This window comes from Ruegeria sp. THAF57 (genome assembly GCF_903914075.1).
GTDB lineage: Bacteria > Pseudomonadota > Alphaproteobacteria > Rhodobacterales > Rhodobacteraceae > Ruegeria.
On sequence record NZ_CAIWNQ010000002.1, the window covers coordinates 729808 to 787478 of the forward strand.

55 protein-coding genes and 1 tRNA gene (2 of these 56 only partly in view) are annotated in these 57671 nt (G+C 55.4%); 33 read left to right on the top strand and 23 right to left on the bottom strand.

The window, feature by feature from the left end:
- The 8 genes from RUESEDTHA_RS07615 to RUESEDTHA_RS07650 all read left to right on the top strand — a co-directional run.
- A protein-coding gene (locus tag RUESEDTHA_RS07615; RefSeq protein ID WP_180885783.1) for an L-iditol 2-dehydrogenase crosses the window boundary here: on the top strand, positions 1–207 show its 3' portion. 567 nt of this gene lie to the left of the window's left edge; the window shows 207 of its 774 coding nt (coding positions 568–774); its start codon lies beyond the left edge, outside the window; it ends in the stop codon at positions 205–207.
- Positions 207–1709 carry a mannitol dehydrogenase family protein gene (locus RUESEDTHA_RS07620; RefSeq protein ID WP_180885785.1) on the top strand — a complete coding sequence of 501 codons (1503 nt, stop codon included), beginning with the start codon at positions 207–209 and terminating at the stop codon, positions 1707–1709. The genes RUESEDTHA_RS07615 and RUESEDTHA_RS07620 overlap by 1 nt, the downstream gene beginning before the upstream one ends.
- A gap of 1514 nt (positions 1710–3223) precedes the next feature.
- Positions 3224–3478, top strand: a complete 255-nt coding sequence (locus tag RUESEDTHA_RS07625) for a DUF411 domain-containing protein (protein ID WP_255431653.1) — start codon at positions 3224–3226, stop codon at positions 3476–3478.
- Complete coding sequence (locus RUESEDTHA_RS07630) at positions 3478–3942, top strand: cytochrome c (RefSeq protein WP_180885787.1); 465 nt, start codon at positions 3478–3480, stop codon at positions 3940–3942. Before RUESEDTHA_RS07625 ends, RUESEDTHA_RS07630 begins: the two co-directional genes overlap by 1 nt.
- Before the next feature lie 12 nt (positions 3943–3954).
- Positions 3955–4299, top strand: a complete 345-nt coding sequence (locus RUESEDTHA_RS07635) for a copper resistance CopC family protein (protein ID WP_255431646.1) — start codon at positions 3955–3957, stop codon at positions 4297–4299.
- Positions 4296–5174: a CopD family protein gene (locus RUESEDTHA_RS07640; protein ID WP_180885789.1), complete on the top strand. Its 879-nt coding sequence runs from the start codon at positions 4296–4298 to the stop codon at positions 5172–5174. Before RUESEDTHA_RS07635 ends, RUESEDTHA_RS07640 begins: the two co-directional genes overlap by 4 nt.
- Positions 5175–5558: 384 nt before the next feature.
- Positions 5559–7118, top strand: a complete 1560-nt coding sequence (locus tag RUESEDTHA_RS07645; protein WP_180885791.1) for an acetolactate synthase large subunit — start codon at positions 5559–5561, stop codon at positions 7116–7118.
- Positions 7119–7172: 54 nt separating this feature from the next.
- Positions 7173–7343, top strand: coding sequence for a hypothetical protein (locus RUESEDTHA_RS07650; protein WP_180885793.1), 171 nt, complete (start codon positions 7173–7175; stop codon positions 7341–7343).
- A gap of 29 nt (positions 7344–7372) precedes the next feature.
- On the opposite strand, the gene RUESEDTHA_RS07655 is transcribed toward RUESEDTHA_RS07650, so the two are convergent.
- Positions 7373–8536 carry a DUF2652 domain-containing protein gene (locus RUESEDTHA_RS07655; RefSeq protein ID WP_219635833.1) on the bottom strand — a complete coding sequence of 388 codons (1164 nt, stop codon included), beginning with the start codon at positions 8534–8536 and terminating at the stop codon, positions 7373–7375.
- 286 nt (positions 8537–8822) lie between these two features.
- Complete coding sequence (locus tag RUESEDTHA_RS07660) at positions 8823–9824, bottom strand: YegS/Rv2252/BmrU family lipid kinase (protein WP_370456769.1); 1002 nt, start codon at positions 9822–9824, stop codon at positions 8823–8825.
- A 206-nt stretch (positions 9825–10030) separates the two neighbouring features.
- On the opposite strand from RUESEDTHA_RS07660, the gene RUESEDTHA_RS07665 reads away from it, so the two are divergent.
- Positions 10031–10780, top strand: coding sequence for a hypothetical protein (locus RUESEDTHA_RS07665; RefSeq protein WP_255431647.1), 750 nt, complete (start codon positions 10031–10033; stop codon positions 10778–10780).
- A 280-nt stretch (positions 10781–11060) separates the two neighbouring features.
- On the opposite strand, the gene RUESEDTHA_RS07670 is transcribed toward RUESEDTHA_RS07665, so the two are convergent.
- The 6 genes from RUESEDTHA_RS07670 to RUESEDTHA_RS07690 all read right to left on the bottom strand — a co-directional run bounded on the left by RUESEDTHA_RS07670 (position 11061) and on the right by RUESEDTHA_RS07690 (position 17779).
- A complete protein-coding gene (locus RUESEDTHA_RS07670) occupies positions 11061–12335 on the bottom strand; it encodes an adenylate/guanylate cyclase domain-containing protein (RefSeq protein ID WP_180885799.1) in 1275 nt (424 codons plus the stop codon).
- Positions 12336–12512: 177 nt separating this feature from the next.
- A complete protein-coding gene (rsgA, locus tag RUESEDTHA_RS07675; RefSeq protein ID WP_180885801.1) occupies positions 12513–13589 on the bottom strand; it encodes a ribosome small subunit-dependent GTPase A in 1077 nt (358 codons plus the stop codon).
- Between the two features lie 4 nt (positions 13590–13593).
- Positions 13594–13989, bottom strand: a complete 396-nt coding sequence (locus tag RUESEDTHA_RS07680) for a hypothetical protein (RefSeq protein WP_180885803.1) — start codon at positions 13987–13989, stop codon at positions 13594–13596.
- Between the two features lie 749 nt (positions 13990–14738).
- On the bottom strand, positions 14739–15023 hold the full coding sequence (locus RUESEDTHA_RS21015; RefSeq protein ID WP_370456774.1) for an alpha/beta family hydrolase: 285 nt from the start codon (positions 15021–15023) through the stop codon (positions 14739–14741).
- 35 nt (positions 15024–15058) lie between these two features.
- On the bottom strand, positions 15059–17116 hold the full coding sequence (locus RUESEDTHA_RS07685; protein ID WP_180885805.1) for a DEAD/DEAH box helicase: 2058 nt from the start codon (positions 17114–17116) through the stop codon (positions 15059–15061).
- Between the two features lie 231 nt (positions 17117–17347).
- Complete coding sequence (locus RUESEDTHA_RS07690; protein WP_180885807.1) at positions 17348–17779, bottom strand: VOC family protein; 432 nt, start codon at positions 17777–17779, stop codon at positions 17348–17350.
- 86 nt (positions 17780–17865) lie between these two features.
- Between RUESEDTHA_RS07690 and RUESEDTHA_RS07695 the strand changes: the two genes are divergently transcribed.
- The 4 genes from RUESEDTHA_RS07695 (at position 17866) to RUESEDTHA_RS07710 (ending at position 21667) form a co-directional block, all read left to right on the top strand.
- Complete coding sequence (locus RUESEDTHA_RS07695; protein WP_255431654.1) at positions 17866–18783, top strand: LysR family transcriptional regulator; 918 nt, start codon at positions 17866–17868, stop codon at positions 18781–18783.
- Between the two features lie 537 nt (positions 18784–19320).
- Positions 19321–19665, top strand: coding sequence for a hypothetical protein (locus RUESEDTHA_RS07700; protein WP_255431648.1), 345 nt, complete (start codon positions 19321–19323; stop codon positions 19663–19665).
- Between the two features lie 532 nt (positions 19666–20197).
- On the top strand, positions 20198–21124 hold the full coding sequence (locus RUESEDTHA_RS07705) for a hypothetical protein (RefSeq protein WP_180885813.1): 927 nt from the start codon (positions 20198–20200) through the stop codon (positions 21122–21124).
- 306 nt (positions 21125–21430) lie between these two features.
- On the top strand, positions 21431–21667 hold the full coding sequence (locus RUESEDTHA_RS07710; RefSeq protein ID WP_255431655.1) for a carboxymuconolactone decarboxylase family protein: 237 nt from the start codon (positions 21431–21433) through the stop codon (positions 21665–21667).
- Between the two features lie 18 nt (positions 21668–21685).
- On the opposite strand, the gene yghX is transcribed toward RUESEDTHA_RS07710, so the two are convergent.
- From yghX to RUESEDTHA_RS07735, 5 genes are all read right to left on the bottom strand, one after another.
- Positions 21686–22576, bottom strand: a complete 891-nt coding sequence (yghX, locus tag RUESEDTHA_RS07715) for a YghX family hydrolase (protein WP_180885816.1) — start codon at positions 22574–22576, stop codon at positions 21686–21688.
- Between the two features lie 89 nt (positions 22577–22665).
- The gene (locus RUESEDTHA_RS07720) at positions 22666–24189 is read right to left on the bottom strand and encodes a malonyl-CoA synthase (protein WP_180885818.1); all 1524 of its coding nucleotides are present in this window, start codon (positions 24187–24189) and stop codon (positions 22666–22668) included.
- Positions 24186–25484, bottom strand: coding sequence for a malonyl-CoA decarboxylase domain-containing protein (locus tag RUESEDTHA_RS07725; protein ID WP_180885820.1), 1299 nt, complete (start codon positions 25482–25484; stop codon positions 24186–24188). Before RUESEDTHA_RS07725 ends, RUESEDTHA_RS07720 begins: the two co-directional genes overlap by 4 nt.
- A gap of 2 nt (positions 25485–25486) precedes the next feature.
- Positions 25487–26152, bottom strand: coding sequence for a GntR family transcriptional regulator (locus RUESEDTHA_RS07730; RefSeq protein WP_180885822.1), 666 nt, complete (start codon positions 26150–26152; stop codon positions 25487–25489).
- 42 nt (positions 26153–26194) lie between these two features.
- Positions 26195–26581, bottom strand: coding sequence for a YciI family protein (locus RUESEDTHA_RS07735; protein WP_180885824.1), 387 nt, complete (start codon positions 26579–26581; stop codon positions 26195–26197).
- 84 nt (positions 26582–26665) lie between these two features.
- Between RUESEDTHA_RS07735 and RUESEDTHA_RS07740 the strand changes: the two genes are divergently transcribed.
- From RUESEDTHA_RS07740 to RUESEDTHA_RS07785, 10 genes are all read left to right on the top strand, one after another.
- A complete protein-coding gene (locus RUESEDTHA_RS07740; protein WP_180885826.1) occupies positions 26666–27550 on the top strand; it encodes a fumarylacetoacetate hydrolase family protein in 885 nt (294 codons plus the stop codon).
- Positions 27547–28212 carry a malonic semialdehyde reductase gene (locus RUESEDTHA_RS07745; RefSeq protein WP_180885828.1) on the top strand — a complete coding sequence of 222 codons (666 nt, stop codon included), beginning with the start codon at positions 27547–27549 and terminating at the stop codon, positions 28210–28212. Before RUESEDTHA_RS07740 ends, RUESEDTHA_RS07745 begins: the two co-directional genes overlap by 4 nt.
- An 18-nt stretch (positions 28213–28230) precedes the next feature.
- Positions 28231–28686 carry an OsmC family protein gene (locus RUESEDTHA_RS07750; protein ID WP_180885830.1) on the top strand — a complete coding sequence of 152 codons (456 nt, stop codon included), beginning with the start codon at positions 28231–28233 and terminating at the stop codon, positions 28684–28686.
- A gap of 34 nt (positions 28687–28720) precedes the next feature.
- Entirely contained in the window at positions 28721–29794 is a 1074-nt protein-coding gene (locus RUESEDTHA_RS07755) for a C4-dicarboxylate TRAP transporter substrate-binding protein (protein WP_180885832.1), read from the top strand.
- A gap of 30 nt (positions 29795–29824) precedes the next feature.
- The gene (locus RUESEDTHA_RS07760) at positions 29825–30376 is read left to right on the top strand and encodes a TRAP transporter small permease subunit (RefSeq protein ID WP_180885834.1); all 552 of its coding nucleotides are present in this window, start codon (positions 29825–29827) and stop codon (positions 30374–30376) included.
- Positions 30373–31677, top strand: coding sequence for a TRAP transporter large permease (locus RUESEDTHA_RS07765; protein WP_180885836.1), 1305 nt, complete (start codon positions 30373–30375; stop codon positions 31675–31677). The genes RUESEDTHA_RS07760 and RUESEDTHA_RS07765 overlap by 4 nt, the downstream gene beginning before the upstream one ends.
- A 10-nt stretch (positions 31678–31687) precedes the next feature.
- Positions 31688–32554 carry a dioxygenase gene (locus tag RUESEDTHA_RS07770; RefSeq protein WP_180885838.1) on the top strand — a complete coding sequence of 289 codons (867 nt, stop codon included), beginning with the start codon at positions 31688–31690 and terminating at the stop codon, positions 32552–32554.
- Positions 32555–32575: 21 nt separating this feature from the next.
- Positions 32576–33382 (top strand): amidohydrolase, encoded by an 807-nt coding sequence (locus RUESEDTHA_RS07775; protein ID WP_180885840.1) that lies wholly within the window; start codon positions 32576–32578, stop codon positions 33380–33382.
- Positions 33383–33450: 68 nt separating this feature from the next.
- Complete coding sequence (locus RUESEDTHA_RS07780; RefSeq protein ID WP_180885841.1) at positions 33451–33756, top strand: hypothetical protein; 306 nt, start codon at positions 33451–33453, stop codon at positions 33754–33756.
- Positions 33757–33779: 23 nt separating this feature from the next.
- A complete protein-coding gene (locus RUESEDTHA_RS07785; RefSeq protein WP_255431656.1) occupies positions 33780–34883 on the top strand; it encodes a cytochrome-c peroxidase in 1104 nt (367 codons plus the stop codon).
- Between the two features lie 523 nt (positions 34884–35406).
- On the opposite strand, the gene RUESEDTHA_RS07790 is transcribed toward RUESEDTHA_RS07785, so the two are convergent.
- Positions 35407–35493: transfer RNA gene (locus RUESEDTHA_RS07790), tRNA-Leu, on the bottom strand.
- 197 nt (positions 35494–35690) lie between these two features.
- On the opposite strand from RUESEDTHA_RS07790, the gene RUESEDTHA_RS07795 reads away from it, so the two are divergent.
- On the top strand, positions 35691–36674 hold the full coding sequence (locus RUESEDTHA_RS07795; RefSeq protein WP_180885845.1) for a complex I NDUFA9 subunit family protein: 984 nt from the start codon (positions 35691–35693) through the stop codon (positions 36672–36674).
- On the opposite strand, the gene RUESEDTHA_RS07800 is transcribed toward RUESEDTHA_RS07795, so the two are convergent.
- The gene (locus RUESEDTHA_RS07800; RefSeq protein ID WP_180885848.1) at positions 36675–37478 is read right to left on the bottom strand and encodes an undecaprenyl-diphosphate phosphatase; all 804 of its coding nucleotides are present in this window, start codon (positions 37476–37478) and stop codon (positions 36675–36677) included. It abuts the gene before it with no gap.
- A 230-nt stretch (positions 37479–37708) separates the two neighbouring features.
- On the opposite strand from RUESEDTHA_RS07800, the gene RUESEDTHA_RS07805 reads away from it, so the two are divergent.
- The 7 genes from RUESEDTHA_RS07805 (at position 37709) to RUESEDTHA_RS07835 (ending at position 48878) form a co-directional block, all read left to right on the top strand.
- Entirely contained in the window at positions 37709–39142 is a 1434-nt protein-coding gene (locus RUESEDTHA_RS07805; RefSeq protein ID WP_180885850.1) for an NAD(P)-dependent oxidoreductase, read from the top strand.
- Between the two features lie 18 nt (positions 39143–39160).
- On the top strand, positions 39161–39595 hold the full coding sequence (locus RUESEDTHA_RS07810; protein ID WP_180885852.1) for a GFA family protein: 435 nt from the start codon (positions 39161–39163) through the stop codon (positions 39593–39595).
- A complete protein-coding gene (gltB, locus tag RUESEDTHA_RS07815) occupies positions 39592–44124 on the top strand; it encodes a glutamate synthase large subunit (RefSeq protein ID WP_180885854.1) in 4533 nt (1510 codons plus the stop codon). Before RUESEDTHA_RS07810 ends, gltB begins: the two co-directional genes overlap by 4 nt.
- A 110-nt stretch (positions 44125–44234) precedes the next feature.
- On the top strand, positions 44235–44969 hold the full coding sequence (gene mtgA / locus RUESEDTHA_RS07820; protein WP_180885856.1) for a monofunctional biosynthetic peptidoglycan transglycosylase: 735 nt from the start codon (positions 44235–44237) through the stop codon (positions 44967–44969).
- Positions 44970–45027: 58 nt separating this feature from the next.
- Complete coding sequence (locus RUESEDTHA_RS07825) at positions 45028–45693, top strand: glutathione S-transferase family protein (protein WP_171124273.1); 666 nt, start codon at positions 45028–45030, stop codon at positions 45691–45693.
- Positions 45694–45764: 71 nt separating this feature from the next.
- Complete coding sequence (gene queG / locus RUESEDTHA_RS07830; protein WP_180885858.1) at positions 45765–46802, top strand: tRNA epoxyqueuosine(34) reductase QueG; 1038 nt, start codon at positions 45765–45767, stop codon at positions 46800–46802.
- Between the two features lie 72 nt (positions 46803–46874).
- Positions 46875–48878, top strand: a complete 2004-nt coding sequence (locus tag RUESEDTHA_RS07835) for a hydantoinase/oxoprolinase family protein (RefSeq protein ID WP_180885861.1) — start codon at positions 46875–46877, stop codon at positions 48876–48878.
- 21 nt (positions 48879–48899) lie between these two features.
- Here RUESEDTHA_RS07835 and msrA read toward each other — a convergent pair whose 3' ends face one another.
- The 8 genes from msrA to RUESEDTHA_RS07875 all read right to left on the bottom strand — a co-directional run bounded on the left by msrA (position 48900) and on the right by RUESEDTHA_RS07875 (position 56361).
- On the bottom strand, positions 48900–49409 hold the full coding sequence (gene msrA, locus RUESEDTHA_RS07840; protein WP_171212167.1) for a peptide-methionine (S)-S-oxide reductase MsrA: 510 nt from the start codon (positions 49407–49409) through the stop codon (positions 48900–48902).
- Positions 49406–49855, bottom strand: coding sequence for a peptide-methionine (R)-S-oxide reductase MsrB (gene msrB / locus RUESEDTHA_RS07845; protein WP_171123640.1), 450 nt, complete (start codon positions 49853–49855; stop codon positions 49406–49408). Before msrB ends, msrA begins: the two co-directional genes overlap by 4 nt.
- A 99-nt stretch (positions 49856–49954) precedes the next feature.
- Entirely contained in the window at positions 49955–50833 is an 879-nt protein-coding gene (locus RUESEDTHA_RS07850; protein ID WP_180885863.1) for a DMT family transporter, read from the bottom strand.
- Between the two features lie 182 nt (positions 50834–51015).
- Positions 51016–51486 carry a hypothetical protein gene (locus RUESEDTHA_RS07855; protein ID WP_180885865.1) on the bottom strand — a complete coding sequence of 157 codons (471 nt, stop codon included), beginning with the start codon at positions 51484–51486 and terminating at the stop codon, positions 51016–51018.
- 178 nt (positions 51487–51664) lie between these two features.
- A complete protein-coding gene (locus RUESEDTHA_RS07860; RefSeq protein WP_068341148.1) occupies positions 51665–51952 on the bottom strand; it encodes an HU family DNA-binding protein in 288 nt (95 codons plus the stop codon).
- Positions 51953–52082: 130 nt separating this feature from the next.
- Positions 52083–53546, bottom strand: coding sequence for an AMP nucleosidase (locus RUESEDTHA_RS07865; protein WP_180885867.1), 1464 nt, complete (start codon positions 53544–53546; stop codon positions 52083–52085).
- Positions 53543–55345 carry an adenine deaminase gene (gene ade / locus RUESEDTHA_RS07870; protein ID WP_180885869.1) on the bottom strand — a complete coding sequence of 601 codons (1803 nt, stop codon included), beginning with the start codon at positions 55343–55345 and terminating at the stop codon, positions 53543–53545. Before ade ends, RUESEDTHA_RS07865 begins: the two co-directional genes overlap by 4 nt.
- A gap of 140 nt (positions 55346–55485) precedes the next feature.
- Complete coding sequence (locus RUESEDTHA_RS07875; protein ID WP_180885871.1) at positions 55486–56361, bottom strand: LysR family transcriptional regulator; 876 nt, start codon at positions 56359–56361, stop codon at positions 55486–55488.
- Between the two features lie 116 nt (positions 56362–56477).
- Between RUESEDTHA_RS07875 and RUESEDTHA_RS07880 the strand changes: the two genes are divergently transcribed.
- Together RUESEDTHA_RS07880 and RUESEDTHA_RS07885 are read left to right on the top strand one after the other, a co-directional pair.
- Positions 56478–57233 carry a class II aldolase and adducin N-terminal domain-containing protein gene (locus tag RUESEDTHA_RS07880; protein WP_180885873.1) on the top strand — a complete coding sequence of 252 codons (756 nt, stop codon included), beginning with the start codon at positions 56478–56480 and terminating at the stop codon, positions 57231–57233.
- A 13-nt stretch (positions 57234–57246) separates the two neighbouring features.
- Positions 57247–57671, top strand: partial view of a sterol desaturase family protein gene (locus tag RUESEDTHA_RS07885; protein WP_180885875.1) — the 5' end (the start) only. It continues 565 nt past the right edge of the window; the window shows 425 of its 990 coding nt (coding positions 1–425); the start codon lies at positions 57247–57249; its stop codon lies off the right edge, out of view.

Sequence of the window (57671 nt, forward strand, 5' to 3'; positions counted from 1 at the left end):
CATTGGGACGGCGTCGACGCGTTCTTTGCCCGGTACGAAGGTAAGCCACCCGGCCAGAAGAAACGCGAAGTGGCGGCGACCGTTCCCTATGGCCGCATGGGCCGGGCCGAAGACCTAACCGGGATGGCGGTGTTTCTAGCTTCGGACGAGGCCAAGTACATCGTCGCCCAGACCTACAATGTTGATGGTGGAAATTGGATGAGCTGATGACCCCTGTGGCAGATTCACCCCCTCCGATCCTGCTCAGGCGCGACAGGCTTACAGACCTGCCAGCGACTGTGAGAACCCCTGCTTATCAACGTTCGGACCTGACGCCGGGCATCGTCCATATCGGGCTTGGTAATTTCCACCGCGCCCATCAGGCTTGGTACATTCATCAGCTTATGCAGCAGGGCCAGGCCCGCGATTGGGCCATCATCGGAGCTGGTGTGCGAAATTATGATGCCGTGATGCGCGAGCGGCTGCTGGAGCAGGACTGCCTGACTACTTTGATCGAACTCGACCCGCAAGGAACATCCGCCGAGGTGATCGGCCCGATGATCGACTACCTGCCGATTGAGGACAACAACGCTGCCCTTATCCGTAAGCTGGCTGACCCATCCATCCGGATTGTGTCACTGACGGTTACTGAGGGCGGGTATTTTCTGGATGTTAACACCGGAGCCTTCGACACGGATCACGAAGATATTCGCCATGATGCAAGGAATCCGGGCCAGCCTCGCACGGCTTTTGGTGCCATTGTAGCGGCGCTAAAGCAGCGCCGGGCGAACGACCACAGGCCCTTTACTGCGCTGAGCTGCGACAACCTTCAGGGCAATGGCAGGATTTTGCGCGACAGTATTGTTGGTTTGGCGCGTATGTCCGACCCTGATCTGGCCAAGTGGATTGATGAACACGGCGCGTTCCCGAATTCGATGGTGGATTGCATCGTACCCGCGACAACGGACCAAGTGGTCTCGCAAAGCCTCGCGCTTGGCATCGACGACCGCGCTCCTGTCTCACACGAGAATTTTCGCCAATGGGTGATCGAAGATGACTTCTGTGCCGGGCGCCCCCCTTTGGAACAAGTGGGTGTCACGCTCACCCACGACGTCCACAGCTATGAGGTCATGAAACTGCGGGTTTTAAACGGGGGGCACCAACTGCTCGCAAATGTCGGGGAAGTTCTGAGTGTTCCGACAATTTCAGATTGCATGCTGGACGAAGATATCCTGGCTTTTTTTGAGAAAGTTCAGGCGAAAGAAATTCTACCTCACGTCCACGCTGTACCCGGGACGACCGGGGAGGAATATCTCGAATTGGTAAAGAAACGATTTTCCAACAGTGCAGTCAACGACACAACACGCCGGGTCGCATTTGACGGATCTTCCCGACATCCGGTTTTCTTGCACCCATCTTTGCGCAATGCGGTTGAATCCGGGTCTTCCATAGATGGGCTGGCATTGGCTGAAGCGTTTTGGTGTAGGATGTGTGTTGGCATTCGTGAAGACGGCTCTGAAATTGCCCCGAACGACCCGCATTGGGAAGAGCTTCAAAAGACGGCACTGGCGTCCAAAGCCGATCCGGAACTTTGGCTGAACCAACGTCAGTATTATGGTACGTCGAACATAAGCAAACAGTTTTCTGAAGCCTTCACCGCGTGGATGACGGCGATCTGGCAGAGTGGCAGTCGGAGAGCAATAGCTGACTATGTCGCTCTGACCGGGTAATCATATTAACTTTCGCCGCAAGTCTGGATCAGTTTTCGATACGCTATTCACTTTCCGATGGTCAATAATAGGGCGTCGGCTTAATTGTGTTACTTGAGCCTCTGTCAATGTACTTGCAGCGATTGTCCACTTTCGCCCACTTTGTCAGGTATTGCACCGCTCGTTATTGTCGCCTTTGGGCTCGAAGCGGACATCTAATTGGTTTGGCCAGTGACTGCTGTGCGTTGTGACCAGTCAGTGAACAATTAATGGATACAAGTCTGCAATTTCTTGTCGGCACGGGAATCGTCCATCAGTGAGCCAATATCATCCGTGCCTCCCAATGAGACAACAACCTGCAGTGCCTAACCCCCAACAGATATCAAGCAACAAATGGAGGGTGTTCAATAGGGTAGATAGAAAAAGCCGAACTTACCCTATCGCACTGATAAAACGACTGTTTTTCAGGACTTATGGTGCCCAGGAGAAGCTGTGTCTCCGGTTCTATTCCCGTTACAGGCACCTTCTTTGGGTCTCCCGTCAGCAAAGTAAGGGGTATCGCGACAGCCAAGCCAAGGTCAACAGGCGCGTCGTGTACTACGGTTTGTACTACGGTAGCGTGGAGACCCCACGCACAGGCGGTTCCAGTGCGGGTACTCACATTGAAGCAAAAGGGGTCCCCGTAGATCGCTCCGGCTTCCCTCCAACTCGCCAAGGGCAAAGGGGGAGATTGCAGGTGCTCGTATAGTGATATGACCTCTGATATTTGCGACCCCAAAACTACCCGTCATTTCAAGCAGCCAAGGCAACGTCAGCGGTGACTTCACCTGTGGGAGGGTCCGGAACTTCGCCTCGCACCACTTCAGCAACTCCAGCACTCCATGAAGAGTTGCGACAGTATCGATCAGCAGCTTGCGAGATCGTGCAATAGCTGCGGCAACCGCTACAAAACAATTGCTTCTTGTCTGGGTTCGGGAGGATCAAGTCTGGGTTGGTCAGGATTTTGCGAACCTGCGGGCAGCGCCCGCTTCTGGCAAGCTGAACGATTTCTTTGATGTAACCCAGACGTTGCCCAGGTGGCATTGTATAGAGTGTCTCTGCCATCCTATCGGCCAGTTCGAATATCTCATGTTGTTTTCGTCTGATCGAGCGACTGTTAGCCGCGTTGGCTGGTCGCTGCTTTCGACGGTCCCGCTGTGAGCTGGCTTTGCGGCAGCTTGCCGAACAGAATTTCTTGTTGCTTCGGTAGAGGAATCATTGCCACACGCGGGGCATGAAACAAAAGATGGGGTAATAGACATGGATCGCTTTCTTTGCAGGTCCTCCGTCAGCGACGCCGTGCTACAAGCGCTGCATTAAAGGCATGAAAGACGACTACCTTCCTGTCTTGATTGGACGGAGAAGCAGGAAGACTGAGCGGAGGAGGGTGAGTGGCGCAATCTGCGTGAATACTTCGATAAGCTAGGGCAATCCACTTATCTGGAGAACCTTGCACTTAGCAAGCAAGCAATAGGAGTTGATACGCGATTATCCCGCTGAACCTCGCATCCTGTCACACCATTGAAGCCGATAGTTATGTCTTTGAAGGCCATGTGCCGTTCGAAGCATTGGAAGCCGTGTTGAGGGATCGGCCTGGCATCACAGGGCTTGCCGTTCCTGGCATGCCAATGGGCTCCCCTGGTATGGGCGACGATCCATCCGCCCGTTACGACGTCATTGCATTTGGGGGAGAGGCTGGGGCCGGTACGGTATACTACCGCGCGGGCACCGCGCAGCCATTCGATACCTGATGCCTGGGCACACAACACTCTTGGTCACCGGTGGGCTTGCGCTCACCGGTTTCGCCGTAGCTTTCGTTCTGGCCCAGCCCTCCGAAGCGGTCGGTCTATTGACACCGGATAACGCCAAACTGGTCGCCCTCGGCCAAGATATATACGCGGACCAATGTGCTACCTGCCACGGTGAGAACCTTGAAGGACAGCCAAACTGGCGGGTACGCGGCGAGGATGGTTTGCTACCGGCACCGCCGCATGACGCCACAGGGCACACGTGGCACCACGATGATGAAACACTCTTCAAATTGACCAAATTTGGCCTGGCCGGGCTGATGGAGAACGCGCCCGCAACTGGTATGCCGGTCTATGAAGGCGTGCTCAGCGATGACGAAATCATCGCGGTGCTGTCCTTTATCAAATCAACCTGGCCCGATGATCTTCGTGAATACCACGATGAACTGAATGCCCAATCCGAATAGGGGACAACTCAGATGATCAAACAAACTCTTGTCGGCTTGGTCGTGGCAATGGCTCCAATGCTTGCGGCCGCACATTCAAAGTCGGAAGCAACGACACCGGCTGACGGCGCGTCTGTCACGGATGTGCCGGAGCTTACCATACGGTTCGATGATCCGATGCGTATCATCTCGGTCGCGTTGACCTCACACGATGACGACGTCGAAATTGAACGCGAAACGGGCATGGACCCCACCACGGAATTCCGGGCTATGCCTTTGGAGGAGCTTGCACCCGGAAGCTACCGCTTCGACTGGCGAGGTATGGCTTCAGACGGTCACCCGATGCAGGGCAGCTTTTCTTTCACGGTCGCTGAGTGACCGGACTCTCCCCTATAGATGGTGTCGTCGTCTTGGCCATTTTGGCAAAGGCAATTGGCTACGGTGCGGCGCTGCTGGCGATGGGTAGCGTCCTATTCACGGTCCTCTTTGCCAAGCGCGCCGAGGCGACCGTTTTGCGCCTTGCACGTCACCTCGCGGTCGGTGCGGCGCTTCTCGGTCTCGCCGTTCTGGCTTTGAGTTTCGGCATCAGGGCGGCGCGGATATCCGGAATGGGCTTTGAGGGCGCGACGGACCCAATGATGCTTGGTTTTGTTTGGGACAGTCCGCTTGGCACCGCCGCTATTTGGCGAGGGGTGGGTGAACTTGCGATATTGGCAATCCTGCTTCCCCGCGTCGGGCAATGGATCGCTTTGGCGGGCAGCCTTGCCATTGCGATTTCCTTTGCCCAGGTGGGACACTCCCTCGGAGAGCCCAGGGGGCTTCTCGAAGTCTTACTGGTTCTGCATCTGCTGGCTGCCGCGTTTTGGGTCGGCGCTCTCCTGCCTTTGCGCAAAGCGGCACTCACCCCAACCGGGGCCGATCTACTTCACCACTTTGGCAGTGTCGCTGCTTACGGAGTAGCCATCCTGATTGTTGCGGGCGCAGCGCTCGCATGGCTGCTTTCGGGTTCTGTGGCCGCCTTGTTCGGGACGGCTTATGGATTGGTGCTTTTGGTCAAGGTCGTGATCGTTTCCGCCCTTTTTGGCATCGCGGCGCTGAACAAGTTGAAACTCGTTCCGGCTCTCGGGGCTGAGCAGCATGATGCGACTATCGCGCTCCGACGGTCGATTTCGATGGAGATGTTGGCTGTTGTCCTGATCCTGCTTGCAACGGCGACGCTAACCAGTGTGACGACACCTCCCATCAATCTCTAACGGGCAATGATCCGAAGCCGAAACTGCAAAGTTTTGTTACGAATGTCCGTTTAGGATGGGCTGCGGTCCTTTAGTATCAGCAGGCCAATGACCGCTGCGTCCGCGAAGCGGATACTCATGCCGAGTGGAGCGAATGACCGCTTCGAGTCCAAAGCGGGCGTGCTCGCGCAGTGTCTATCTCACCAAGTGTATGAATGCTTTCGCTCCAAGTTCTGGCTTCGCCAAAAGGTACGGTCTTAAATCCGGTAACTGCTCCACGCCGTGAGCGGCTGCGGTACTATGCGTCCTAGGTAATCGTGTCGGGAGGAAAATATGTTTAGAAAGAAGGCCTTTTCGTGCAAGCATTGTCATCAAATAATCGCTTGAAATCAGGCTAGGGATTAAATGAACGGCGCTCAATCACTCGTAAAAACCCTATTAAACAATGGTGTAAATACGGTCTTCGCAAATCCCGGCACCTCGGAAATGCACTTTGTCGCTGCCTTGGACGAACACCCGGAGATGAATTGCATTCTTTGCCTGTTTGAAGGCGGCACGACGGGAGCTGCAGACGGGTATTTTCGCATGAAGCGAGACGTCGCCGGCACGCTCCTGCATCTTGCACCCGGCTTTGGCAACGCCTTTGCCAATCTGCACAACGCCCGAAAAGCGGGGTCCGGAATCGTGAATGTAGTGGGCGATCACGCAACGCATCACCTCCGATATGAAAGTCCTTTGAAGGGAGACATCCTCGGTATCAGCCAAGCGGTCAGTCATTGGGCGCGTGTGTCGTCCAATGCCACCGACGTAGCCACGGACGGAGCGGCTGCGGTTCAAGCGGCCCGCGCGCGCAACGGTCAGATCGCAACGCTGGTCCTGCCTGCCGACACAGCTTGGAACAAAGCGAACGCAGCGGCAAACCGATTAGACAACCGAGAAAGCCTCTATCGTCCGTCAGTAGGCGACATAGAGGCCGCTGCAGCCCGTCTTGCGACGCCGAAAGCCGCGCTGATGATTGGCGGATCAGCTCTATTTGGACCGCAGCGTACACTGGCTGGAAAAATTGCCGCCGCTACGGGGTGCCGGTTGTTGGCCGATACTATGATACCTCGTATTTCCAAAGGCGCAGGAACAGCAAAGTTAGAGCAACTGGTCTATCCGATATCGCCCAAGACCGTTCAGCTGGAAGCAACGTCTTCGATCACTCTGCTTGGCGCAGATAGGCCAGTCGCCTTTTTTGCCTATCCTGGGAAACCTAGCGTGCCTGAACCACCGCATTGCCCCATTACGGACTTATGCACACCCACAGATGATATCGAGTGGACGCTGCAAGCGCTCGCCGAAGCGGTCGGGGTCACTGGTAAAACGGCGGCAGCAACCTTTCCGCTCGAACTACCGGACATTCCCACCGGTCAGCTGACACTCGAAAAAGTTGGTTTGGCTTTGGCAGCACTGATCCCGGAAAACGCTATCATCTGCAACGAATCCGTGACGTCCGGGTTTCATGTCATACCGCCGGCTGCCACCGCTCGCCCGCATGATCTGCTCGCCGGCACCGGTGGCGCGATTGGGCTGTGTTTGCCTTGCGCAACAGGCGCGGCCACCGCCTGCCCGAACCGACAAGTCATTGCTCTGACAGGGGACGGGTCGGCCATGTACACGCTACAATCACTGTGGACAATGGCGCGGGAAAATCTCGACGTCACGGTGATCGTATTTGCAAACCGCGGCTATCAAATTCTGCGCGATGAACTCACAAATGTCGGCGTGGCGAGCTATGGTCAGAATGCTCAGGCTATGTTTGACGTGGTGAACCCGACGTTGGACTGGGTTTCGCTGGCGAAAGGCCATGGTGTTCCAGGAACACGCGCAGATGACATGGACAACTTTGCAAAGGCGCTCTCCGCCGGTCTCTCCAGCGAAGGGCCATCGCTGATCGAAGTTGTGTGTCCACCACCCGCATGAGTATTCTGACACGGAACCTAAAGAGCAGACGAAACTAGGAGGGCAAACTGCGGATTGTTATATTTTGAAGCTGAAAAAAGACTTGGCGATGGTTCAGACGGCGGCGAAATTGCAGCTTTGTCTGCAGAGCGGGCGCTTATGCCGAGTATGGCGAACGACAGTATAGAGCCCAAAGCGGTCAAACAAACAGCGAAGCTGGAAGAATTCGCCTTCACACAACGATAAATTCAGCCTTTAGACGTTCTCTAGCTTGTTCAAGCAGTAGTTGCCGCCTGGACGTCTGTAGCAAGTTTTCCGGCAAGCGCCTTCATTCTCTCGACACGGTTCTCTTTGTCTGGCACGATTATGCCACGCAGTTTTTTCTTAACCATGCCAGACATTAGTTTGCCCATAATTTTGGACGAACTTGGCGTTGCAAACCTGATCTTGACCAGTGTCCCTTCCCCGACTTGGACCAGTTCGTTGGTCTCTAACATCGAAAGCCCCATAGGAAGGTTGTATTTGCCGGTCGCGTAGTCACCATGATGCCAGTCGACAATCTGAAATGGGAAAATGTCTTCGCCGTGATAGCAGTGATAGAGCGTTCCAGGTTCAATCTTGTTTTTGTTGGTATGGAACAGTTCGACCTTGTTGGCACCGAGCCATTCGGCACGCAACTCCGGCCGGGTGCAAATGGTAAAGGCTACGTCAGGCGAAACCGGCAGCGGAATGATCCATTCGTCAATGAGAAGGTTATCGGCTGCTTCCACAAACGTTCGCTCCGACAAGCGGCGACGGTCCCAAGCAGCACGCATGTCTCGCACGACATACTCAATCTCGCCGATGTGTTCGATGTCCTCGGTGTGGAATTCGGAGCTTTCGAAATAATCCACGAGATCCATTGCGCGAAGAGCTGCGCAAGAAATCAATGTGTACGCGGTCAAACCAGTGCGTTCTTTGACGCCATTTTTGAGAAGTCGAAATGCCGTGATCACATCCTGACCGGCTAATTCTTCACGATCTCCAGTCTTTTGAACGATACATTCACCGTGGTGTACAACGATTTTGAGTTCGAGACTGTCAACGGTTGAACATGCATCGCATGGGCATGATGTATTGATGAGCATCTTTTCTTTGGCATGTGCAAAGACGCAGTAGAGTTGCTCTGCAAAATCGAGGATGAACTGTTGCGAAACCACCTCGCTTTCCAATGCGTAAGCAAAGATGGCGTCACCTTGTAATCCTGAAACTGCCAATGGAGACCGGATCGAAGGGATCATGCTACCGAACAGTGCCTCCAGAATCCCTTTAGCATGTTCGATGGCTGTTTCGGACATAAATTTCGTGTAACCGGATATATCCGCAATTACGAAATACGCAGTTTTCACACTGTCGGCTGTTTTAGGCATAGCGTCTTTCCTGTCCTCAATGATCTTCATGCCGCCCGGCGCTGCTTTTCTTGCTCTAACTCTGCTGATGTTTTGTTGCTTGGTGCAAGGGAATTCATGCGAATATGATTACGGAACTAAGGAACAGATTGATGCTATAGGTTTCAGGTCTATGCTTTACTGACTTGTATTTTGCTGTCATCCACTGTGTCTTCCATTTGGTCGGCCAAAACTCGATGGTGGCTTTTTGTCTCGCTATACCGGCGAATGTATGTGTCGACTCCGCGTATAATGTTACAAGCACCGTGCGAAATTTTAGTATTGGGAGAAACCCGAGTTACTTACCGCTTGGGAAAACGAAGTTCAGCGCATTTGGTTTAATTGAAACCTCAAAGCGTTGATCAATCATCGGCTCGCCGTCCAAATTCATATGAAACGGCTGGGAGGTTTCCAAAACCATAGATCTCAGACGAGAGCGCTGTACAACACCATCCTTGGGATCCGAAATATCCGGCAATCTGCCAAAAGGCAGGTTTTCTGGCATTAATCGATCTGTGGAGAGCACGCTTAAATCGAGTAAGCCGTCGGACACCTCCGCTTCAGGCGCCACGTCAAAACCGCCACCCGCATAGCGACTGTTCGCAATCGCGATTGCGGAAATGGAAACGTCATACGGGTCTTCATCATCAATTGAGATTTTTGCGGGAACAGATTTTGCATCAGATAAACGAGCAAGCCCAAACAGCGTATATGCAAGCCCACCAAGTCTTTTCTTCATTTCCTTGGGAGTTGTTGCGGTGATCATCGCTCCAAAACCGCCGCTGGCAACATTCACAAACGGTCTGCCGTTTATGTATCCGACATCGATAGGCCGCGCGTCTCTCGATGCTGCAATTCGAACAGATGTTGCCAAGTCCAACCCCTTATCACCATACGACCGGGCGAAATCGTTAGCCGTCCCTAAAGGAACAAGACCTATCGAGACAGGCGACTTCAACTTCAAAACAGCACTCGCGACCGAGTTCAAAGTGCCGTCACCACCGCCAGCAATTATCCGTGTTGCCCCATCGCCCACGGCTTCTCGAAGTGTCTTCTTCAAGTCTTTTCCTGACCAAGGAATACACACCCTGATACCAAGCTCTTTTTCTAGTGGTCGTACAGCAGCACGCAGATCGGGTCTTGCTGCTGACTTTCTGTTGAGAACTAGCAGGGTACATTTAGCCATGGTTCTAGCATAAAGCTCTCGAACGTTGGGGCAACTGCTTAGCAAGTTCAAAAAGCAGAGGCGCTCAGGAAACTGAGATTCTTTGTGCCAGCCAATAGTCTGCTTTGTCCGCATAGTGGTCGTTCGTGAAAATTCGGCGAACGTCTGCACCGAGCCCTTAGCCGCCGTTCCGCCTTGCCGAGAATTTAAACCGAGGCGATACGTCGTGAAACGATCAAAAACTTCGAACTCTGCTTTGAAAGCCTATTATGCTTTTGATCTGATCTTAAGGTCACTGCGTATCTAAAATGTACATGTCGAGTTATTGCTGGGATGGGATTTTGATTGGCAACAAGCGAAGCTTTGTTAGCAAAATGGGGGAAGAGTTAATCGCCCTTATTCTTGGAAGCGCTCCAGACGCAATTCGCGCGGTTACTTGGCCGAAACGAGACAAGTGCAAAATTGTCAGCATAAACAATGCATGGAGAATTCGGGATGACTGGGACTACAGTGTGTATCCTGATGACTTTCCCACACAGTATAGACCTGACCGGAAGAGTCACGCTCAGAGGCTGATTGACTCATCAATATATGTTCCGGCAAACAATCAGTTTGGTGGCATTGTATATGCTGGTGCGACAATGGCATTCACGGCTGGATATTGGGCTCTCAGCGCACTGAAACCTACAGTCCTAGCCTACTTGGGCTGTGACATGGTCTACACAGGACGAAACACGCACTTCTATGGGCAAGGCACACCTGATCCTATTCGTGAAGACATTACTTTGTTATCTTTGGAAGCCAAATCAGCAAGGCTTATGACGATCGCTGCCCAACAGCACTGCGCATGCGTCAATCTCTCGGAAGAATTGGAAAGTCGTCTGCTTTTCCCAAGAGTCAGCCACACGGCGCTAAGCGGTGATTTGCCGCTAACCAACTATAGCGCGGAACTTTCCCGCAAAGCCCTAAGCCTGGAAAACGAGGCCGGTTACTTGATCCAGGATGGTAAGTATTGGGAGCACTACGCCTCCTTTGATCAAAACGTACTGGCGGAAATAGATCGACTGTGGCTGTCTGCCGTGGGAGTGTAATCGAGTCGTCAGTTGCCCTTTCAGCGAAGTGAATTTTGATTTTTCGACGTTAGCTCGCCATTGCAACAAAACTACACTGTTACCTAGTCACCTGATCTCCACCTCTGACACATGGCCAAAGTCGAAATAGATTTGCTGGCTGATAACATTCTTTATATTTAGGTGACCGCTTGGTCCGCAGAACGGTCACTAAGGCTGAACGCAGCGAAAGGCTGCTCTGAGCCCAGAGCGGACATTAATGTCATAGTGTTTGTGCTCCGTATGGTGGGGAATTCGTACTTCAGTCCAAATGTTTGAAAGCAAAAATCTCTACGGCTTCTTCAAACCCACGCATGGTTTGCGACCCAAGTGCAAGAGGCGTTTCGGAAACAAGCTTTTCAAAATCACTCGTTGCCAGCAAAGGCGCATCAAGCGACCGAGTTAAGTTTTCCAATCTGCTGACCAAAGCAACTGACGTACCTGTCACCGTGAAGTCCAATCGTTTTTCGGTTCCCACGTTGCCATAGATCGCTGAACCCATGTGTAGGCCAATTCCAAAATCGGTTTGGTAATCAGGCGCAATTTCTGCGCGCCTTTGAAACGCTTCTCGAGCAGCTGACAGGGCTGCCTCGCACATGTCTTCCGGCAAACGTCGGTGACCGTCAAACGGGAAAATCGCCAGCAAGCCATCACCTACAAATTTCAACACTTCTCCGCCGTGGTCGTGAACCGCTCCGGCAACGCATTCAAAGTAACGGTTGACGGCAGCAACATAGTCTTCCGGCGACAGGCGTTGGCTCAGAGCCGTTGACCCGTGCATGTCGCTGAATAGAAGGGCACAATCGATTTCCTGAACATCGCCACGTGATATCTGACCGTTCAAGACTGATTGACCGGAAATCCTGCCCAGATAAGCTTCCATTAATTCTGCTGCCAAAAACTGCTCTGTATAAACACGAACCGTGCCAAAAAGCGGTATGGACAGACGCGCAAGACCATCGATTTCTCGTTGCGTAAATCCAGAGCGCCTCTTTGTTGCAAAGGATACAGAAGCACCAAGCACCCACTCCGATCCATTTTCGAACGATACGGTGCGAGTGCCAAACGGAACGGACAATACGAGGTAGTCGGTGAAACCTGATGAAGCCAGTTTTTGGTATATCGGGTATTTATCCCGGATTGATTGGTTCGTCAGGTTGGCACGCAAAAGCGGCACCATTTCCAATTCGCCTACAAGGCCATCGGCCAGGTCCCAGATTTCGCGGTGAAAAAACCTGCTGGCCACTTGATCTGACAGTTTAGTGTTTTCGCCAAAGGGTGCACTGTCAAAAAGCTCATCCGTGATGGAACTGCGAGGCATGACAGTCCATTCAATACGATCGGTTGATATATCCCAAGTGGCATCGACCAAACCAATGACGGGATGCATCATGAGGCGACCCAGAGAGACCCGGGCAACTGGCACGCCGCCGTCGATCAGCCTGTGGCTCAGATGCTCGACCAGACCACCTACCTCGCCTTCGAAGAAGGCTAATTTCTGCAACCAATCTGAAATTCGGTCGAAAACATCCGGCATAATGCTCTCCTCAAAAAGCACTTTGGAGCAGCCCACCGCCTATGTCATTTTATTTATTGAAGCAAAACGTACGCTTTAGAGGGGCGAAACAATTGTCCACTTTGTCCGCTTGGCTGACACTTGTCGCGATTGAGCGAATGACGGCTCATAAGCGGCGCAGACTGGAAGGGCTGCGTCCTATCGCTCTCGATCCGATTTCGCCTTCATTGCACTGCGGACGAGCTTACCGAAAGCTCGATCTTTTTCCCGGCGTTCGGCCAGGCTGGCGGAGTTGAAGGCGTCCTCGGCCTGTAGCTTGCGCCAACGAGCGAGGCGCGCAGGGTCGAGGCTGCCGTCCTCCATGGCAGACAAGACGGCGCAGCCGGGCTCTGTTTCGTGCTGGCAGTCAGTGAAGCGGCAGCGCGCTGCCAGCGCTTCGATATCCTCAAAGACGTCGGCGATGCCTGTGGCCGCATCGGTCAGCTGTAGTTCACGCATGCCCGGCGTGTCGAGGACGAGGCAACCACTTGGGGTCACATGTAATTCCCGCGTGGTCGTGGTGTGCCGGCCTTTGGCATCGTCTTCTCGGATACCTTGGGTAGCGATGGCCCGAGTGCCAAGGAGTGCATTCGTCAGAGTGGACTTGCCGACGCCAGAAGAGCCAAGGAACGCGACTGTGCGGCCCGGTTTGCACCAGTCGGCCAGCGCCTTTTCCGGCTCTTTACCACGAGCTTCAAGCGCCACCACAGGTACTCGGTTCGACACTTTTTGTGCCTCTTCGATATAGTGCGTGGTGTAATCGGTAAGATCCGCCTTGGTCAGCACGATCACAGGCTCGATCCCAGCCTCAAAGGCGACCGCCACATAGCGTTCCAGTCGCGCCACATTCAAATCCAGATTGCAAGAAGTGACGACGAAAACCGTGTCAATATTCGCCGCGATCAGCTGTACCTCACGACTGGTGCCTGGCGCCCGGCGCTTAATAAGGCTCTTGCGCTCCAGCACACGGCTCGACCGAGGACGCGCGCGATCGAGTAGCAGCCAGTCGCCGACAGTAGCCTCCGGTCCTGGCGGACTCGTCTCGTTGATGCCGTCGCCCGCCACCTGCAACCCGCTGCGATGCACGGCGACAACGCGCACTGGAGGCGTCTCGGTCAATTCTCCGGCGTCGATCTGGCTGGCGAAGGCCGGGCCCCAGCCCAGGCGTTCCAACACCGTGGGCTCGCGGCGTGCGGGCGCTGCACCCGGCAAGAAGGCGGAGTAATCACGTACCATCGATCTAACAGGGCGTGTCGTGGCCGCAGGCGACCAGTCGCTGCCCGATTCCCTCGCCCTGGCGTTCTGAAGCGACGGCCAAGGGGGCAATCATGAAAAACGCGCGCGGGTCGCGTGCGTTGTTGCGACAGGTGAAGAAGATTCCGCCGTGGCGCGGGAGTGCGCGCCAGACTGCAAACGCCTTCTCCACCGCGAGGATATAGGCGCTACTCTCAGACCAGACCATGTCCCATAAGTGCTCGGGGGCCGAATTATAGACCATATCGACGTTCTGTGCCTCTTTTCGGTCGGCGAACCCAAATACGAAGATCCGCGACCTGAGCTGCTCCAAAGCGACTTCGGCTGTGTCTGTGTCGGTAATCCGTGTCTGAGTCACGTCGACCAACGTCATCGTCGCCATGCTAGGGTCACGTACGATTTCGAGGATTGTCTCAGGCTCACTGAGCGCCAATGTAAGCACCGGCGTGTCGCCTCGGCCGTTCCCGAGCCCCACCGGTTGGGGCCCGCGAAAATCTCCAGGAAGCCAGCCATGTTCGTGTTGGGCGCGACGCGTTCGACCTCTTCGTGCCAGTCTTTGAGGTTCGACTGTCCGAGCAGAGCTTCCAGAAGGTCGCGCGATTTGTGCTTCTCGGCAATTTCCGCGTCCATCACTGTGAATCACTGACCTGGCATATCGCGGTCGAGCTTGCCATCGAGACAAGCCCGACACTCCTGCTAGGTCAGCCTGCGTGGATGAAACTGCTGCATAGGCCGCAACCGCTAGTGGTCGACGTCCGAATAAACGCGACAACCGTTCGCCTTTCAGCAGCCCGGGCTTTTCGTAATTCGGTAGCGTGGTGCGCGACAGGCCCACGCTCTCCGCCGGTTCCGAAATCCGCACTGCCAATCACCTTTTCCGCTCAAACCGTTTCTCGATCGTAATGATTATTCTAAAGTGAGAAGCTACAGACAGGTCAAGCTCCTAATACGATTTAAGTCAGCTTTGTCCGTAGACCGGACCTAGACACGCCGCGAATGTAATGTCCGATATGGCGAGGAATGCTGCGTGCGCTTAGGCGCCCTTCTGACGAATGCGCTTTGCTATCTGCAGTGCCATTCTTCACCCTGTAAACACGGCAATCCCAGAGCAGGAGGTGTTATATAGCAGCGCTACAAGTTTAACCCTTCAATCCAAGTCGCAACCTCTGCGCCCGTCGCGTTCATGTGTGCTGCGTGAGTATAACCTGAAACCCGTTTGCGCGGCTTCAGATCGTGTTCTCCGTCTTCGAACCAGCTCATTTGAGTTGCTGATGAAAGCTCGTAGCTACTTACTTCATCCTTCTTGCCACACTGGTCCCGGGTTCCCTGACAGATCAGCGTTGGCGTTCGCAGACATTGCAGATGCTCCGTACGTAGCTTCTGGGGTTTGCCTGTGTGAAATGAAACATTCGAAATCTTTTCCTAACACCTACCGATAGGTATTTGGTCGCTCAGCTTCTCTTTGAAGGCTTGCGGAACGGTCTTGCTTCTCCGCCCTTGCCGTTTCTGTTTTTTGAACGAGATGCGTTGGAATCTTTGTTTTTAGCCTTGTGAAGCGCTTTTCGTGGCCTCAGAGATTTAGATGAGTCAGAGGCGTTCTTGTCACGTTTTTGCCCCTTCTTTCCCTTCGTGGCGGGCTGTGATTTTGCCGTTCCGTTCTCGCTTGTCCGCTGCGAGCGCAAAGCATTTGTCTGCTTTGGTTTGTCTTCTCTCGCTTGCCTATCCGATGTGCTTGCCGCGGGCTTTCTTCTGTCCTTTGGGCGTTCGGACGCAATCTGGGCATTTTGCTCTGAGCGTTTGGAGTTGCGCGCAGCATTTGGCGGTTTGCCTGAACGAGGCCTTTTGTTCTTGGCAGCGTCGTCCGACGAATGTGGTGCCGCAGGCGGTCCCTTAGGCGAGGCATCGAAATCTGGTGTGCCCGCCAGCTCAGTCAGCGTCGCACCTTGCTCTATGGTGAGCTCGGCACCCAACTCTTTTTTCATTGCAGGCACTGCATCATTGGCAATCTCGACAAAGGTCTCTTGATATTGAACGCGGATTGCGCCGATGGCGTCTTTGGACAAACCTGCATTGCGACAAAGCATGGGCAACAACCAACGCGGCTCTGCACGCTGTTTGCGCCCCAAGGAAAGTGAGAACCAGGTGCTTGGCCCAAACGCTGCGCGCGTATCAGATTTGCTTTTTTTAGTCTCTGACACCGTTCCCAGAATCTCCGGTGCTGAGTGGCGTTCTCGGTAGAGGCGCAAATAGGCTGCAGCGACCTGCTCCGGTGTTCTTCCGCTTAGCAGCCGTTCTGCAAAAGCCGTTTCCTCGATGCTTGGCAGCTCATCCAAGGCAGGATTGGAAATGATGCGCTCCTCTTCCCGAGCGAGCACCTCATCCGCTGAGGGAGGGACGCACCATTCGGCCTCCAACTTGGCCGTTTTCAGCAATCGTTGCGCCTTTGAGCGGTGCCGTCCCGGTACGATCAAGATGGACATTCCCTTGCGCCCGGCGCGGCCCGTGCGTCCAGAGCGATGTAGCAAAGTTTCGGCATTCGACGGTAGATCTGCATGGATCACCAACTCCAACCCCGGAAGATCAATACCACGGGCGGCCACGTCCGTCGCCACGCAGACCTGTGCACGCCTGTCACGTAAAGCCTGCATCGCGTTAGAGCGCTCTGTCTGGCTGAGCTCCCCTGACAGAGAGACAACAGAAAACCCCCGGTTTGAGAATTTTGCGGTCAAACGCGCAACCATGGATCGGGTATTCGCAAACACAATCGTCGTCTGCACGTCGTGGTAGCACAGCAAATTGATGATTGCTTTTTCGATATCTGACGGGGCTACGTTCAAGGCGCTATAGGTAATGTCCGAATGCTGTGCTTCTGCGTTTCCGACCTTGATCCGCTGCGCGTCTTCCTTCTGGTAAGTCTGGGCGAGCTTGGCGATGCCTCGCGGAACAGTGGCCGAGAACATCAAGGTGCGGCGGCTTTCAGGCGTTTGGTCAAGGATGTATTGAAGGTCTTCGGCGAACCCCATGTCCAACATTTCGTCGGCTTCGTCGAGAACGACAGTTCGTAGATCGCTCAGATCAATGACCCCACGCGAGATATGATCGCGCAGCCGTCCAGGTGTGCCGATCACGACATGCGCGCCGCGCTCCATCGTCCGGCGCTCAGTACGGGCATCCGTACCACCCACAGCCGACGCAGTAACGATCCCGGCCTCAGCAAACAGCCAGTCGAACTCTCGCCGGACTTGCAAGGCCAGTTCGCGTGTGGGCGCAATGACCATGGCCAGTGGCACAGCTGGTCGGTCAAATCGACCGTGTTTGTCGAGAAGCTCTTTCGCCATCGCCAGCCCGAAGCCTACGGTTTTGCCAGAACCGGTTTGTGCAGAGACAAGCAGATCTTTTCCCGCCAGCGCTTCATCTGACACAGCCTTTTGTACAGGCGTCAAGCCGCTGTAGCCTTTTTGGGAAAGTGCTATGGATAAGGTTTGCGGAAGGTCAGAGAAATCTTGCATGGGTCACCAAATGCCGGGAAAGACCTGGCGATAGTGGTATTTGGTGCAGATGTATAGCCCGTAAACTGCGTTTGAAAGAGAATGTGTCAATCACAGGAAATGGACTTTTTCACCCGCTCAACCGATGGCCGCTGTAAGAATTTTGATTGATTCAAATTCGAAACCGTATGTGTGCCGTTAGCATGCACTTGAACAAAGGCTTCATGGGTAGTGTTTTTTCAAGGAGGGGCGTTAGCCGTGCACTTGCTCGGCAATGAGTTCCGCGACAGACGGACCTGGTCCGACAAGTTCCAACACGTTGCGGTCGGGGTCGCGAATGAAAATGGTTTTGGTACCGCGGAAGTCGCGGCGCCCAGTGATGGCGATGCCGTTTGCGGTGACAAATTTCTCGGTTGCGTCGGCGTCTTTCACCTTCATCGCCAGATGGGTGATGCCCGGATATTTGGGCTTTTCATCCATTAGGATATTCTCGCCCGGCTTTGCTGTGGCGGGCCCCAGCAAGTTAATGTTGATGCCCGAGGGATGCAGCATCACCAACGGGTGGCCCTGATCGAAGCCGCCATCGGCAATCATCTCAAAGCCAAGTAGTTTGTAGAACGAGACGCTTTCATCCCGGTCGCTAATGCGAATTCCGATGTGGTCGAAGTTGCTGATCTCGATCATTGGGCAGGTCTCCTTGGTTCTTGCCAAGAAGATAGCTTTGTCCTATTTCGCAATTAATATCTCACTTGGACTATCATTTGTTCCATATGGATAAAGATAAAGACCTCTTTGACGGGATGTACCTGTTCTACGCCGTGGTTGAGCAACAAGGGCTAAGCGCCGCCGCACGCGTGCTTGGGCACACGCCCAGTCATGTCAGCAAAGAACTTGCGCGCCTTGAAACCAGACTGGGTGCCCGTTTGCTGAACCGGACAACCCGAAAGATTAGCCTGACGGAACCTGGCCAGACGTATTTTGAAAACGCCCGCAGGATCATAGAAGAAACCCGCTCGATCGAAGGCCGACTTCATGCCATCGGGGACAGACCTTACGGCGAATTGCGCATGAGCGTTCCGGTTGTCTTCGCTCATGGATGCCTGAACCATTGGTTGCCCGAATTTCTTGAACGCTATCCCGATGTCACTTTGAACATCGACGTCTCCGAGCGGCGCGCCGACATGATTGCCGACGGCATTGATCTATTGGTGCGGATCGGAGCATTGCGACCGTCGGATTTCATCACCCGCGAGTTGTTCAAGACCGAACGTCTTACTGTCGCCGCACCGTCGTACCTGGAGCGCAAGGGGCTGCCGACCCATCCGAGTGATCTGACCAACCACGATTTGATAGATTTCACAGCACATGGAGCTTCGAAGAGCTGGACATATCCCGGACAAAATTCTGAAACGATTAATGTTCCAATCGCTCCCAAGGTTCGCTGCAATGACGCGCAAACCGAAAAAGCACTTGCGCTTGGGGGTCTCGGCATTACGCGCCTCCCAGAACTTGCCTGCCAAAGGGAGATTTCGCGAGGCTTTTTAGTTCCGATCCTGGAAGAGTACAGCTCGCCACCCGCCGGAGTGAATGTTATCTATGCAAGCCGCTCAAATTTGCCGGCGAAGACCCGTGCAATGATTGACTTCTTGGCAGAAAAGAGTGGCAAGTACTCCCGTGACGGCGCCTAAATTTCGCTGCCCGAACGAACTCGTTGGCTTTGGCGCATTTTTTGAAAGCGGACTTTCAACGGAATTTGTCGAATGGCAACTTTGTACGCACTGTGGTCATTTAGACAGAACGCAGCGAACGTCTGTTTCGAGCCCATTTTGACCAATGCTGCGCGATGTCCTAATGACAGCAATGCGCAGAAAGCGGGCTTTGCAAAGTGCAGCAGACTGCTCATACCGAGCATTCTTTCCATGGGCTGCGTATGCGGCTATGAGCAGGATGCAGACTTCACAGTTGCGCTCCGAAAATTTGGGTCCTGATGGAGCTTTTTCTGTATCGTTTGATTGATCTTCCTTGATCGATAGGATGGGCTAAAATTCAAAACAGTTATGAGGTCCTAAATGTACAGGTGTTTTCTGACGACAATGGCTTTGTGTTGTGCAAGCGTTCTTCATGCCGCTGGTATGGAGCGTTGGGGTGAATCCGGGGACTGGACAATCCTGATTGATCCCGAAAAGGGAAACGGCTGTCTTGCGTGGAAACACTTTGAAGACGATATGACCGTTGAAATTGGCGCGGCGCCCAATCAGGCTGGTGGTTTTTTTGCCGCCTACAATCCAGTATGGGTGCAGATCGAGGACGGCGTAACAGGCATCGTAAAGTTCGACTTCGGTGATGCAAAATTCGAGGGCGAGGCGGTCGGTGTCTTCAAGAATGGAGTGCCCGGTGGTTACGCCTTTTTCGACAACCCGGCGTTTGTATCCGAATTTGGAAAACGCCAAAGCGTCACGATTATTGGTGAAAGTGGGGCCAGGGTGGAGCTTGATCTCAATGGGTCTGCAAAAGCCATTGAGACCGTTCTGGAGTGCCAGGCAGAACAGCCAAAACCGCTGGAGAATTAGGTATTATTGCAATTGATTGATGTCTGGCACACAGGGTTGCGTGTCGACAGGCATGGCATCAGCGCCTTCCGGGGCCTTGTTTCTCGACCGGCCCACATCAAGCTTGAACTACGGCGATGAAAGGTGGCCAGTCACGTCAAAGGGCCTTACGCTTCGGGATAGGTGTTTGCCGACGCGCCGCGGCTCCGCTCTTATCGCTATGCTATCGTTCAGCCAGTCCACTTGTCCCCTGGCCACCAATGAACCGGTCCCGTTTCAATGACTATGGAGTTTAAACCGACTCGCCCAGCCAGAATTTCTACCGGAGCAACCGCGCAAGTGATATCGGTGCAACCTTGTCTGAACTCTCCTGAAAACTGCCACGGGAAGATATTGTGACCCACTACGGCACTCGACGGAAGCATGTCTTTCAACTAGGCAGCGCCAGTTCGGGTCGACGAAAGCACCGAGAAAGTTCGAAGGATTCTGCGTGCTACGGGCTAAGTTGAGCTCATGACGAAAACCGCTTGGTGGAGGAATTAGGTTGCCAACTATGTTCGATGGAGGATTGCTATCTTGGAGTACAGCGTTGGCAATCTGTACATCAGCCGTACTCGTCGTACTGCTTGGCGATCAGGTTGTTGCGTTTGGTGGTATCGCCGCAGTCGCGGGTTTTTCCGCAGGTTTTCTCGGGTCTGTTTTTTCGAGTCCCGTTTCTAGCGTCAGAACATTTGTGATGGTGCTGATGTGCATACTAGTATGCACACTCTTCCCGCTTCAGTGGATCGCCTTTCTGTGCGGATTTTTCCTGATAAGCTGGGCCGCTTACGAGGGATGCAAGAACGGTGGATTTGCGACTGTACCCGCGCTAAACGGGTTACTCTTATACTTACTGATCCCGCCTGATGAGCGTATTGCCATTCTTGTTTTGGTGTTTTTCGCCGCGGCGATAGTCGGTAGTTTGCTCTGCGTTTGGCTGAACTTGGCTGGATCAGCAACACGGCCTCCGATGTCTTTTAAAGAAGCATTTTCTATCTGGTTATTCTTAATTGTCGGCATGAGTTTGACGTCGTTTCTTGCTCATGTAATCGGAAACCAAAAATCATATTGGCTTTCCTTGTTATTCGTTTTTCGGGTCTTGGCCCCGCTTCAAAAAGTGCCTGTCGCTGCATTGCGGTTTGGCGTTGGCGTGGCGCTTGGGTCTTTGGCAGCCCTATGTCTAGAGTTCAGCGGCTTGTCTCATCAAGCCTTATTGATCCTCGGTTTTGCTTCCGCTGTCATAGGCGTGCACAAAATAGGCGGCAACACGCTATGGACTGCCATGTACTTTACTATTGCCACTTTGTTGGTGACGGCGCCAACGATGGAGTTTGCGGTCTTCCGAATAGAAGCCGCGGCGATGATAGTTTTTGTAGTCGGAGCGCTATCTTTCCTGATCAGCTGGTGTTGGGAACGGATAGAAAGCCGTTCCGAAAACTAAATTTGCATAGCAGCAGAGAGTAAAACATCAGCCCCTAATTTTCCTGGAGACCTCCTGCCCAATATGCAGGGTGTGCTGTTTGGCTGCCATCAAAACACAGACGGCCACACACAGACCCCTTGTATTAAGCGGCCCGCCCTTATCTCTGGTTCGGCAGCTGTTAGTGATTTTGTTGATGTCCCGCTACCTTGACCTGATCCAATTAGCTAAGGCGAACGCTTAGGCACCATTGTTTTTGGAGGTTATCAAATGAAGAGGCTATTTCCATCCCTTCCCGAGGACGCAACACTTGGCAACGTCTTTCAAATGTTTCCGGGCAAGCTTTCACTCTGGTGCCAGTATGAGAGCCTCGTGATGCGAGGAGAGAGTGAGCTTTCCGCCTCCGAACGCGAGTTAATCGCTGCCTACGTTTCCGGATTGAATGCCTGCTCTTATTGTCACGAAGCGCATACAGTATTTGCCCGCGCTTATGGCATAATCTGTCGGCACTCTTTCGGAGTCTTTAAACTCAGAAGCGACGACAAGAATTTTGCCGTCGCTTAGCCATTCTGCGAAGTCACTTCAGGACTTCAGGTAGGTATTAAACCAATCAATAGTGCGATCCCAAGCTAGGTTTGCCATCTCCTCATCATAGCGCGGCGTGCTGTCGTTGTGAAAACCATGGTTGGCACCTTCGTAGATATAGGCCTCGTAAACCTTATTATTGGACTGCAGCGCGGTTTCGAAGTCTGGCCAGCCTGCGTTTATGCGTTCATCAAGCTCTCCCATCTGAATCAGCAACGGTGCCTGAATTTTAACTACATCCTCAGCTGATGGCTGCCGGCCATAGAATGGCACGCCGGCGGCCATTTCGGGGTAGGCAACGGCAATTGCGCTGACCACACCACCGCCATAGCAGAAACCTACAGCGCCAACTTTCCCAGTACAGTCTTCCCGGTTCAACAGGTATTCGAAGCCACTGAAGAAATCATTCATCAGCTCGACCCGGTCGACTGTCTTCTGCAGCTCGCGCCCATCCGCGTCGTTACCGGGGTATCCACCGACCGACGTCAGGCCGTCAGGAGCCAGTGCCATAAAGCCTGCTTTCGCCAATCTGCGCGCCACATCTTCGATGTAGGGATTCAGGCCGCGGTTTTCGTGTATCACGAGCACCCCGGGCAGAGGTTCTTCCACACCTGCGGGACGAACAAGGTAGCCACGGACATCACCCGTTCCGTTAGGAGAAGGGTAGGTTATGTAGTCCGCGTGGATATCGGGATCGTTGAACGACACCTGCTGTGCCAGCGCATAGTTCGGACTGAGTATGTTCAATAACGCGGCAGCTGTTAAGCCGCCAACCGCGAATTTTCCGGCGCGGTCTAGAAATTGGCGTTTGGTGATCTTTCCGTGCGCATAATAGTCGTACAGATCCAGAAGTTCCTGATCGAAGTCGTTTGCCGTCATGCGAGTCATGGTCAATCTCCTGATGAGGTGGCGGTTCAATCCGTGGGGCACTATCAGTTCAAAGGGTTATGGTTTGTTCGAGGTTCTAGGCAGGTCGGCTAAGACATTGCCGATGCGGATTCCTTTTTTGTGTGCTGATCGCGCAGAACGTTCTTTTGGACTTTTCCCATTGTGTTTCGTGGCAACTCTGGAACGAGTTCGTAGCGACGCGGATGTTTGAAGCGCGACAGCTTTTCCCTGATGGTTGATGCAATCTGATCCGTGTCGAGCTCTACGCCAGGCTCAGCAACCAGAGCGGCGATGATCTTTTCCCCGAAGTCGTTGTCTGGGATACCAAAAACCGCCGACTCCAAAACGCCGTCGATGTCGTTTAAAGCGTCTTCGATTTCTTTGGGGTAGACGTTGTAACCGCCGGTAATGATAAGGTCCTTTGACCGGCCCACAATCGACAGGTAACCATCCTCACTATATTGGCCCAAGTCGCCGGTGATGAAAAAACCATTTTTCCGCAAGTCATCGTCGGTTTTTTCGGGCATCTGCCAATAGCCTTTGAAAACATTGGGTCCGCGCACTTCGATCATTCCCACCTCGCCCTGGGGCAGCGGTACCCCAGTTTCGGGGTTGGTCACGATCACCTCGGTGCCGGGTAGCGCCATGCCAACCGTTCCCGCGCGGCGCTCACCACTATACGGATTAGAGGTGTTCATGTTTGTCTCGGTCATACCGTAGCGCTCAAGGATGCGGTGGCCGGTCCGCGCTTCGAACGCCATATGGGTTTCCGCCAGAAGAGGGGCTGAACCGGAAATGAACAGACGCATGTTCCCCGTGACCTCATCGGTGAATCCATCGTCCGCCAGCAATCTGGTGTAGAAAGTGGGGACGCCCATCAGAAGGGTCGCGCGCGGCAATTCATCCAAGATCACGCCAACATCGAATTTTCCCATTAACCGAACCGTTGCACCGGCGAGAAGCGATGTGTTCATCGCCACGAATAACCCGTGCGTGTGAAAAATCGGTAATGCGTGAACTAAGCGGTCGGCGTTGGTGATGTCCCACAAATCAACAAGCGTTTGAGCATTCGACAGCAGGTTCCGATGGCTGAGCATCGCACCCTTCGACCGGCCAGTGGTGCCTGATGTGTATAGAAGCGCCGCGAGGTCCTCTGGCCCGCGATCCACAGTTTCGAAAACACTGGGCTGTTCGTCCGCCGCGTGGCCTAGGCTTGAAGCTTCGCCGCCAAGGGTCAGCAGGTTTGCGCCATACCGGTCCGCCAATGTTTTGAATTCAGCTTCGTCGTTGCCGTCGCAGACGATCACCGCAGGCTGGGCGTCAGATGCGAAGTAGTCCAATTCTGCCATTGTGTAAGCAGTGTTTAGCGGCAAATAGACAGCACCCACCTGAACCGAAGCAGCATAGAGTGCAATCGTATCGGCTAACTTTGGGGTCTGCACAACGATGCGGTCGCCAGGAGAAACTCCGCTGTTCCGCAATACATGCGCGATCTGTGCGGCGCGTTTCAGAAACGCGTCATATGACAATACCTTTCCATCATCGAGTAGGAGGAACGGAACCTCGTTTCCAGCGTGGTGTGCAAACAAGCTGTCGTAGAGTGTGTTAGTCACGCTGTATTTTCCTTTGGTCTGGCCGCAAGTACTGCGGTTGAAGCCGCGCGCACGGAACGTGAGGTTTCGATTGTGGCGTGTGCCACAAATTCTTCGTGGTGACGTTCAGTCTTTTTCAGGTCATAGAGGTAATTGACCATTGCGCCGCCAGATTGGGATCGTCCGTTCTGCGACGGATCGGCCTCGGCATGCAGTTCGTGAAGCTCGGCGCCATTGCCCAGGTGAAAGCGGGCCACGGGATCTAGCGGCATCCCATCTTCGCGCTTGGCGAGCAACAGGTATCGGGCGGCCATCGCCCGCACGTCCTGCGGAGGGGCTGTTCCTGCAAGTACGGCTTCGGCAGCATGACCATGCTCGGGATGCCCCGTTTCGCCAGCCAACCATCGGTTCATCCCCGGTATCGGAGACAAGGTTACAAATGTGTCGAGGCCCGGAAGCTCTCGCGAGAGTTCCGTCACAACCTGTTTGATCAGCAGGTTTCCAAAGCTAATACCCGTTAGACCCCTCTGGCAGTTTGAAATTGAGTAGAATGCCGCAACTTTTGCCTGTTCGGGTTCGATCGGTTCTCGCACTTCGGACAAAAGCACATTAATCGCGTTCGGAGTCTCAGTCGTCAAAGCAACTTCGACAAAAATCAGCGGTTCATCCGGCATTGAGGGGTGAAAAAAAGCAAAACAGTGACGGTCGGGCGGGTAAAGCCTGCGCCGCAAGTCATCCAGATCGTTGATCTGATGGACCGCCTCATACTCAACGATCTTGTCCAGCACACGGGCTGGTGTATCCCAACTGATTTGTTTGAGGACAAGAAACCCCCGGTTGAACCAGCTTCGCAGCAAATGCACGAAATCTACATCTGTGCGCTTAAGTTCGGGGTCGGATTTGAGAAATCGCAACAGGTCAACGCGCATTGCCACAAGATCTTGCGTCGCGCCAGATGGTTGATTCAGCCGACGCAGCAATTCTTGCCGTTTGGGTTCGGCTGCCTCGCTAAGCCTTTTGTACAGATCGACGCTTCTATCTTTGGCATAGAGGCGCGCCGTCGCAGAAAGCTGATCCGCGTCGAACTCAAGCTGGTCATTCAAATAGACGAAGAAGTTCAGTTTTTCCGGGTCGTCCAAGGTCTGGTATCGATCCAGTATCGTTGATGCGAGCGCGAAGCCCGATACTTCACCTTCTGCAGACAAGAGAGCTTCACATAGCTCTGATATAGATCGCTTGTCATCCTTGCCCCGCTTCTTACCGGGGCGGTCGAACAACTGATCAAGCAGATCGCCCAGAAACCAGTTCCGCTGCATTCTCAGGATTCCATCTGACTGCTCAGATACTCACCAGTTCGACGGTAATGATCGATCAAATGTCGTGTTGCGCTTTCTGCATCGCGATCCAGTGCAGCGTCCAGTATTTCCTGATGCTCTGCGTTGATATCGCGCTTTTTGTAACTCGACCCACCAGCCGCCAGATAACGATAGCGGATGTTCAGGTCATAAAGCTGCGAGCAATACCGCAACAGTAAAGGAAGCCTCGCATTGTCCAGCAAGGCCATGTGAAACGCCTTGTGTGCGTCTTCAAAGTCGTGTGCCCCTTTTTGGCCCGCCTTCTTCATGTGGTGGTGCCGCAAAACGAGCCTATCTTCCCAGGCTGAGCTTGCATTGGCGATGGACGTGCGCAACGCAGTTTCTTCAAGATTGCATCGCAACATAAGGATTTCCTCGAAGTTGCACTTGCTTACTGGTGCCGCCTTGAAACCGCGCTGGTCAATTCGTTCCACCAACATATCCGATGTCAATAGGCTTAGTGCTTCGCGAACCGGGCTTGCGCCGGTGTCCAGCAGCCCGCGGAGCTGTTCGATCTTGAGTTTTTGACCAGGCGGCAGCTCGCCAGTCAGGATCATTTCGCGCAGCTTTCGATACGCACCATGAGTGGCGGATGTCTCTTTGACCTCGGTATCAAGCATGGCATCCATTTCTGGCATTCCCTTCTTGGTGACGCAATCTCTTGGGAGCTCTTAGCTGAGCGCTCTCGTTCCAGTCGATAGTCCGATTGAGATGTTCAGCGAGCCCTCGTTTATCAGCCATCGCCGAAGTACAAAGCTGCGTGCCCCGCTTTTGTGCATCGGGTCATCTTCTGCCAGCTTTCGGGCGGCTTCGAGACTGTCGGCCCTATAGATAATGAGGCCAATCCCCTGCATGTGCTCGCCGGTTTCATCCGACATGGGGCCTGCAAAAGCCAGCTGCCCCGAATGTTCAAGCTGCGCCTGATACGCCAAGTGATCTGGCAGTGACGCCTTTACATCTTCGGGCGCTTTGGCTGGCGCGCTCAGCGCAACGTAAAGCTCCAAAGCAAGCGCACCGCGGCTTTTTGCTTCTGATTTGTAGTCTGCCCAAGCAACCAATTTCCGTCTCCAAAAATATCGATATTATTTGACTTATGGCAAAATAGTCGGCAAAAATCAAGCAAGCTAACATGGAAGGTGACAATGAAATACCTGGTGGGAGAGACTTCGGAAGGCACAGCGGTTTTTGCCGTGAACGGTGAAAACGCAGTGAATCTAACGGCTTTGGACCCTGCCGTCGGTTCCGACTTGATGGGTTTGATCGGCAAGCCTGGTCTGGCCGACTCGCTAGCTGGAAAAATCACCTCGGCAGATAGTGTCCCGCTATCTTCAGTCACACCGGCGTTGCCCGTGGCGTCACCCGGCACGATCATTTGCATGGGGTTGAACTATACGGATCACATCAAAGAGGGCGGCTACGACATCCCTGAATATCCAACGCTGTTCATGCGCGGGAAGAACTCGATCATGGCGGCAGGGCAGCCTATGGTACGACCTGCGTGTTCGGAAAAACTCGACTACGAAGCCGAACTTATGCTGATCGTTGGAAAACGCGGCCGCCATATCTCGGAGCAGGACGCGTTGGACCATGTTTTTGGTTACACTGTGTTCAATGACGGGTCGCTACGAGACTATCAGCGCAAAACCGTTCAATGGACGCCCGGTAAAAACTTTGATGACACGGGTGCTATCGGGCCGCTTACCGTGACACCAGACGAGCTGCCTGAAGGGGCATCCGGCCTTAAAATCGAAAGCCGTGTGGGTGACGAAATCCTTCAAAGCTCGAACACTGCCAACATGATTTGGGGCGTTCGTCAGGTCATTGCGACGATTTCCGAGTACACCACTCTCGAACCGGGAGACCTTATTGCGCTGGGAACCCCGCCGGGTGTTGGGCATGCCAAGAAACCAAATCCTCGTTGGCTAAAGCCGGGCGAAACCGTCGAAGTCGAGATTGAAGGCATCGGCGTCTGCGCCAGCCCGATCATCGACGAAAAAGATGCCAAATCAAAGGTGGCCGCAGCATGAGCGCACCAACCGGAGCAGACCTGGAGGCACTTCGCGCCAAGGCACAGCAAGATCATCGTGATCTGCGCGAGCGCATTCCGCGTTTGTCGGACGATGCAATTGCCCTGATCCTGCGTGAGTCCAGGTCCCACTATGCGTGGACCGACCAGCCAGTTTCTGACGATCTGCTTGAAGAGATTCATGACATCACGATCAACGGCGCGACCAGTATGAACACGCTGCCTGCCCGCTTCGTTTTTGTTAAAAGTGCCGAAGGAAAAGAGCGCCTCGCCAAGTCGTTGAAGCCGAAGAACGTGCCAAAAATGATGGATGCGCCGGTCACGGCGATCATTGCCTATGACATGGAATTCTGGAAGGAATTGCCTTTTCTTTTTCCGCACGAAGACCGACGGCCACTGTTCGACGGCAATCCCGAATATGTAGCCGATACAGCCTTTCGCAATGGAACACTCCAGGGCGCCTACTTCATGATCGCCGCCCGAGCGGTCGGGTTGGATGTCGGTGCGATGTCAGGCTTTTCGAACAAGATCGTCAACGAGGAGTTCTTCGCGGGAACGACGCTGCAGTCGAACTTTTTGTGCAATCTGGGCTACGCAGATGAAACAGGGTTGTTTCACAAGCTGCCTCGCTTCCCATTCGAAAAGGTTTGCTCGTATGCATGAGGAGGTGACGCTGTGGCTATGAAAGTGAAACCCGTCGTGACTTACCGCACGACAGCTCAGTGCCCGACTCATACGCGGACTGAGATACCAATTCGCGATCTTGATGTTGTTGTCGATGAACCCGTCGAACGCGGCGGGACAAATCTTGGTCCGTCTCCAACCGAAACCGCAATGGCAGCCCTGATCGCTTGTACGAATGTCATCGGGCACAAGAACGCACATCGGTTGGGAGTTGACCTCGGCACTGTGACAATCGACGCGAAATGCAGGTTGGATCGGCGCGGTGTCCTAATGGAAGAGGAGATCGATGTTCCGTTTCCGGAAATTGAACTCACCGTGAATTGTGAAACGTCCGCAAGTCAGGAGGAGTTGACACGGGTGGGTGAGGAAACGGCCAAATATTGCGCCATTGCAAAATTGTTCGAAACGGCAGGCACTGACCTGACCGTCAACTGGGTCAAAACAAACAGCTAAAAGTCAAAGGACCCGACTTTCTGGGAGGAGAGAAATGAAAAACTGGACCAAACGCAGCCTTGTTGCGGCTGCTGTGGTAAGCGTCATGGCGATGCCGGTTATGGCGGAAGAGACCATTTCAGCCGTTGTGATTGATGGGTACCCAGATCGGGCCTTGTGGGTGAAGGAATTCACCAACTTCTTCATTCCAGAAGTAGACAAGCGGCTGGCTGAGTCCGGTAACTACAAGATGAACTGGCAAGAGAACTACGGCGGCTCGATCGTCAAGCCGAAGGGTGTTTTGGAAGGTGTCCAACTTGGCCTTGGCGATATTGGGATCGTTACAACGATTTTCCATTCTTCAAAGCTTCCCAGTCAGGGTATTTCGGGTTCGACACCCTTTGTGGCATCTGATTCCCGTGCCGTGGCCAAAGCAGTGGATGAAATCGCGCGTGAGTTTCCGGCAATGCAAAATGAATTTGCTGCGCAGAACCAGGTTTACCTGGCAACAGGCGTCGTGCTCGATACCTATCAGGTTTTCTGTACAGAACCGGTGTCGGCTGTTTCTGACCTGGAAGGCCGAAAAGTGGCCGGAGCTGGACTCAACCTCCGGTATCTTGAAGGCATCAAGGACGCAGCTGGGGTACGTGGTGGCCTAACCGATTTCTACAATATGCTTCAAACCGGCCTGGTTGATTGCGCGATGCTTTGGCCCGAGGCTGCCAAGACATTCAAGATCGCCGAAGTGGCACCTTACATGCTCAAAGCTGACTTGGGTGCCGTAAACTCCAAGACGATCACTGTGAATTCTGACTATTGGGCAAAACTGCCGGACGAAGTCAAAGACGTTCTTAAGGCCGTCGCCATTGACTACCGTGATCATGTGGCTGGTATCGCTATGGACCGCGCCGCAGCCTCAAGAGATGCATATACCGAGGCCGGCGGAACGATTGTTGAGGTTTCGGACGAAGAACGAGCGGCTTGGGCCAACGCAATGCCAAACGTTGCGCAGGAATGGGCCGCCACGTTGAATGAGAATGGAGAACAAGGCGACGCGATATTGGCCGCTTACCTCGGCAAGCTGCAGAACGCCGGTTTCACCGGAGTACGTGACTGGACGGCTGAATAACCGACTGGCGATCCACGAAAGGGGCCTTTTATGCTGAAGACCGCAGTTTCTGGCCTGTCGCGGGTCGCCAGTTCGCTCGCAATTGCCGCCAACGCATTGGGTACGCTTGTCGTCCTCGCGTTGGTGGTCATTCTGAATGTCGACGTCATTGCGCGCGGTCTGTTTTCAGCTCCTTTGCGCGGGACCTACGAAATGGTCCAGTTTTCGGTCGTGATGATCGTGTTCCTGCAACTGGCCGACGTGGTCAGAGTGGATCGATTGACGCGCTCAGATGGGTTCCTGAACCTGCTGCACCATCGCCGCCCTGGTCTGACGGCCAGCCTGAGGCGCATCATCAATGCCATATCGGCAATCTTTATGGCTTTGATTGCGTATGTAACTTTTCCAGAATTTCTTCATATGTGGGAGACACGGGATTATTTCGGAGTACCCGGTCTTTTCACATTACCCTGGTGGCCAGTCAAATTGGTCATCGCGTGCGGTACTGCGCTTGCCTGCGTGATCTTCCTGCTCAAGGTCGTCACGGCGCAGGACCGCCCGCAGCTTATTCGCACCCCCGAGCATGACGAGGCCGCAGAATGACCCCGATCGAGATTGGCCTGATCTCGGTCATCGCCATCGTTTTCCTGATTTACGCAGGCGTTTACATTCCGATTGCGCTGGGCGTGGTCTCGTTCGTGTCGATCTGGCTGATGCGGGACAACTTCACGCTTGCGCTCAACCTGTTGAAAGTGGCGGTTGGCGACAGCGCGATGGAATATAGTTTTGCGACCATCCCGTTGTTTACCTTTATGGGACTTATCGTCTCAAAGGCCGGGTTAGGCAGGGATATCTACGAAGTTATGACCATGCGGTTTCGCAGGGTTAAAGGCGGTATTGGAATGGCAACTGTCGGAGCCAACGCCGTCTTTGCCGCCGTTACCGGTTCGTCAATTGCATCTGCATCCGTATTTACCAAAGTCTCGGTCCCGCAAATGATGGCACAGGCTTATAACCCGCGCTTTGCAGTTGGGGTCGTGGCCGGGTCTTCGGTCTTGGGGATGATCATCCCGCCGTCGGCAATGCTGATCATCTATTCCTTCGTCGCCGAACAATCCGTTGGAGACATGTTCCTGGCGGGGGTCATTCCGGGGATTATGCTGGCAATCGCTTATGTCGGCGCGATTTGGGTCATGGGGCGCTTCACTCCAGCTTTCGTCGGTGGCCGTGTTGTTGAAGACACTGAGTGGATGACAGGGCCCGAGATCGCCTCCAAGACACTGCCAACACTGTTTATCATCACGGTTGTGCTAGGTGGTATCTATACAGGCTGGCTGACGGCGGTCGAGGCAGGGTCCGCAGGAGCCTTTGTTGCGCTGGTCATTGCTGTTGCCCGCAAGTCGATGTCACCACGCGCGTTCTGGGACGCTTTGTTGGAAACCGGACATATCACAGCGGCGATCTTATTCCTGATCACTGCGGCGTCGATCTATAGTCGCATGCTGGGATTGGCCGGGCTGCCCAATCAATTGCAGGACCTGCTTGCGGGGAATTCCGCGTCATTCTGGTCGATCATGCTGCTTTATGTATTGCTGATGCTTTTCCTTGGAACACTTCTGGACACAGCATCGATCATTCTAATCGTTGTCCCGCTGTTTCTGCCCATGGCCGAAGCTTTGGATCTGTCGCTGATCTGGTTCGGAATCATCACCGTTGTCGGCGCTGAAATCGGACTTTTGACCCCGCCGCTAGGGATATCCTGCTTTGTCATAAAATCCACGATCAACGATGACCGCATATCGCTAAAGGACGTCTTCATGGGCGCACTGCCCTTTGCGTTCGTTATGCTGATCGTTCTGTTCATTCTGATCGAGTTCCCGATCCTCAGCCTTGCCCTGATTTAAGGAGGCCAAGATGCGCTCTGTTACCTCAGACAATATCACCGACGTTTTCATGGGTTACTTGTCCACGGATACCGATCCAAGGATGCGTGAAATCATGGGGTCTCTGGTCAAACATCTTCACGATTTTGCTCGTGAGACCAATCTGACACATGACGAATGGCGCGCAGGAATAGCGTTTCTTGAGGGGTGCGCCGCCGTAGAAACCGAAGACAGGCATGAGTTTGTTCTGGCCTCGGATGTGCTGGGCCTGTCGTCTTTGGTGGATATGCTGCATTCCAGCCCTGACGCGACTAGTTCCTCCGTGCTGGGTCCATTCCATGTCTCTGGCGCACCTCCGCTGCCGATCGGTGGCGATATGAAACGTCACTATGGAGGGCCGGTTTTGCTGGCTGAAGGCGTGATCCGGGATACGAAGGGCAATCCGATTGCGGGTGCTGAGCTCGACATTTGGCAAACCGCGCCAAACGGGCTTTACGCCAGTCAGGATGAGGAACAGGACACCTATTCTTTTCATGGCTTGATGACGGTCGGCTCAGATGGCCGCTATGCTTTCACCACCGTCAAGCCCGTGGAATACACTGTACCATCTGACGGGCCGGTCGGGGATATCCTGCGCGCTTGCGGCCGCCATCCCTGGCGACCGTCGCACTTGCATTACATCATCAAGGCTGCGGGTTTTCGCTCTTTGGTGACAGAAATATTTCCCGACGATGATCCTTATCTGGATGAAGACACGGTGTTTGGCGTGCGCGACGATCTGGTGATGACATATGTCGAACGCCCAGCTTCTGAATTTCCTGATGGCATGGAGCTTTCTGGTAAGATCACTGAACCTTTCTTACATGTGAATTTCGACGTGACGCTTGCCAAGGACTGATTGATAGATAGGAGGCTTGAAGTGCTGAAACGTATCTTAATTTTGGGAGCTGCGCTGTTTTGCAGTCCCGCCGTCGCACAAGAGCGCCCGATCTTCGACGCGCACATTCATTATAGCCACGACGCCGTCAAACTGGTGCCGCCAGAACAGGTGGCGAAAATCCTTCGGGATGCGGGCGTGAGGAAAGCGCTGGTTTCCAGCTCAGACGACAATGGCACGCAGCTGTTGTTGACGGCGGCACCGGACATCATCGTTCCAGCGTTGCGCCCGTATCGTCGTCGCGGCGAAATCAACACTTGGATGCACGATGAAACTGTAATCGACTATCTGGAAGAAAACCTGGCCAAAAACGACTACGAAGCCATCGGCGAGTTTCACGCTTACGGCGACGATATCAAAACGCCGGTCGTCCAGCGTATGATTGCACTGGCCAAAGAGCGGAACCTCATTCTACACCACCACGGCGATCGAGCGGCAGTTGACCTGATCTTTGAGACTTGGCCAGAGGCGCGGGTTTTGTGGGCGCATTCTGGCTTTGATCACCCAGCCAGCGTGTCTGACGCCTTGGATTCCTATCCCAGGCTTTGGGCGGACTTGGCTTTTCGTTCGGATATGGTTTCACGCGGCCGTTTAGACCCGGAGTGGAAGGCCGCGTTCGAGGCGCATCCCGAACGGTTCATGGTTGGTACGGACACATTTGCGCCGGAACGTTGGTACTATGTCGGCCCTCACGCAGATTTTTCGCGTGAATGGCTAGATCTTCTGCCGGTTCGAATCGCAGACAACATCGCGTATGCTAACGCTGAACGTTTGCTGGGGTCAGAATGATCCGCTGGGTTGTCTCGCTTCTTGCTTTACCCGGCGCAGCAGTTGCTTGTGACGCTGAGGGGCAACGCATGGACTCGCAAACCCCAAATGCACCCGAGGTTTATGTGGATGTCCGCGAAATTCCATTGGCCCAACCATTTTCCATTCTGATTTCAGTCTGCACTGAAGCCACGGTCCATGAGGTTCGGGTTGATGCAATCATGCCCGCTCACCAGCACGGATTGAACTACTTACCCGAAGTTTCGGCATTGGACGAAGGAATGTTCCGGGTCGATGATTTACTATTCCACATGCCGGGTCAGTGGAAGCTGCAAGCTGACGTTGATTTCAGTAGGCGATCGGTTTCCTATACGTCAGAGATTACGCTAAAATGAAGCTCTGGGCTGCAGCAGCGCTTATGACGCTTCCGGTTGCTGTGAACTCAGAAGTTTTGTTGTCCGAAAATGAAATACAGCAAACGCTTTCCTTCGGGCCGTGGCCACCAACATACCAGCCAGACCCCAGCAATCGCGTTTCAAGTGACTCAAGAGCTATTACGCTCGGCGCGGCTTTGTTCAACTATCCGGGGTTGTCGGTAGATGGCGCTTTTTCTTGCGCGAGTTGTCATGATCCCGAACAGGCATTTACAACGTCCGAGGCGCGGGCGCTCGGCCGTGTCCCGTTGAATCGGAACACCCCATCCCTGAGAAACCTTGCGGGGCTGCGCTGGTACGGTTGGGGCGGCAAGAGCGACAATCTTTGGGCTGCCAGTCTGCATCCGATCATCGAAGAACAAGAGATGGCTCATAGCAACGAAAGCCTAAAGACGGCAATTTCTGAGAGTTCTTATGTTGCTGATTTTGAGTCTATTTTTGGCAATATCCGAAATCAAGACCCGGAGTTGGTTCTGGTCAACACTGCCAAGTCTCTATCAGCCTACTTGGAGACGCTCAGAACCGAGCGGACACAATTTGACAGTTTCCGCGATGCGTTGGAACGCGGAGACCTGTTGGCGGCTGCGACCTATCCCGAAGCTGCTCAGAGAGGTCTAAAGCTCTTTCTGGGGCGCGGAAAATGTGCTTTTTGCCACAATGGCCCGGCATTTTCCAACAATGAATTTCATGACGCCGGTGTGCCATATTTCCTAAGCGAAACCGAAGTCGACGAAGGACGGTTCGGAGGGTTGAACTTCCTATTCTCGAGCGCCTACACACTGGACGGGGAATGGAACGACGATTCCGCCAAGATAGGTTCATGGGCGGTTCGCAGTGTGCGTAGGCGTCATTCTGATTTTGGAACCTTTCGTACGCCAAGCCTGCGGGGTGTGGCCGAAACTCCGCCCTACATGCACGACGGCAGTCTGATCGACTTGGATGCGGTGGTCCGGCACTACAGCGAGCTTGATACCGAAAGGCTGCATGCCGACGGTGAGGCCATACTTTCAGAACTGAGCTTGTCTGAGCAGGAGATTGCTGATCTCGTTGTATTTTTGGAGACTTTGTCCTACGTTACATGGCCTTGAGATACTCCAATTCAGCCTGAGTGCCGCCTGAGTTATGCGGCACGCCGCATTTGGCTGACCCCATCTCCACGTCAGAGAGTGTGGCCATAAAGCAAGGTCGTTGAAGTCGTCCAATTGAACTATGCGGAATACCTTGTTGGTTACTTTGGTTGGGCCATTCCCGAGTAAAAATACCGTACGGACTAAACAACTCGGAACGCTGGCCTTGCCTACTGGTCTTTACCACGGAATCCGATTGTCGGCTTTGGGCTCGATGCAGACATCTGATTGGTTTGGTCGAATAACTGCTTTGCATTGTGACCAGTCTGTGAAAACTTAATGGATACGAGTCTGCAAATTCTTGTCGGCAAGGGAGTCGCCCATCAGAGCGCCAACATCATCCGTGCCTTCCAATGCGACAACAACGTGCAACGCCTAACCCTAAACAGATACCAAGCAACAAATAGAGGGAGGCAAATAGGGTGGATAGAAAAGGTCGCACTTACCCTATCATACTGAAAAAATGACTATTTTTCAGGACTTATGGTGCCCAGGAGAGGACTCGAACCTCCACGTCCATACGGACACTAGCACCTGAAGCTAGCGCGTCTACCAATTCCGCCACCTGGGCAGGTGTCGTGGAGGGGCGTTTAAGCCTACTGGCGGTGGGCGTCAACCAGATTCGGGAAGTTTTTTGAAAGTTTTTTGACGGACGCCGAGGGTCTGCGGAACAGGGCGCGGATATCCTGAATGCGCGGCGTTATTGCGCCTTGTTTGCTTGGGCTTTGAGGGGTAGATCGTGTATGACCCATCAGCAGGAGCCCTCGCATGTCCAAACTGGTCACGATTTTTGGCGGATCCGGATTTGTTGGCCGATACGTCGCCCGGCGTATGGCAGGTGAAGGGTGGCGCGTCCGCGTGGCCGTGCGGCGCCCGAATGAGGCCATGTTCGTCAAGACTTATGGTGTAGTGGGGCAGGTCGAGCCCATTTTGTGCAATATCCGCGATGACGCCTCGGTTGCTCTGGCGATGCAAGGCGCTGACGCCGTGGTCAACTGCGTGGGTGTGCTGAACGAGCTGGGCAGGAATGAGTTTGACGCAGTGCAGGCCGAAGGCGCCGAGCGTATTGCACGGCTGGCAGCGCAGCAGGGGATTGAGCAGATGGTGCATGTCTCTGCGATTGGCGCGGATGCGGCATCAGACAGCCAGTATTCGCGGACCAAGGCGCAGGGCGAAGCTGGGGTTCTGGAGCATATGCCGGGCGCGGTAATCCTGCGCCCTTCGGTCATATTCGGGACCGAAGATCAGTTCTTCAACCGCTTTGCCGGTATGACCCGGATAAGCCCGTTCCTGCCTTTGGTGGGTGCTGAGACAAAGTTCCAACCTGTTTTCGTGGACGACGTGGCCCAGGCCGCTGTGAAAGGTGTTCTGGGGCAGGCTCCGGCTGGCGTTTACGAACTGGGCGGACCAGAGGTAAAGACTTTCCGCGCGTTGATGCAGCAGATGCTCGACGTGATTCACCGTCGCCGGGTCATCATTGGAATGCCTTTCTGGGTGGCGCGGATCATGGCCGGAGTTCTGGATATCGTGAAATTCGTGAGCTTCCAGCTTTTCCCCAATAACATCCTGACTCGTGATCAGCTTAAGAACCTGCGGCGCGACAATGTTGTGTCAGAAGGTGCGATGGGATTTGCCGACCTGGGGATTGAGCCATCGACTTTGGAATCGGTGTTGCCAGAATACCTGTGGAAGTTCCGCCCCTCGGGTCAGTATGACGACATTCAAAACTCGGCGAAGAACCTGAAGATCTGATCAGCTATAGGCGATGATCAGTAATGCCGCGCCCAGAATGACCCGGTAGATCACGTAGGGTGTGAAGCTGACGCTTCGCAACAGGCGCATCATAAGGGTCAAGGCCAGCAGCGCCGCAATGAAGGAAAAGAGGGCAGCGATAGCCCCGTCAATGGCCAGTTGCGCATCTGCCTCGCGGATTACGTCGACCGACAACAAGATCCCCGAGGCCAGAATTGTCGGGATCGACATCAGCATGGCGATCCGGGCACCGTCCTCTCTGGTATAGCCCAAATGCCGCGCGCCCGTGATGGTGATCCCTGACCGCGACGTGCCGGGTATGAGCGCCAATGCTTGCCAAAGGCCCATGATAGCCGCATCCTTGATGCCCCAGTCGCCGGCCTTTTTCGTCTGCGGCCCCTTCTGATCCATCCAATAAAGCAACAGACCAAATCCCAGCATCGTCCATCCGATTACGGTCATTGAGCGCAGCGATTGGCTGAGACCGGTCTTGAACAGGATTGCACCGACGATGATTGTGGGAATCGTCGCGATGATAAGACCCATGGCCAGACGCGCCTCGGCAGAATCGATACGCCCCGTCAGGGCGCGCGGCAGGCCGGAGACCGCCTTCTTGACCTCGGACCAAAAATATAAAACCACAGCACCCAAGGTGCCGACATGGACCGCGACGTCTATGGCAAGACCCTGATCATCTAAACCCGTCAGGCTGGGCAAAAGGATCAGATGACCAGAAGATGAGATCGGCAGGAATTCAGTGATACCCTGAATTATTGCCGTGAGAATCAATTGAAAAAGGCTCATTGAATTGCCCGTGCCACCGTCACATTTTTATTATGCTCACTGGGTATAAGTGTGATGCGGAAAAGAAAAGAACACAATTAGGTCCGAATCGGAACTAAAAAGGTGAAGTTTTTTCACTCGGATGCCTCCTGCCGACAAAAATTTTCTAAATAGGTCAGCACAATTGACTTTTCATCCGATCCTGTATCTCTTAAAGAAGCTCGACCAAGCCAATTCATGGAGTCTGACCCGTGGCCAAGCAACCGATGCTGAAATTTGTGCAAGTCGATCGCGCCATGCCCGAAAAGCGCGCCGCAGACACGCGCAAGGAAGACTTTGACGAAATCTATGCCGAGTTTGCGTCGGCCAAGGCCGAAGAACAAGCCAGCCGCTGCAGCCAGTGTGGTGTGCCTTATTGTCAGTCGCATTGTCCACTGCACAACAACATCCCCGACTGGCTGCGCCTAACCGCGACGGGCCGTTTGGAAGAGGCGTATCAGACCAGTCAGGCCACCAACACCTTCCCCGAGATTTGTGGCCGCATCTGCCCGCAAGACCGTTTGTGCGAAGGCAATTGCGTGATCGAACAGTCGGGCCACGGTACCGTGACCATTGGCACGATCGAGAAATACATCACCGACACAGCGTGGGACAAAGGCTGGGTCAAGCCTGTTGCACCGGGTGCGGAGCGTAGCGAAAGCGTGGGTATCATCGGCGCGGGTCCGGGCGGACTGGCGGCGGCGGATATGCTGCGGCGTGCGGGTATTCAGGTGACGGTTTATGATCGTTACGACCGTGCAGGTGGTCTGCTGATGTACGGCATTCCCGGCTTTAAGCTGGAAAAAGACATCGTACAGCGCCGCAACGATCTGCTGGCCGATGGTGGCGTGACGTTTGAGCTGAATTGCGACGTCGATGCCGCAAAGTTCGAAGAAATTCGTAGTCAGCACGACGCGGTGATCATCGCCACTGGCGTTTACAAATCGCGCGACCTGTCCATGCCGGGCAGTGGTCTGGGTGGCATCGAAAAAGCCATCGACTTCCTGACCGCCTCGAACCGCAAAAGCTTTGGTGACGATGTCGAAGATTTCGACAATGGTCGCCTGAACGCCGCTGGTAAAAAGGTCGTCGTGATCGGCGGCGGGGATACCGCGATGGATTGCGTGCGCACCTCGATCCGTCAGGGTGCGACCTCGGTCAAATGTCTGTATCGCCGCGACCGCGCTAACATGCCCGGCTCACAGCGTGAAACCCAAAACGCCGAAGAAGAAGGCGTGGTCTTTGAATGGCTCAGCGCGCCCAAGGGCTTTGCCGGCGACGACAAGGTTACCGGCGTCATGGTGCAAAAGATGCGTCTGGGCCAGCCCGACGCTACAGGACGTCAGGCCCCCGAGGTGATCGAAGGCGCGGATTATGTCGAAGACGCCGATCTGGTGATCAAGGCGCTGGGTTTTGAACCCGAAGACCTGCCCACCCTGTTCGGCCAGCCCGACCTGCCCGTGACCCGCTGGGGCACCGTCAAGGCCGCCTTCCAGACCGGTGAGACCGAGATGGATGGCGTGTATGCCATCGGTGACATCGTGCGCGGGGCCTCGTTGGTCGTGTGGGCGATCCGGGATGGGCGCGATTGCGCCGATGCGATCCTCGACCGGTTCAACGCGCGCGCTGCGGTCGCAGCCGAGTAGCCCAGCAGGAGCGTCGGGATGCCCGAATTGCAAGGCCAATGCATGTGTGGCGCGGTCACCGTGACTGCCACCCCGGCGCAGGATGCGCTGGGCGCGTGCCATTGCGACCAGTGCCGCCGCTGGACCAGCTCGGTGCTGATCTCGTTTCAGGCCGAAGAAGGGTATGCCGCGCTGGGACCGGTGAAGACATTCACCTCGTCCGATTGGGCTGAACGCGCCTTTTGCGCCGACTGTGGTTCGGCGCTGTGGTACCGGATCACCGTACCGGGCGAGAAGCACGGACAAACACAAATGGCGGCCGGCCTGTTTCAGGACACGGGTCATCCGCTGACACACGAACTCTATATCGACAAAAAACCCCAGGGTTACGCGTTCGCAGGTGAACGCCAGCAAATGACCAAAGCCGAGGTTGAGGCCATGTTCGCCCCCTCGGAAGAAGGAGACAGCCAATGACCAAATACGATGCCGATTGGGTGCGCGCCGAAGAAGCCAAACGTCAGTGGATGGCCGAAAACGGTCTCTATTCCGAGGAAGAAGAGCATTCTTCGTGTGGCGTGGGCCTTGTTGTATCCATCGACGGCAAACCGTCGCGTAAGGTTGTTGATGCGGGGATCGACGCGCTCAAGGCGATCTGGCACCGCGGCGCAGTGGACGCAGATGGCAAGACAGGTGATGGCGCGGGTATCCATGTACAGATCCCCGTTCCCTTCTTCTATGACCAAATCCGCCGCACCGGACACGAACCCAATCTGGATGAGCTGATCGCGGTGGGTCAGGTCTTTCTGCCGCGCACGGATTTCGGTGCACAGGAACAGTGCCGGACCATCGTGGAAACCGAAGTGCTGCGCATGGGCTATTACATCTATGGCTGGCGCCACGTGCCGGTTGATGTGACCTGTCTGGGCGAAAAAGCAAACGCGACCCGGCCCGAGATCGAGCAAATTCTGATCTCGAACTCCAAAGGCGTGGATGAAGAGACTTTTGAGCGTGAGCTGTACGTAATCCGCCGCCGGATCGAAAAGGCCGCCGCAGCCTCGGGCATCTCTGACCTTTACTTGGCGTCGCTTAGCTGCCGTTCGATCATCTACAAGGGCATGATGCTGGCCGAGCAAGTTGCCGTATTCTACCCCGACCTGATGGACGAACGGTTTGAATCGGCTTTTGCGATTTATCACCAGCGTTATTCGACCAACACCTTCCCGCAATGGTGGCTGGCCCAGCCCTTCCGTATGTTGGCCCATAACGGCGAAATCAACACGCTGAAGGGCAACGTCAACTGGATGAAAAGCCACGAGATCCGCATGGCCTCGGGCACCTTTGGCGACTATGCCGAGGATATCAAACCGATCATCGCTGGTGGGTCGTCGGATTCGGCTGCATTAGACTCGGTTTTCGAGGTTCTGGTACGCGCGGGCCGCTCGGCCCCGATGGCGAAAACCATGTTGGTGCCGGAAAGCTGGTCCAAGCAGGCGGTTGAGCTGCCGCAGGCATGGCGCGACATGTATTCCTACTGCAACTCGGTGATGGAGCCGTGGGACGGCCCTGCTGCCTTGGCCATGACTGATGGTCGCTGGGTCTGTGCCGGTCTGGACCGGAATGGTCTGCGCCCGATGCGTTATGTGGTGACCGGTGACGGTCTGGTAATCGCAGGGTCCGAGGCCGGAATGGTGCCGATTGATGAAGCCAGCGTAACCGAAAAAGGCGCGCTTGGACCGGGGCAAATGCTGGCCGTGGACATGAAAAAGGGCAAGCTGTTCCGCGACACCCAAATCAAGGACAAGCTGGCCCGAGCGCTGCCATTTGGCGAGTGGGTCGGCAAGATCAACGATCTGGATGAAACGCTGTCAGACGTGACCGAAAGCGCGAAATTCAGCGGCGAAGAACTGCGCAAACGCCAAATTGCCGCCGGTTATTCGGTTGAAGAGCTGGAACAAATCCTTGCGCCTATGGCTGAGGATGGCAAGGAATCCATCGCCTCGATGGGCGATGACACTCCGTCTGCGGTTCTGTCCAAGCAATATCGCCCACTCAGCCATTTCTTCCGTCAGAACTTTAGCCAGGTGACGAACCCACCCATCGACAGCTTGCGCGAATACCGGGTGATGTCGCTGAAAACGCGGTTCGGAAACTTGAAAAACGTGCTGGACGAAGACAGCAGCCAGACAGAAATCATCACGCTGGGCAGCCCCTTTGTGGGCAACGCCCAGTGGGACAAGCTGGCAGAAAGCTTCGGTTCGCCGCTGGCCGAGATCGACTGTAGCTTTGAACCCGGTCGGGGCGCGCTGAATGCCGCTTTGGCCCGTATCAGAGCCGAAGCAGAAGAGGCCGTGCGCTCGGGCGCGGGGCATCTGGTGCTGTCCGACATGAACTCGAACGAGGGTCGCGTGGCGATGCCGATGATCCTGGCGACAAGTGCCGTGCATTCGCATCTGACCCGTCAGGGGCTGCGGACCTTCTGTTCGTTGAACGTGCGCTCGGCCGAATGTGTCGATCCGCATTACTTTGCCGTACTGATCGGTTGCGGCGCGACCGTTGTGAACGCTTATCTGGCCGAAGATTCACTGGCCGACCGCATTGATCGCGGCTTGCTGGACGGCACGCTGACCGAAAATGTCGCGCGCTATCGCGAGGCGATTGATCAGGGTCTGCTGAAGATCATGGCCAAGATGGGGATTTCGGTGATTTCGTCCTATCGCGGCGGCCTGAACTTTGAGGCCGTGGGCCTGAGCCGTGCGATGGTAGCCGAGTATTTCCCGGGCATGACCAGCCGGATTTCCGGCATCGGTGTCACGGGCATTCAGGCCAAAGCCGAGGAAATCCACGCCAAAGGCTGGGACAGCGGACTGGACGTTCTGCCCATCGGTGGTTTCTACAAATCGCGCAAATCGGGAGAGACCCACGCGTGGGAAGCGACCTCGATGCATATGATGCAGATGGCGTGTAACCGGGCATCCTATGAGCTGTGGAAGCAGTATTCGGCCAAGATGCAATCGAACCCGCCAATCCATCTGCGCGACCTGATGGACTTCAAACCGCTGGGCAAACCGGTGCCGATTGAAGAGGTCGAGTCGATCACTTCGATCCGCAAACGCTTTGTCACACCGGGCATGTCGCTGGGCGCGCTGTCGCCCGAGGCGCACAAGACGCTGAACGTGGCGATGAACCGGATTGGCGCGAAGTCCGACTCGGGTGAAGGTGGCGAAGACCCGGCGCATTTCGTGCCGGAGCCGAATGGCGATAACCCGTCGGCCAAGATCAAACAGGTGGCTTCGGGCCGGTTCGGTGTGACTGCCGAGTACCTGAACCAGTGTGAAGAGCTTGAGATCAAAGTCGCGCAGGGTGCAAAACCGGGTGAGGGTGGTCAGCTGCCGGGCATGAAGGTCACCGACCTGATCGCGCGTCTGCGTCACTCGACCAAGGGCGTGACGCTGATCTCACCGCCGCCGCATCACGACATTTACTCGATCGAGGATCTGGCGCAGTTGATCTATGACCTGAAACAGATCAACCCGCGCTGTAAGGTGACGGTCAAGCTGGTGGCGTCGTCAGGTGTGGGCACGATTGCTGCCGGTGTGGCCAAGGCGAAAGCGGATATTATCCTGATTTCGGGTCACAATGGCGGCACGGGCGCGTCGCCCGCGACCAGCATTAAGTATGCGGGTCTGCCGTGGGAAATGGGCCTGACCGAGGCGCATCAGGTTCTGGCGATGAACAACCTGCGCGGCCGGGTGACCCTGCGGACCGATGGTGGTCTGCGCACCGGGCGCGATATCGTCATGGCCGCGATGATGGGGGCCGAGGAATACGGCATCGGCACTGCCGCCCTGATCGCGATGGGCTGTATTATGGTGCGTCAGTGCCAGTCGAACACCTGTCCGGTCGGTGTGTGTACACAGGATGAATCCCTGCGCGCTAAATTCACCGGCAATGCCGACAAGGTCGTCAACCTGATCACCTTCTACGCGCAGGAAGTGCGCGAGCTGCTGGCCAGCCTTGGCGCGCGCTCGATTGATGAAATCATCGGCCGGGCCGATCTGCTGGCGCAGGTCAGCCGGGGTTCAGCGCATCTGGATGATCTGGACCTGAATCCGCTGCTGATCACCGTCGATGGCGCGCAGGATATCGTCTATAACCGCGGTAAGGATCGCAACGCAGTGCCCGATACGCTGGACGCTGAAATCGTGCGCGATGCCGCTCGGTTCCTGAAGGATGGTGAGAAGATGCAACTGTCTTACGCGGTGCAGAACACGCACCGGACAGTGGGCACGCGGGTTTCCAGCCATATCGTACAGAATTTCGGGATGCGGAATACGTTCCAGGACGACCATCTGCACGTGAAACTGCAAGGCTCGGCCGGTCAGTCGCTGGGCGCCTTTGCCGCGCCTGGGCTCAAGCTGGAAGTGTCTGGCGACGCCAACGACTATGTCGGCAAGGGCCTGTCGGGCGGCATGATCGTTGTGCGCCCGCCGCAGGTCAGCCCGCTGAAGGCGGATGACAACACCATTATCGGCAACACGGTTCTGTACGGCGCCACTGACGGACACCTGTTTGCAGCTGGCCGCGCAGGCGAGCGTTTCGCGGTCCGCAACTCGGGTGCCAAAGTGGTGATCGAGGGCTGTGGCTCGAACGGGTGCGAATACATGACCGGCGGTGTGGCGGTGATTCTGGGCAGCATTGGTGCCAACTTCGGTGCGGGCATGACTGGAGGCATGGCCTATCTGTACGACCCCGACGGTAAGGCGCAGGCGCTGATGAATATGGAAACGCTGGTGACCTGCCCGGTCACGGTGGATCATTGGGAAGACCAGCTCAAAACGCTGATCGAAACCCATCAGGCAGAAACCTTCAGCCGCAAGGCCGCCGATATTCTGCAGCATTGGGATGTGGAAAAGGCCAACTTCCTGCAGGTCTGCCCGAAGGAGATGCTGAACAATCTCAGCCATCCTCTGACCCACGAGGCGGAAGCGGTTCCGGCGGAATAAATCGCAAGCACAGACAAACGAAGCCCGCGCGCCCTGTCGGCGTGCGGGTTTTTTGTGCTGGTGACGCCCCAGCCGTTTCAAACCGCGATCACTCGTCGTATAGCTGGGACATGGCAAAGAAAGCAGTCCGCAAGAAAAGCGGTAAGAAAAAGAAGGCGTCCAAGGCCAAAACGCCGATCCTGATGCAGATTCGCCGCTGGGTTTTACGCGGCGCTCTGGGCTGTGTGGTGTTTGTGGTTGCACTGGTAGCGCTGTATTCGGTGGTGAACCCGCCCGTGACACATACGATTTGGTCGGAATGGCGCAGGTTGGGCAAGGTTGAACGCGATTGGGTGCCGATCGAAGAGATCTCGCCCATTATGGCACGGTCGGTCGTGGCGGCCGAAGATGCGAATTTCTGCCTGCATTGGGGCTTTGACGTCGAAGCGATCCGCGACGCGCTGGAGGATGGCGGATCGCGCGGGGCCTCGACCTTGTCGCAGCAGGTGGTCAAAAACGTATTCCTGTGGCAGGGGCGTAGCTGGGTACGCAAGGCGTTGGAGACTTCGATTACGCCGGTGGTCGAAATTTTTTGGAGCAAACAGCGTATCCTTGAGGTTTATCTGAACGTGGCCGAGACCGGGAATGGAGTTTTTGGGGTCGAAGCAGCAGCCCAGCGCAATTTCAAAATTCCGGCGTCAAAACTGTCCTCGGTGCAGGCAGCACGGATTGCGGCGATCCTGCCGTCGCCGCGCAATCGCTCGGTAACCGATCCCTCGGTGCGTACACGCAGGCGGGCGGCCTCGATCCTGGATGGGGCGGCCACCATCCGCGCAGATGGTCGCGCGGATTGTTTCGAGGATTGAAAAACAAACCCGCTCGGCGCTAAAGCTGGAGAGTATTCACTGGTTCGATTGGAAGATCATGGCGCGTCTGTTTCACGTTCCCCTGTCCCCGTATTGCCGCAAGGTCCGGTTGTCGCTGGCGGAAAAGAAGATTGAGGTTGAGCTGGTGGAAGAGAGATACTGGGAACAAGACCCGGATTTCCTGCGCCGTAACCCTGCGGGAAAAGTTCCGGTTCTTCGGCTGGACGGAAAGACCTTATCCGAGAGCACAGCCATCTGCGAGTATATCGAGGAGACCCGCCCAGAACCCGCGCTTTTGCCGAAGACACCGGAAGACAGGTACGAGGTTCGGCGTCTGGTGGCGTGGTTTGATGACAAGTTTCATCAGGAAGTTACCTCGAAGCTTTTGTATGAACGAGTGAACAAGAAAATCACTGGCGAGGGCTATCCAGACAGTAAGAACGTCAAGGAAGGTGCCAAGGCAATCAAGTACCATCTGGATTACATGGCCTGGCTGCTGGATCATCGTCGTTGGTTGGCCGGGGATCAGATGACGCTGGCGGATTTTGCAGCGGCTGCGCACCTGTCGGCTTTGGATTATATCTCGGACGTGGATTGGAATCGATCGGCGGCGGTGAAGGATTGGTATGCCAAGATCAAGTCGCGCCCTGCGTTCCGGTCGATACTGGCGGATCAGGTGCCGGGGTTTCGGCCTCCGCCTCATTACGCTGATCTGGATTTCTGATAGGGTAGCGGGGGGGCTGTCTGCCCCCCATCGCGCCGGGGCGCGATTCCCCCCGAGGATATTTTAGCCAGATGAAGAGCGGATCGGGTTTGAAGGACAGGTTGGTGGCGCAGGCCCTGAACGAGGGGTTTGTGTCCTGCCGTGTGTGCCGTCCGTGGGACGTGCCAGCGGTGCCCGCGCGGCTGGAGGCGTTCTTGCAGGCCGGGTACCACGGGCAGATGGGATGGATGGCCGAGCGAACCCATTGGCGGGGCGATCCGGCGGCTTTGTGGCCTGAGGCGCGGTCGGTGATCATGCTGGCCGAAAGCTATGCGCCCGAGCATGATCCGACCGAGGTTCTGGCGCATCCGGACAAGGCCGCGATATCCGTCTATGCGCAGAACAAGGACTACCATGATCTGGTGAAAAAGCGCCTTAAGCGACTGGCCCGATGGTTGATTGCCGAAGGCGGAGGCGAGGTGAAGGTGTTTGTCGATACTGCACCTGTGCCGGAAAAGGCGCTGGGCCATGCGGCCGGGTTGGGGTGGCAGGGGAAGCATACCAATCTGGTTAGCCGGGACTGGGGGAATTGGGCTTTTATAGGGTCTGTTTTTTCTACCCTGGATCTTCCATCAGATATGGCTGAGGTTGATCATTGCGGATCATGTCGAGCTTGTCTGGACGTGTGCCCGACCGATGCTTTTCCGGGGCCCTACCAGTTGGATGCGCGGCGATGCATTTCTTATCTGACCATTGAACACAAGGGTCCGGTTGATGAAGAACTGCGTGCGAAAATGGGGAACCGGATTTACGGCTGCGACGATTGTCTTGCCGTGTGTCCATGGAACAAGTTTGCCGTCGCTGCAAGTGATCTGAGATATGCGGCGCGTTCCGAGTTGAAGTCTCCGCCCCTGGCAGAGCTGGCAGGTTTGGATGACGCGGCATTTCGCGAAAAGTTCTCGGGGTCGCCCATCAAGCGGATCGGGCGGGATCGCTTTGTGCGAAATGTTCTTTATGCGATCGGGAATTCCGGGCTGCCGGAACTGAGGCCGATTGCGGCGCGACTGATCGACGATCCAGATCCGACTGTGGCCGATGCCGCGCGCTGGGCGGTGAAACAACTGGCTTGAGTGCCGCAAACGGGGTGGACGTGTCGCTGCGAACCGCTACACCGATCTTCAGCGAACAGTTAGAAGGTCCCGATGGCGTTGGCTTTGGGGGTGGATACAGGCGGAACATATACGGATGCAGTTCTTGTTCGGGATGAAAAGGATGTAATAGCCTCGGCCAAGTCCCTGACCACACGGGCGGATTTGGCGATTGGTGTGGGCAAAGCGATTTCCGCGGTGTTGGAGCAGGCGCAGGTATCGCCCGATCAAGTCTCGATGGCGTCACTGTCGACGACGTTGGCCACAAATGCGCTGGTCGAAGGGCAGGGTGGGCGTGTCGCACTGGTGTATATCGGGTTCAAACAGGCGGATCTGGACAGGCACGGGCTGAAGGACGCCTTGAAAGGCGATCCTGCCGTGGTGCTGAGCGGGGGGCACACGCATGCGGGGGCTGAGGCGGCCCCGCTGGATATTGACGCACTTTTGTCCTTTTTAGACTCGCATACGGGCGTGTCAGGGTTTGCAGTGGCGGCGCAGTTTGCGACACGCAATCCGGCGCATGAACTGGAAGCCGCCCGGATCATCGCAGAAAAGACAGGCGCGCCGGTTACGTGTTCGCATCATTTGTCTGCCAAGCTGAATGGCCCAAAACGCGCCGTGACCGCCGTGTTGAATGCCCGGCTGATTGGAATGATCGACCGACTGATCGGGCGCGCGCAGGATCAACTGGTGGACCTTGGTATTTCGGCGCCGATGATGGTTGTGCGCGGTGATGGCGCCTTGATGAGTGCGGAACAGGCCCGGGATCGGCCGATCGAAACCATTCTGAGCGGGCCTGCCGCATCGATTGTAGGGGCAAGCTGGCTGACCGGGGCCGAAAACGCGCTGGTTTCGGACATCGGGGGGACGACCACAGATATAGCGTTGATTCGGGACGGAAAGCCGGCGATTGACCCGGCTGGCGCGCAGGTGGGTGGCTTTCGCACGATGGTCGAGGCCGTGGCCATGCGAACGCATGGGCTGGGCGGCGACAGTCAGGTGCACGTAAAGACCGAAGGTTTGCCAGGCGGCGTATTCCTTGGGCCGCGGCGGGTTTTGCCTGTCTCGTTGATTGCGGTAGAGCATCCCGAAGTTGTTCATCCGGTACTTGACGCGCAACTGCGCGCGACAACGGTGGGTGAGCATGACACGCGCTTTGCGCGCCGCGTGCCTGGCCTTCCTGCGCAAGGTTTGGGGCCGCGGGAGGACGCGTTGTTGGACAGGCTCGGGGATCGGGTTGTACCACTGTCTGAGTTGCTGAAAACCCGAATGGAAAGCGGCGCACTGACGCGGCTTGTGGATCGCGGGATTGTTCAGGTCAGTGGCGTCACCCCGTCTGATGCGTCCCAAGTGCTTGGGCGACTGACTTCGTGGGACACACAGGCGGCGCAAAAAGCGCTGGAGTTGGTCGCGCGTAAGCGTGTTGGTACCGGGGATGTCTTGGCCTCAACACCTGAAAAATTGGCCGAGATGATCGTGAGCCAGTTGACCGAGCAAACCGCACTGACCTTGTTAGAGACTGCTTTTGCGGAAGAAGCTGAGGATTTTGGGTTGTCTGCCACCGATCTTGCCCGCCATGTTCTGACGCAAAAGGGTTTGGATCGGCACCGTGGTTTGCTGGCGTTGGACGCATCCCTGAATGTGGATGTGATCGGCCTTGGGGCGTCGGCGCCCAGTTACTACCCAGCGGTGGGTGAGCGGCTGCATTGCAATATGATCCTGCCCGAACATACCGGTGTAGCCAATGCGATTGGAGCTGTTGTGGGCCGCCTGATCTTGCGCCGATCGGGGACTGTAACGTCACCGTCAGAGGGGCGCTATAGGGTACATCTTGAGAGCGGGCCGCAGGATTTTACCGAATCTGAAAAGGCCTTGGAGGTTTTACAGATGGCCCTGAAAAACGAAGCCGAAGGCCAAGTCCGTCGGGCGGGTGCCGAAGACATCCGGGTGATTGTCAGCCGCGATATTAGGACCGCACGAATTGAGGCGCAGGACGTTTTTGTCGAAGCGACCGTAACGGTCGAGGCCAGCGGTCGCCCGAGGGTGGCGTCAGGTTAGCCCCAGGCTTGGGGCTATCCATTATTCGGCAGCGTCGCGTTTGGGCAGAACCCAGTCAGGCCGCGGGAAATGGCAGGTATAGCCGTTGGGGATACGCTCAAGATAGTCCTGATGTTCCGGTTCAGCGTCCCAGAAATCGCCAACGGGTTCGATTTCGGTAACGACCTTGCCGGGCCAGATGCCACTGGCATTCACATCGGCAATCGTATCCAGCGCGATCTGTTTCTGGGCATCATCCACATAATAGATGGCGGACCGGTAACTCATGCCGACGTCGTTGCCCTGCCGGTTGACGGTGGTCGGGTCGTGGATCTGGAAAAAGAACTCCAACAGGTCGCGATAGGTGATCTGCGTAGGGTCAAAGAAGATCTCAATCCCTTCTGCATGGGTTCCATGATTGCGATAAGTGGCGTTTGGTACGTCACCGCCTGTGTATCCGACGCGGGTGCGAGATACGCCGGGCAATTTGCGGATCAGGTCCTGCATGCCCCAAAAGCAGCCACCGGCAAGAACGGCGCGTTGTTCGGTCATTGGATATCCTCCACATGGATCAGGTATTCTGCATAGCCTTCATCCTCCATGTCATCGCGATGGATAAACCGCAAGGAGGCCGAGTTGATGCAATAACGCAGCCCGCCATGTTCGCGCGGGCCGTCTGGGAACACGTGCCCCAAGTGGCTGTCCCCGTGTTTCGAGCGGACCTCGGTCCGGATCATGCCCAGCGTGCGGTCGGTGAACTCTTCCACATGTTCGTGCACGATGGGCTTGGTAAAGCTGGGCCAGCCGCAACCGGATTCATATTTATGGGTCGAGGCAAACAGTGGCTCGCCCGAAACAATGTCGACATAAATCCCCGGTTCCTTGTTGTTCAGAAGCTTGCCAGTGCCCGGGCGTTCCGTCCCGCTGTTTTGCGTGACGTGGTATTCCTCGGGTGACAGGGCAGCAATCGCCTCGGGGTCTTTGGTGTATCGGGTCATTGGTCCTCGGGACGTGTGGAAACTGGTTTGACCTAATAAATGGGGTTTGAGCAGCGAAAGCAAAGGGGGTTTTGCCTTCCTCGCGCAGATGTGCGGGTATCAGCCGGGTTTCGGCGCAGGCTGCCGGGAAAGCTGAACGGCCAGAATTCCCAATGTGGTCACAGCAACGCCGACCGCATCCAGTGGTCCAAGTTTCTCACCAAGTAAGATCGCGGCGATTGTGACGCCGAATACGGGGTTGAGGAAATGAAACGTGGCAGCCCGTGTTGCTCCGATCCTGTCCAGCAACAGGAACCAGATGAAGGTCGCCAGCAGGCCGGGGAAAAGGGTTGTATAGGTAAAGGCCAGCGCCAGCGGAACCGTCGGGTGGATGTAGATGGTTTCAAACAGCGGAGCGGCGGCAAACAAAATTGAGGACCCCACCAGCATTTGCAGGCCAACAATCATCATGAAGTTCCCACCCGAGGTTGCCCCGCGTACCGCCAGTGTCGCAAAAGCCAGTGCCAGCGCCCCAATGCCGCACAGCATCACGCCGAACATGTCGACCCCTGCGCTGATGCGGCTGCTCATGATCAACGCGACGCCGGCGAACCCTGCAAACAGACCAAGCACCCCCATTGGACGCAACCTGTCGCCCAGAAACAACCAACTGGCCAGCGCCACCAGCAGTGGCATGGTCGAGGCGATTATCGCTGCAACCGAGGCTTCAACAGTCTGCATCGCATAGAAATTCAGACCCAAATAAAGGGCATTTTGGCAAATACCGAATAGAATGGTTGCGTACCACTGTGATCGGGTCAGCCGCCAGTTTTGGCCCATGGCCCATGCAATCGCGACCCCGATCAGACCAGAGATCAGAAACCGAAGAGCCAAAGAAAACAAAGGTGAGGCATCCGCCACGATAATGCGTGCCGAGGTAAAGGCCGACGACCAGATAAACGCAAATGTCAGCCCCATGGCCATGGCACGCAGATCCACCGCCACTCTCCTTCGTTGATTTCGGGCACTGTTCCTTAAATCGGTACGGGTCGCAAGATATTGGGAGCCAATCCTCGGCCGCTAAGTTTGTACTAATGCGCTGTCTTGGTCTAAACGCTTAGACGATCAAACCTATGATGCTGGGTTCCGCTTTCGACAAAACCCAAACACGCCTAAGTTTTTCACTGTTTTTTGTTTGCGACGCAGGCAACAAAACACCGAAATTTTGCATCTGGAATCTTGTGCGAGAAAAACACGTGTGTCTTGCCCGGACCAGACTTCACAAATTGCATCTCTCTGCTGGTTACTTGATGATTGCGAATTCTGGTCTCTGGCCTGTTTGCAAACAGGCTGGCCCAGCCCGGAGTAGTTGGCAACTCTGCGGTTTCATGCGCTCCGTCTTGATAAATACGACAGGCGATCAGTTGACCAAATGTGGTGTCCGGGATTTCGATTTCATAAGGATGCGCCATAATGCGAGGATAAGTTTTGACTTCGAAATCGAAAATTTCCTCATATGTGATGTCTGCTTGCAAGTTGTACGGGCTTGAACGGCTACATTCTGCAACTGCGGCAGAGGGGGACACTGACAGCAGGCAAAACGACAGCGTGGCGCAGAAAAAAAAGCTTGAAATAGCATTTGTTGATTTCATGGGGTCGGTTGTTGAAACTGAACCAAGTATAAGTCCGTACTTTGACAGCATTTTGGCGCGACGAAATTAGAAAACACCTGTTGAAGCTGATACGAATTTCTTAATTGTGGAAATATGTGTGAAAAGAAAAAGGGCCCCCGAATGGCGGCCCTTGATCATTTCGCAGTGAAAGCTGGGATCAGCCGTTCACGCTGTCCTTCAGAGCTTTCGCAATGGTCATCTTGACCACCTTGTCGGCCTCTTTCTTGAACTGCTCGCCGGTGGCGGGGTTGCGCACCATGCGCTCGGGGCGCTCGCGGCAGTAGATTTTGCCAACGCCGGGCAGGGTCACTGCACCGCCGGCGGATACTTCGCGGGTGATCAGGCCGGTGATGGCCTCAAGCGCGCTGTTTGCGGCTTTCTTGTCTGTCCCCATTTCCTCAGCGAGAGCAGCAACCAGCTGAGTCTTTGTCATAGGCTTTGCCATTTCTTGGTCTCCTTAACGTGCCCGATAAATAGGGCCTCACCGCGTAACTGTAACGGGATATTGTGGCCGAACACAACGAATAGTAGCGCCGAAAACCCTAAAAATATGGGGAAAACGTTGCTTTTTTGCTTCAGAGAAAGGCCGTTTCGTCGAAAGAACGCAATTTCCGGCTGTGCAGGCGCTCTAACGGCATGCCGCGCAGATGTTCCATTGCACGTATTCCGATCGCCAAATGGCGGCTGACCTGTGTGGTATAGAACGCCGAAGCCATACCCGGCAACTTCAATTCCCCATGCAGCGGTTTGTCTGATACGCATAGCAAGGTGCCATAAGGGACGCGAAACCGATAGCCATTCGCTGCTATGGTGGCGCTTTCCATATCCAACGCGATGGCGCGTGACTGGCTGAGGCGTTGCACGGGTCCGGACTGGTCGCGCAACTCCCAGTTGCGGTTGTCGACCGAGGCGACGGTGCCCGTACGCATGATCCGCTTCAGCTCATATCCCTCAAGTTCCGTGACCTCGGCGACGGCCTGTTCCAAGGCCACCTGAACCTCGGCCAGCGGAGGGATCGGCACCCAGACTGGCAGGTCATCGTCCAGAACCTTGTCTTCGCGCAGATAGGCATGCGCCAGAACAAAATCGCCCAACGCCTGCGTGTTGCGCAGACCAGCACAGTGACCGACCATAAGCCAAGCATGGGGACGCAGAACCGCGATATGATCGGTGGCAGTTTTGGCATTCGACGGCCCGACCCCGATATTGACCAGCGTAATGCCCGACCCGTCCGCGCGTTTCAGGTGATAGGTCGGCATCTGCGGCAGCTTCAACGGTTGTTCCAAAGTTCCATCCGCTGTGGTGATCTGCACATTGCCGGTCGATACGAAGCTGATGTAGCCACTATCGGGATCGGCCAGTTGTTCGCGCGCGTAGTTTTCGAACTCGGACACATAGAACTGGTAGTTGGTGAACAGCACGTGGTTCTGAAAGTGGCTGGGATCGGTTGCCGTATAATGGGCCAGACGCGCCAGTGAATAATCGACCCGTTGGGCGGTAAACAAGGCCAGCGGGCCATCTTCGTCTTCGTGATCGTGAACGCCATTTACAATGTCGTCATTCGTGGTGGTCAGGTCAGGAACATCAAAGACATCACGCAGCGTGAAACCGGCCGCACCCTGATGGGGAACAACCAGATCCGGATTGTTCGCCACAGCGAAATGAACCGGGATCGGCGTATCCGAGGCTCCGATCGTCACTGGTTGATCGTGGTTCTTGATCAGCAGCGCGATTTGCTGGGTCAGGTAGGACCGGAACAGATCAGGCCGTGTGACGGTGGTTGCGTGCATTCCGGGCTCGGAAACATGGCCAAAGCTCAGACGGCTATCGACCTGCGCATAAGACGAGGTCTTGATCCGAATCTCCGGGTAAAAGGCCCTGTACCGTTCGGTCGGGGTGCCTTGTTGCATCGCCTGGGCAAAGCTGTCGCACAGAAAGCGCGTTGCTTGTTCGTACAGTTGTTCCAGCCGTTCAACGGCAGCAGCCGGATCGGTAAATTTCTCGGCGCTGGGCACGTCGGGTGTTTTTATTATTGTCATGCAAGTGGTTCCAGAAGGTCAATTTTTTCAAATGTGCGCACGTCGATTAGCCCGAGGTCGGAAATCCGCAATTCAGGGATTACGACAAGGGCCAAAAGCGAGTGCTGCATATACGCATTGTTAAGGTCACAGCCGCAGGCCTGCATCGTCTCGACCATGCGTTCAGCCTTGGCTGCCACGTCAGATGCAGGACTGTCGGACATCAGTCCGGCAATGGGCAACTCGACCAAGGCCAATTCCGCGCCATCGCGGAAAATGGTGATCCCGCCCCCGACCTCGGCCAGTCGGTTCGCGGCCAGGGCCATCTGCTCGCGGTCGGTTCCCACAACGATCATGTGGTGGCTGTCATGCGCCACGGTGGATGCCATAGCCATCTTGCCCTGATAGCCGAACCCCGAGACAAAGGCGTTCGTGACCCCTCCGGTCGCGCGGTGGCGCTCGACCAGCGCGATCTGGCAAACCTCACCTTCGCCTTCCACCAACCCTTCGATGATCGGCAGCTCGGCCTTGAGCGCCTTGGTCGGCGCCTGATTTTCAACGACGCCAATCACGTTGGCCTGCACGCGATTGGCGCCGGTGGGCGCTGCGATCTCAAAATCAGCAGCGGCGAGCGTATGCCCCAGATGGACGGTGTTCCGAGCGGTTTCGGGCCAGTCGAGATGTGGGCAATTCACCGTGATTGCTCCGCCTTCGGCCACAACCTGACCGCGGGCGATGACCGTTTCAATCGGCAGTTCGGTCAGGTCTGAGCTGAGAATGATATCGGCACGCCGCCCCGGCGTGATCGAGCCGATCTCACGTTCAAGTCCGAAATGGGTCGCCGTGTTGATCGTGGCCATTTGCAACGCGATCAACGGATCGCACCCGCAGGCGATCGCATGTCGCACGACCCGGTTCATATGACCATCATTGACCAACGTCCCCGAGTGGCAATCATCCGTGCAAAGGATGAAGTTCCTTGGGTCCAGCCCTTTCTCGGTAACGGCCGTGATTTGGCTCTCCACGTCGAACCATGCCGACCCCAACCGCATCATGGATCGCATACCTTGCCGAACCCGCGCGATTGCGTCCGCTTCGCAGGTTCCTTCGTGATCGTCTGCCGGTCCGCCTGCCACGTATGCCGCAAAATCAGGCCCTAAATCAGGCGAAGCAAAGTGTCCGCCTACTGTTTTTCCCGCATTTTGCGTTGCTGCGATCTCGGCAAGCATCTTTGGGTCGCCATTGATCACACCCGGGAAGTTCATCATCTCGCCCAGTCCGATTATGCCGGGCCAGGACATCGCTTCGGCAACGTCCTGTGCGGTGATTTCGTATCCCGTCGTTTCAAGGCCAGGCGCAGACGGTGCGCAGGATGGCATCTGGGTGTAGATGTTCACGGGCTGCATCAACGCTTCGTCATGCATCATCCGCACGCCGTCCAACCCCAGCACATTGGCGATTTCATGCGGGTCGGTGAACATGCTGGTGGTACCATGTGGAATGACCGCGCGGGCGAACTCGGCTGGTGTCAGCATCCCCGATTCGATATGCATATGGGCATCGCACAGGCCGGGTAGCATGAAGCGACCGTTTGCTTCGATGATCCGGGTGTCTGGCCCGACGCAATGCGACGCATCTGGTCCCACAAAGGCAATGCGTCCGGATGCAATGGCAATATCGTGACCTGGCAGAACTTCGCGGCTGTGCACGTTTACCCACGACCCGCCGCGGATAACCAGATCTGCGGCTTCGCGTCCTGCAGCGACAGCGATCAAACGGGGGGCTACTTCGGGCCAACTTGGGAAAGGTGTGTATTCCATGGCCCAACTTTCCTGAATGCCGGGAAAGGTTCAACCCCTGCTGAACAGCTATCATGAAACCGTCACGCAGCGCGTCAGCGCTGCCCGACCCAACCAGAGAAGATGCCCCTTGGGCATCGCCGATGGGCGGGAGCGTTCCGCTATGCCTGCAAATCGCTTTCAATCTCGCGGCGCACCCAATCGGCAAAGGCCAAAGCTCCGGGTGTTTCTTCGGCTTGGGGTGACAGCAGCAGGTAATAGGCTTCGGGCATTGCCGCGCGATGATCGAAAGGCGCGATGAGTTTGCCCTCGTCAATTAACCTGCGGGCGATGGTGTCATGGGTCAGGCACAGCCCGCCGCCTGCCATCGCCACCGAGAGGCTGACCAGATACGTTGTCGAGTAAGTGATGGGCGGTTTTTCCCATATTAGACCCTGTTCTTCGACCCAGATTTCCCAATTCGACAGTAGGTTCGAGCAATCGAACAACGGATGTTGCTGCAAAGTCTCCAGCGTGATCTGATACCCCGGCGCGCAGACGGGATAGTAGTGGTCGGTCCGCAATAATTCTGTGCGCACCGTATCGGAGGGACGCAGAGAGTATCGGATCTCGACTGCAGCGCCTTCGGCCATTTCCCTTGGTTCCCAGAGCTCTGTGAAGATGTTCAACTGAACTTCGGGGTGCAGCGACCGAAATTTCGGAAGTCGCGGGGCAAGCCAGTTCACGGCGAAAGATATGTTGCTTTGAACCTGTACTGCGTTCTGCTGCGTGCCGGTGACGGCCTGTGTGCCCCGAACCAGAGTTCGAAACGCATCTCGCACAACCGGCAGGTAAGTTATTCCGGCTTCCGTTAGTTCCAGTGCGCGGGGCCTGCGCAAGAATAAGGGCTGACCCAGATACCCCTCCAGCGACTTGATTTGCTGACTGACTGCGCTTTGCGTCATGTTTAGGTCCCGCGCGGCACCGGTGAACGAAAGATGGCGTGCCGCGGCCTCGAACGTGCGCAGCCACCCCAGCGGAGGAAGAGATTTTTGCATTGGCATAACTCAATCATAAGTTTGACTAATGCATTACTTCCGTTTTTTTCGTTGGTCAAACATCCCCGGCGAAGGCAGGCTTTTTGTAGTTCGAATTCATCCGACAGGAGCCTGACATGAGCGTCACCAATCTGCGGCCCAATATCGACCACTGGTCCGAGCGCGTGGACCTTGCTGCGACTTTCCGGTGGACGGAACGGTTGAACATGCATGAGGGCGTGGCAAACCATTTCAGCTTGGCGGTCAATCCGGAAGGAACGCAATTCCTGATGAACGCCAACCAGATGCATTTTGCGCGGATCAAGGCGTCAAACCTGTTGCTTTTGGACGCGAATGATCCCGATGTCATGACCCAACCCGGCGCTCCGGACCCGACAGCATGGGGTTTGCATGGGTCTATCCATCGGCGCTGCCCTCATGCGCGCTGTGTGATGCACGTACATTCCATTTTCGCGACGGTTCTCGCCTCGCTTGCTGACAGCACCCTGCCGCCGATCGACCAGAATACGGCCACCTTTTATGACCGATATGTGATAGATGAGGAATTTGGCGGACTGGCCTTTGAAAGCGAAGGTGAGCGTTGCGCGGCCATGCTTTCAGACCCGAAAAAGAAGGTCATGATCATGGGCAATCACGGGGTGTTGGTCATCGGCAGCAACCCGGCAGATGCCTTTAATAGGCTCTATTATTTCGAACGGGCGGCCGAAACATATATTCGCGCGCTTCAGACCGGTCAGCCTTTGCGCGTGTTATCGGACGAGGTTGCCGAAAAGACCGCGCAAGAGCTGGACGACTATCCCGATCAGGCCGAAGCGCATCTGCGAGAGATCAAATCTCTGCTGGATGCCGAAGGCTCAGACTATGCCACATAGATAGGGGGATGCGATGACCGACGCCTCTCAGGACCCCGAAGCCGTCCGGTGGCACTACCATCCTGACGGACCGGTGGGATTGAACCCATTGTTCAACTGGCCACCACGCCCCGCCGCCGTTTTAAAGTGGTACAGCCGTGCCTGGCTGCAAATCACGTCTTTGACGCTTTGCATGGTTTTGGCGGTGACGGCTTACGTGTTTTTCTTTCCTGCGTTGGAAACGATGCAGAGCTTTGCGCCTGGCTGGATGTTCCGGATCTGGTTGCTGAACATGGTGCCGCAGATCCTGGTCGCGGGCGGGCTTCATTGGTGGCTGTACATGCGCAAAGGGCAGGGCATGTATAAGAAGTTCGATCGCCGGGACCTGACACGCAACAACGGCAGCTTCACATTCCGCAATCAGGTCTGGGATAACATTTGGTGGACGCTGGGAAGCGC

Coding starts and splice junctions, on each gene's coding strand:
- RUESEDTHA_RS07620 (WP_180885785.1), top strand. CDS start 207: ATGACCCCTGTGGCAGATTCACCCCCTCCGATCCTGCTCAGGCGCGAC.
- RUESEDTHA_RS07630 (WP_180885787.1), top strand. CDS start 3,478: ATGCCTGGGCACACAACACTCTTGGTCACCGGTGGGCTTGCGCTCACC.
- RUESEDTHA_RS07635 (WP_255431646.1), top strand. CDS start 3,955: ATGATCAAACAAACTCTTGTCGGCTTGGTCGTGGCAATGGCTCCAATG.
- RUESEDTHA_RS07645 (WP_180885791.1), top strand. CDS start 5,559: ATGAACGGCGCTCAATCACTCGTAAAAACCCTATTAAACAATGGTGTA.
- RUESEDTHA_RS07655 (WP_219635833.1), bottom strand. CDS start 8,536: ATGAAGATCATTGAGGACAGGAAAGACGCTATGCCTAAAACAGCCGAC.
- RUESEDTHA_RS07660 (WP_370456769.1), bottom strand. CDS start 9,824: ATGCGGACAAAGCAGACTATTGGCTGGCACAAAGAATCTCAGTTTCCT.
- RUESEDTHA_RS07670 (WP_180885799.1), bottom strand. CDS start 12,335: ATGCCGGATGTTTTCGACCGAATTTCAGATTGGTTGCAGAAATTAGCC.
- rsgA (WP_180885801.1), bottom strand. CDS start 13,589: ATGGTACGTGATTACTCCGCCTTCTTGCCGGGTGCAGCGCCCGCACGC.
- RUESEDTHA_RS07680 (WP_180885803.1), bottom strand. CDS start 13,989: ATGGCGACGATGACGTTGGTCGACGTGACTCAGACACGGATTACCGAC.
- RUESEDTHA_RS07685 (WP_180885805.1), bottom strand. CDS start 17,116: ATGCAAGATTTCTCTGACCTTCCGCAAACCTTATCCATAGCACTTTCC.
- RUESEDTHA_RS07690 (WP_180885807.1), bottom strand. CDS start 17,779: ATGATCGAGATCAGCAACTTCGACCACATCGGAATTCGCATTAGCGAC.
- RUESEDTHA_RS07695 (WP_255431654.1), top strand. CDS start 17,866: ATGGATAAAGATAAAGACCTCTTTGACGGGATGTACCTGTTCTACGCC.
- RUESEDTHA_RS07700 (WP_255431648.1), top strand. CDS start 19,321: ATGACCGTTGAAATTGGCGCGGCGCCCAATCAGGCTGGTGGTTTTTTT.
- RUESEDTHA_RS07705 (WP_180885813.1), top strand. CDS start 20,198: ATGTTCGATGGAGGATTGCTATCTTGGAGTACAGCGTTGGCAATCTGT.
- RUESEDTHA_RS07710 (WP_255431655.1), top strand. CDS start 21,431: ATGTTTCCGGGCAAGCTTTCACTCTGGTGCCAGTATGAGAGCCTCGTG.
- yghX (WP_180885816.1), bottom strand. CDS start 22,576: ATGACTCGCATGACGGCAAACGACTTCGATCAGGAACTTCTGGATCTG.
- RUESEDTHA_RS07725 (WP_180885820.1), bottom strand. CDS start 25,484: ATGCAGCGGAACTGGTTTCTGGGCGATCTGCTTGATCAGTTGTTCGAC.
- RUESEDTHA_RS07730 (WP_180885822.1), bottom strand. CDS start 26,152: ATGGATGCCATGCTTGATACCGAGGTCAAAGAGACATCCGCCACTCAT.
- RUESEDTHA_RS07740 (WP_180885826.1), top strand. CDS start 26,666: ATGAAATACCTGGTGGGAGAGACTTCGGAAGGCACAGCGGTTTTTGCC.
- RUESEDTHA_RS07745 (WP_180885828.1), top strand. CDS start 27,547: ATGAGCGCACCAACCGGAGCAGACCTGGAGGCACTTCGCGCCAAGGCA.
- RUESEDTHA_RS07750 (WP_180885830.1), top strand. CDS start 28,231: ATGAAAGTGAAACCCGTCGTGACTTACCGCACGACAGCTCAGTGCCCG.
- RUESEDTHA_RS07755 (WP_180885832.1), top strand. CDS start 28,721: ATGAAAAACTGGACCAAACGCAGCCTTGTTGCGGCTGCTGTGGTAAGC.
- RUESEDTHA_RS07760 (WP_180885834.1), top strand. CDS start 29,825: ATGCTGAAGACCGCAGTTTCTGGCCTGTCGCGGGTCGCCAGTTCGCTC.
- RUESEDTHA_RS07765 (WP_180885836.1), top strand. CDS start 30,373: ATGACCCCGATCGAGATTGGCCTGATCTCGGTCATCGCCATCGTTTTC.
- RUESEDTHA_RS07770 (WP_180885838.1), top strand. CDS start 31,688: ATGCGCTCTGTTACCTCAGACAATATCACCGACGTTTTCATGGGTTAC.
- RUESEDTHA_RS07780 (WP_180885841.1), top strand. CDS start 33,451: ATGGACTCGCAAACCCCAAATGCACCCGAGGTTTATGTGGATGTCCGC.
- RUESEDTHA_RS07785 (WP_255431656.1), top strand. CDS start 33,780: ATGACGCTTCCGGTTGCTGTGAACTCAGAAGTTTTGTTGTCCGAAAAT.
- RUESEDTHA_RS07795 (WP_180885845.1), top strand. CDS start 35,691: ATGTCCAAACTGGTCACGATTTTTGGCGGATCCGGATTTGTTGGCCGA.
- RUESEDTHA_RS07800 (WP_180885848.1), bottom strand. CDS start 37,478: ATGAGCCTTTTTCAATTGATTCTCACGGCAATAATTCAGGGTATCACT.
- RUESEDTHA_RS07810 (WP_180885852.1), top strand. CDS start 39,161: ATGCCCGAATTGCAAGGCCAATGCATGTGTGGCGCGGTCACCGTGACT.
- gltB (WP_180885854.1), top strand. CDS start 39,592: ATGACCAAATACGATGCCGATTGGGTGCGCGCCGAAGAAGCCAAACGT.
- mtgA (WP_180885856.1), top strand. CDS start 44,235: ATGGCAAAGAAAGCAGTCCGCAAGAAAAGCGGTAAGAAAAAGAAGGCG.
- RUESEDTHA_RS07825 (WP_171124273.1), top strand. CDS start 45,028: ATGGCGCGTCTGTTTCACGTTCCCCTGTCCCCGTATTGCCGCAAGGTC.
- queG (WP_180885858.1), top strand. CDS start 45,765: ATGAAGAGCGGATCGGGTTTGAAGGACAGGTTGGTGGCGCAGGCCCTG.
- RUESEDTHA_RS07835 (WP_180885861.1), top strand. CDS start 46,875: ATGGCGTTGGCTTTGGGGGTGGATACAGGCGGAACATATACGGATGCA.
- msrA (WP_171212167.1), bottom strand. CDS start 49,409: ATGACCGAACAACGCGCCGTTCTTGCCGGTGGCTGCTTTTGGGGCATG.
- msrB (WP_171123640.1), bottom strand. CDS start 49,855: ATGACCCGATACACCAAAGACCCCGAGGCGATTGCTGCCCTGTCACCC.
- RUESEDTHA_RS07855 (WP_180885865.1), bottom strand. CDS start 51,486: ATGAAATCAACAAATGCTATTTCAAGCTTTTTTTTCTGCGCCACGCTG.
- RUESEDTHA_RS07860 (WP_068341148.1), bottom strand. CDS start 51,952: ATGGCAAAGCCTATGACAAAGACTCAGCTGGTTGCTGCTCTCGCTGAG.
- RUESEDTHA_RS07865 (WP_180885867.1), bottom strand. CDS start 53,546: ATGACAATAATAAAAACACCCGACGTGCCCAGCGCCGAGAAATTTACC.
- ade (WP_180885869.1), bottom strand. CDS start 55,345: ATGGAATACACACCTTTCCCAAGTTGGCCCGAAGTAGCCCCCCGTTTG.
- RUESEDTHA_RS07875 (WP_180885871.1), bottom strand. CDS start 56,361: ATGCAAAAATCTCTTCCTCCGCTGGGGTGGCTGCGCACGTTCGAGGCC.
- RUESEDTHA_RS07880 (WP_180885873.1), top strand. CDS start 56,478: ATGAGCGTCACCAATCTGCGGCCCAATATCGACCACTGGTCCGAGCGC.